Annotated in this window: 64 protein-coding genes, 1 tRNA gene and 1 riboswitch (1 of these 66 cut by a window edge); of the genes, 41 read left to right on the top strand and 24 right to left on the bottom strand. The window is 64.8% G+C overall.

The genetic code is table 11. The features are described 5' to 3' along the window. The 13 genes in view from FJU31_RS04195 to FJU31_RS04140 are tightly spaced (at most 14 nt apart) and all read right to left on the bottom strand, a layout consistent with a single transcriptional unit that may run on beyond the window. Window positions 1–1,677 carry the 5' portion of a DNA cytosine methyltransferase gene (locus FJU31_RS04195; protein ID WP_150453616.1) on the bottom strand. 405 nt of this gene lie to the left of the window's left edge, so 1,677 of the gene's 2,082 nt are visible here — the first part of the coding sequence; it begins with the start codon at window positions 1,675–1,677; the stop codon falls past the left edge of the window. Next, the gene (locus FJU31_RS04190) at window positions 1,670–2,080 is read right to left on the bottom strand and encodes a hypothetical protein (RefSeq protein WP_150453615.1); all 411 of its coding nucleotides are present in this window, start codon (window positions 2,078–2,080) and stop codon (window positions 1,670–1,672) included. Before FJU31_RS04190 ends, FJU31_RS04195 begins: the two co-directional genes overlap by 8 nt. Next, window positions 2,077–2,784 carry a hypothetical protein gene (locus tag FJU31_RS04185; protein WP_150453614.1) on the bottom strand — a complete coding sequence of 236 codons (708 nt, stop codon included), beginning with the start codon at window positions 2,782–2,784 and terminating at the stop codon, window positions 2,077–2,079. Before FJU31_RS04185 ends, FJU31_RS04190 begins: the two co-directional genes overlap by 4 nt. A gap of 11 nt (window positions 2,785–2,795) precedes the next feature. After that, window positions 2,796–3,173 carry a hypothetical protein gene (locus FJU31_RS04180; RefSeq protein ID WP_150453613.1) on the bottom strand — a complete coding sequence of 126 codons (378 nt, stop codon included), beginning with the start codon at window positions 3,171–3,173 and terminating at the stop codon, window positions 2,796–2,798. A 5-nt stretch (window positions 3,174–3,178) separates the two neighbouring features. Continuing rightward, a complete protein-coding gene (locus FJU31_RS04175; RefSeq protein WP_150453612.1) occupies window positions 3,179–3,682 on the bottom strand; it encodes a hypothetical protein in 504 nt (167 codons plus the stop codon). Beyond that, entirely contained in the window at window positions 3,679–3,918 is a 240-nt protein-coding gene (locus FJU31_RS04170; RefSeq protein WP_150453611.1) for a hypothetical protein, read from the bottom strand. The genes FJU31_RS04175 and FJU31_RS04170 overlap by 4 nt, the downstream gene beginning before the upstream one ends. Next, entirely contained in the window at window positions 3,915–4,241 is a 327-nt protein-coding gene (locus FJU31_RS04165; protein ID WP_150453610.1) for a hypothetical protein, read from the bottom strand. The genes FJU31_RS04170 and FJU31_RS04165 overlap by 4 nt, the downstream gene beginning before the upstream one ends. Then, window positions 4,238–4,510 (bottom strand): hypothetical protein, encoded by a 273-nt coding sequence (locus FJU31_RS04160; RefSeq protein WP_108746377.1) that lies wholly within the window; start codon window positions 4,508–4,510, stop codon window positions 4,238–4,240. The genes FJU31_RS04165 and FJU31_RS04160 overlap by 4 nt, the downstream gene beginning before the upstream one ends. A gap of 14 nt (window positions 4,511–4,524) precedes the next feature. Continuing rightward, window positions 4,525–4,845 (bottom strand): hypothetical protein, encoded by a 321-nt coding sequence (locus tag FJU31_RS04155; RefSeq protein ID WP_150453609.1) that lies wholly within the window; start codon window positions 4,843–4,845, stop codon window positions 4,525–4,527. 2 nt (window positions 4,846–4,847) lie between these two features. Continuing rightward, window positions 4,848–4,997, bottom strand: a complete 150-nt coding sequence (locus FJU31_RS19260) for a hypothetical protein (RefSeq protein ID WP_188115448.1) — start codon at window positions 4,995–4,997, stop codon at window positions 4,848–4,850. After that, window positions 4,994–5,287, bottom strand: a complete 294-nt coding sequence (locus FJU31_RS04150; protein ID WP_150453608.1) for a hypothetical protein — start codon at window positions 5,285–5,287, stop codon at window positions 4,994–4,996. Before FJU31_RS04150 ends, FJU31_RS19260 begins: the two co-directional genes overlap by 4 nt. Continuing rightward, window positions 5,284–5,646, bottom strand: coding sequence for a hypothetical protein (locus FJU31_RS04145; protein ID WP_150453607.1), 363 nt, complete (start codon window positions 5,644–5,646; stop codon window positions 5,284–5,286). The genes FJU31_RS04150 and FJU31_RS04145 overlap by 4 nt, the downstream gene beginning before the upstream one ends. Further along, on the bottom strand, window positions 5,643–5,867 hold the full coding sequence (locus FJU31_RS04140; RefSeq protein WP_150453606.1) for a hypothetical protein: 225 nt from the start codon (window positions 5,865–5,867) through the stop codon (window positions 5,643–5,645). The genes FJU31_RS04145 and FJU31_RS04140 overlap by 4 nt, the downstream gene beginning before the upstream one ends. Window positions 5,868–6,113: 246 nt before the next feature. Here FJU31_RS04140 and FJU31_RS04135 point away from each other — a divergent pair, with 246 nt between their 5' ends. Beyond that, window positions 6,114–6,650, top strand: a complete 537-nt coding sequence (locus FJU31_RS04135; RefSeq protein ID WP_150453605.1) for a DUF4124 domain-containing protein — start codon at window positions 6,114–6,116, stop codon at window positions 6,648–6,650. Between the two features lie 42 nt (window positions 6,651–6,692). On the opposite strand, the gene FJU31_RS04130 is transcribed toward FJU31_RS04135, so the two are convergent. The 3 genes from FJU31_RS04130 to FJU31_RS19255 form a co-directional block, all read right to left on the bottom strand. Then, window positions 6,693–7,007, bottom strand: a complete 315-nt coding sequence (locus FJU31_RS04130; RefSeq protein ID WP_246161207.1) for a hypothetical protein — start codon at window positions 7,005–7,007, stop codon at window positions 6,693–6,695. Continuing rightward, window positions 6,979–7,533: a hypothetical protein gene (locus tag FJU31_RS04125; RefSeq protein WP_246161206.1), complete on the bottom strand. Its 555-nt coding sequence runs from the start codon at window positions 7,531–7,533 to the stop codon at window positions 6,979–6,981. The genes FJU31_RS04130 and FJU31_RS04125 overlap by 29 nt, the downstream gene beginning before the upstream one ends. Window positions 7,534–7,758: 225 nt before the next feature. Beyond that, complete coding sequence (locus FJU31_RS19255; RefSeq protein ID WP_188115447.1) at window positions 7,759–7,989, bottom strand: hypothetical protein; 231 nt, start codon at window positions 7,987–7,989, stop codon at window positions 7,759–7,761. A 119-nt stretch (window positions 7,990–8,108) separates the two neighbouring features. Between FJU31_RS19255 and FJU31_RS04115 the strand changes: the two genes are divergently transcribed. From FJU31_RS04115 to FJU31_RS04000, 23 genes are all read left to right on the top strand, one after another. Continuing rightward, window positions 8,109–8,588, top strand: coding sequence for a hypothetical protein (locus FJU31_RS04115; protein ID WP_246161205.1), 480 nt, complete (start codon window positions 8,109–8,111; stop codon window positions 8,586–8,588). A gap of 428 nt (window positions 8,589–9,016) precedes the next feature. Next, entirely contained in the window at window positions 9,017–11,410 is a 2,394-nt protein-coding gene (locus FJU31_RS04105; RefSeq protein WP_246161204.1) for a DUF5906 domain-containing protein, read from the top strand. 342 nt (window positions 11,411–11,752) lie between these two features. Further along, window positions 11,753–12,397 carry a hypothetical protein gene (locus FJU31_RS04095; RefSeq protein ID WP_150453598.1) on the top strand — a complete coding sequence of 215 codons (645 nt, stop codon included), beginning with the start codon at window positions 11,753–11,755 and terminating at the stop codon, window positions 12,395–12,397. Then, window positions 12,394–14,313 carry a phage terminase large subunit family protein gene (locus FJU31_RS04090; RefSeq protein WP_150453597.1) on the top strand — a complete coding sequence of 640 codons (1,920 nt, stop codon included), beginning with the start codon at window positions 12,394–12,396 and terminating at the stop codon, window positions 14,311–14,313. Before FJU31_RS04095 ends, FJU31_RS04090 begins: the two co-directional genes overlap by 4 nt. A gap of 424 nt (window positions 14,314–14,737) precedes the next feature. Then, window positions 14,738–14,956: a DUF6148 family protein gene (locus tag FJU31_RS04085; protein WP_116862924.1), complete on the top strand. Its 219-nt coding sequence runs from the start codon at window positions 14,738–14,740 to the stop codon at window positions 14,954–14,956. Further along, on the top strand, window positions 14,956–16,488 hold the full coding sequence (locus tag FJU31_RS04080; RefSeq protein WP_150453596.1) for a phage portal protein: 1,533 nt from the start codon (window positions 14,956–14,958) through the stop codon (window positions 16,486–16,488). The genes FJU31_RS04085 and FJU31_RS04080 overlap by 1 nt, the downstream gene beginning before the upstream one ends. Window position 16,489: 1 nt before the next feature. Then, window positions 16,490–18,730 (top strand): ClpP-like prohead protease/major capsid protein fusion protein, encoded by a 2,241-nt coding sequence (locus tag FJU31_RS04075; protein WP_150453595.1) that lies wholly within the window; start codon window positions 16,490–16,492, stop codon window positions 18,728–18,730. Between the two features lie 68 nt (window positions 18,731–18,798). Beyond that, a complete protein-coding gene (locus FJU31_RS04070; protein WP_150453594.1) occupies window positions 18,799–19,152 on the top strand; it encodes a DUF2190 family protein in 354 nt (117 codons plus the stop codon). A gap of 80 nt (window positions 19,153–19,232) precedes the next feature. Next, a complete protein-coding gene (locus FJU31_RS04065) occupies window positions 19,233–19,664 on the top strand; it encodes a structural protein P5 (protein ID WP_150453593.1) in 432 nt (143 codons plus the stop codon). After that, window positions 19,664–20,005, top strand: a complete 342-nt coding sequence (locus FJU31_RS04060) for a hypothetical protein (protein ID WP_150453592.1) — start codon at window positions 19,664–19,666, stop codon at window positions 20,003–20,005. Before FJU31_RS04065 ends, FJU31_RS04060 begins: the two co-directional genes overlap by 1 nt. Beyond that, window positions 20,002–20,493, top strand: coding sequence for a lysis system spanin subunit (locus tag FJU31_RS04055; RefSeq protein ID WP_150453591.1), 492 nt, complete (start codon window positions 20,002–20,004; stop codon window positions 20,491–20,493). Before FJU31_RS04060 ends, FJU31_RS04055 begins: the two co-directional genes overlap by 4 nt. Then, on the top strand, window positions 20,490–20,813 hold the full coding sequence (locus FJU31_RS04050; protein ID WP_150453590.1) for a head-tail joining protein: 324 nt from the start codon (window positions 20,490–20,492) through the stop codon (window positions 20,811–20,813). The genes FJU31_RS04055 and FJU31_RS04050 overlap by 4 nt, the downstream gene beginning before the upstream one ends. Next, complete coding sequence (locus tag FJU31_RS04045) at window positions 20,806–21,294, top strand: hypothetical protein (RefSeq protein ID WP_188115446.1); 489 nt, start codon at window positions 20,806–20,808, stop codon at window positions 21,292–21,294. The genes FJU31_RS04050 and FJU31_RS04045 overlap by 8 nt, the downstream gene beginning before the upstream one ends. 10 nt (window positions 21,295–21,304) lie before the next feature. Continuing rightward, window positions 21,305–22,105, top strand: coding sequence for a phage tail tube protein (locus FJU31_RS04040; protein WP_150453589.1), 801 nt, complete (start codon window positions 21,305–21,307; stop codon window positions 22,103–22,105). Between the two features lie 71 nt (window positions 22,106–22,176). Next, a complete protein-coding gene (locus FJU31_RS04035) occupies window positions 22,177–22,827 on the top strand; it encodes a hypothetical protein (RefSeq protein ID WP_150453588.1) in 651 nt (216 codons plus the stop codon). Next, entirely contained in the window at window positions 22,820–26,566 is a 3,747-nt protein-coding gene (locus FJU31_RS04030) for a tape measure protein (protein WP_150453587.1), read from the top strand. The genes FJU31_RS04035 and FJU31_RS04030 overlap by 8 nt, the downstream gene beginning before the upstream one ends. After that, the gene (locus FJU31_RS04025; protein ID WP_150453586.1) at window positions 26,563–26,979 is read left to right on the top strand and encodes a hypothetical protein; all 417 of its coding nucleotides are present in this window, start codon (window positions 26,563–26,565) and stop codon (window positions 26,977–26,979) included. The genes FJU31_RS04030 and FJU31_RS04025 overlap by 4 nt, the downstream gene beginning before the upstream one ends. A gap of 3 nt (window positions 26,980–26,982) precedes the next feature. Beyond that, window positions 26,983–30,585, top strand: a complete 3,603-nt coding sequence (locus FJU31_RS04020) for a hypothetical protein (RefSeq protein ID WP_150453585.1) — start codon at window positions 26,983–26,985, stop codon at window positions 30,583–30,585. Window position 30,586: 1 nt separating this feature from the next. Further along, on the top strand, window positions 30,587–31,582 hold the full coding sequence (locus FJU31_RS04015) for a hypothetical protein (RefSeq protein WP_150453584.1): 996 nt from the start codon (window positions 30,587–30,589) through the stop codon (window positions 31,580–31,582). A 149-nt stretch (window positions 31,583–31,731) separates the two neighbouring features. After that, window positions 31,732–31,908, top strand: coding sequence for a hypothetical protein (locus tag FJU31_RS19250; protein WP_188115445.1), 177 nt, complete (start codon window positions 31,732–31,734; stop codon window positions 31,906–31,908). A gap of 792 nt (window positions 31,909–32,700) precedes the next feature. After that, on the top strand, window positions 32,701–33,726 hold the full coding sequence (locus tag FJU31_RS19415; protein ID WP_246161203.1) for a hypothetical protein: 1,026 nt from the start codon (window positions 32,701–32,703) through the stop codon (window positions 33,724–33,726). Then, the gene (locus FJU31_RS04005) at window positions 33,716–33,949 is read left to right on the top strand and encodes a hypothetical protein (protein ID WP_150453583.1); all 234 of its coding nucleotides are present in this window, start codon (window positions 33,716–33,718) and stop codon (window positions 33,947–33,949) included. The genes FJU31_RS19415 and FJU31_RS04005 overlap by 11 nt, the downstream gene beginning before the upstream one ends. 146 nt (window positions 33,950–34,095) lie before the next feature. Then, window positions 34,096–34,887, top strand: a complete 792-nt coding sequence (locus FJU31_RS04000; protein WP_150453582.1) for a DNA adenine methylase — start codon at window positions 34,096–34,098, stop codon at window positions 34,885–34,887. A 3-nt stretch (window positions 34,888–34,890) separates the two neighbouring features. On the opposite strand, the gene FJU31_RS03995 is transcribed toward FJU31_RS04000, so the two are convergent. The 3 genes from FJU31_RS03995 to FJU31_RS03980 form a co-directional block, all read right to left on the bottom strand. Then, entirely contained in the window at window positions 34,891–35,556 is a 666-nt protein-coding gene (locus FJU31_RS03995; RefSeq protein WP_150453581.1) for an SOS response-associated peptidase, read from the bottom strand. A 106-nt stretch (window positions 35,557–35,662) separates the two neighbouring features. Beyond that, window positions 35,663–35,926 carry a hypothetical protein gene (locus FJU31_RS03990; RefSeq protein ID WP_150453580.1) on the bottom strand — a complete coding sequence of 88 codons (264 nt, stop codon included), beginning with the start codon at window positions 35,924–35,926 and terminating at the stop codon, window positions 35,663–35,665. A gap of 933 nt (window positions 35,927–36,859) precedes the next feature. Beyond that, window positions 36,860–37,492 (bottom strand): hypothetical protein, encoded by a 633-nt coding sequence (locus FJU31_RS03980; RefSeq protein ID WP_150453579.1) that lies wholly within the window; start codon window positions 37,490–37,492, stop codon window positions 36,860–36,862. Window positions 37,493–37,789: 297 nt separating this feature from the next. Here FJU31_RS03980 and FJU31_RS03975 point away from each other — a divergent pair, with 297 nt between their 5' ends. From FJU31_RS03975 to FJU31_RS03940, 9 genes are all read left to right on the top strand, one after another. Next, complete coding sequence (locus FJU31_RS03975) at window positions 37,790–38,833, top strand: ParA family protein (RefSeq protein WP_484378220.1); 1,044 nt, start codon at window positions 37,790–37,792, stop codon at window positions 38,831–38,833. After that, window positions 38,830–39,669, top strand: a complete 840-nt coding sequence (locus FJU31_RS03970) for a HEPN domain-containing protein (RefSeq protein ID WP_150453577.1) — start codon at window positions 38,830–38,832, stop codon at window positions 39,667–39,669. The genes FJU31_RS03975 and FJU31_RS03970 overlap by 4 nt, the downstream gene beginning before the upstream one ends. 517 nt (window positions 39,670–40,186) lie before the next feature. Beyond that, on the top strand, window positions 40,187–40,648 hold the full coding sequence (locus FJU31_RS03965) for a VOC family protein (protein WP_150453576.1): 462 nt from the start codon (window positions 40,187–40,189) through the stop codon (window positions 40,646–40,648). A gap of 144 nt (window positions 40,649–40,792) precedes the next feature. After that, window positions 40,793–41,734, top strand: coding sequence for an ADP-ribosylglycohydrolase family protein (locus tag FJU31_RS03960; RefSeq protein ID WP_150453575.1), 942 nt, complete (start codon window positions 40,793–40,795; stop codon window positions 41,732–41,734). Window positions 41,735–41,778: 44 nt separating this feature from the next. Beyond that, window positions 41,779–41,916: a DUF4124 domain-containing protein gene (locus FJU31_RS19405; RefSeq protein ID WP_246161202.1), complete on the top strand. Its 138-nt coding sequence runs from the start codon at window positions 41,779–41,781 to the stop codon at window positions 41,914–41,916. Next, entirely contained in the window at window positions 41,913–42,227 is a 315-nt protein-coding gene (locus FJU31_RS19400) for a hypothetical protein (RefSeq protein WP_246161201.1), read from the top strand. The genes FJU31_RS19405 and FJU31_RS19400 overlap by 4 nt, the downstream gene beginning before the upstream one ends. A 271-nt stretch (window positions 42,228–42,498) precedes the next feature. Next, entirely contained in the window at window positions 42,499–42,768 is a 270-nt protein-coding gene (locus tag FJU31_RS03950) for a hypothetical protein (protein WP_150453574.1), read from the top strand. A gap of 57 nt (window positions 42,769–42,825) precedes the next feature. Continuing rightward, window positions 42,826–43,149 (top strand): hypothetical protein, encoded by a 324-nt coding sequence (locus FJU31_RS19245; protein WP_188115451.1) that lies wholly within the window; start codon window positions 42,826–42,828, stop codon window positions 43,147–43,149. Between the two features lie 39 nt (window positions 43,150–43,188). After that, window positions 43,189–44,022, top strand: a complete 834-nt coding sequence (locus tag FJU31_RS03940) for an AraC family transcriptional regulator (RefSeq protein WP_150453573.1) — start codon at window positions 43,189–43,191, stop codon at window positions 44,020–44,022. Window positions 44,023–44,026: 4 nt separating this feature from the next. On the opposite strand, the gene crcB is transcribed toward FJU31_RS03940, so the two are convergent. Together crcB and FJU31_RS03930 are read right to left on the bottom strand one after the other, a co-directional pair. Beyond that, window positions 44,027–44,419 (bottom strand): fluoride efflux transporter CrcB, encoded by a 393-nt coding sequence (gene crcB / locus FJU31_RS03935; protein WP_108768434.1) that lies wholly within the window; start codon window positions 44,417–44,419, stop codon window positions 44,027–44,029. Window positions 44,420–44,501: 82 nt separating this feature from the next. Continuing rightward, a riboswitch (Fluoride riboswitch) is annotated at window positions 44,502–44,565 on the bottom strand. A 38-nt stretch (window positions 44,566–44,603) separates the two neighbouring features. Continuing rightward, window positions 44,604–45,044 (bottom strand): helix-turn-helix domain-containing protein, encoded by a 441-nt coding sequence (locus FJU31_RS03930; RefSeq protein WP_246161200.1) that lies wholly within the window; start codon window positions 45,042–45,044, stop codon window positions 44,604–44,606. Window positions 45,045–45,122: 78 nt separating this feature from the next. Between FJU31_RS03930 and FJU31_RS03925 the strand changes: the two genes are divergently transcribed. Continuing rightward, window positions 45,123–45,332: a helix-turn-helix domain-containing protein gene (locus tag FJU31_RS03925; RefSeq protein WP_150453572.1), complete on the top strand. Its 210-nt coding sequence runs from the start codon at window positions 45,123–45,125 to the stop codon at window positions 45,330–45,332. A gap of 337 nt (window positions 45,333–45,669) precedes the next feature. Further along, window positions 45,670–45,909 carry a hypothetical protein gene (locus FJU31_RS03920; protein ID WP_150453661.1) on the top strand — a complete coding sequence of 80 codons (240 nt, stop codon included), beginning with the start codon at window positions 45,670–45,672 and terminating at the stop codon, window positions 45,907–45,909. A 1-nt stretch (window position 45,910) separates the two neighbouring features. Here FJU31_RS03920 and FJU31_RS03915 read toward each other — a convergent pair whose 3' ends face one another. Continuing rightward, window positions 45,911–46,960 (bottom strand): 4Fe-4S dicluster domain-containing protein, encoded by a 1,050-nt coding sequence (locus tag FJU31_RS03915; protein ID WP_150453570.1) that lies wholly within the window; start codon window positions 46,958–46,960, stop codon window positions 45,911–45,913. Next, window positions 46,957–47,244 (bottom strand): hypothetical protein, encoded by a 288-nt coding sequence (locus FJU31_RS03910; RefSeq protein ID WP_150453569.1) that lies wholly within the window; start codon window positions 47,242–47,244, stop codon window positions 46,957–46,959. Before FJU31_RS03910 ends, FJU31_RS03915 begins: the two co-directional genes overlap by 4 nt. A gap of 181 nt (window positions 47,245–47,425) precedes the next feature. Between FJU31_RS03910 and FJU31_RS03905 the strand changes: the two genes are divergently transcribed. Both FJU31_RS03905 and hemN read left to right on the top strand, forming a co-directional pair. Next, the gene (locus FJU31_RS03905) at window positions 47,426–47,866 is read left to right on the top strand and encodes a group III truncated hemoglobin (RefSeq protein ID WP_150453567.1); all 441 of its coding nucleotides are present in this window, start codon (window positions 47,426–47,428) and stop codon (window positions 47,864–47,866) included. A 44-nt stretch (window positions 47,867–47,910) separates the two neighbouring features. Next, the gene (gene hemN, locus FJU31_RS03900; protein ID WP_150453566.1) at window positions 47,911–49,320 is read left to right on the top strand and encodes an oxygen-independent coproporphyrinogen III oxidase; all 1,410 of its coding nucleotides are present in this window, start codon (window positions 47,911–47,913) and stop codon (window positions 49,318–49,320) included. A gap of 15 nt (window positions 49,321–49,335) precedes the next feature. On the opposite strand, the gene FJU31_RS03895 is transcribed toward hemN, so the two are convergent. After that, window positions 49,336–49,422: transfer RNA gene (locus FJU31_RS03895), tRNA-Leu, on the bottom strand. Between the two features lie 115 nt (window positions 49,423–49,537). Between FJU31_RS03895 and FJU31_RS03890 the strand changes: the two genes are divergently transcribed. The 4 genes from FJU31_RS03890 (at window position 49,538) to FJU31_RS03875 (ending at window position 54,140) form a co-directional block, all read left to right on the top strand. Continuing rightward, entirely contained in the window at window positions 49,538–50,566 is a 1,029-nt protein-coding gene (locus FJU31_RS03890; protein ID WP_150453564.1) for a TraB/GumN family protein, read from the top strand. 66 nt (window positions 50,567–50,632) lie between these two features. Beyond that, a complete protein-coding gene (locus tag FJU31_RS03885) occupies window positions 50,633–51,079 on the top strand; it encodes a BLUF domain-containing protein (RefSeq protein ID WP_150453563.1) in 447 nt (148 codons plus the stop codon). 108 nt (window positions 51,080–51,187) lie between these two features. Continuing rightward, window positions 51,188–52,474: a nucleotide sugar dehydrogenase gene (locus FJU31_RS03880; protein ID WP_150453562.1), complete on the top strand. Its 1,287-nt coding sequence runs from the start codon at window positions 51,188–51,190 to the stop codon at window positions 52,472–52,474. A 43-nt stretch (window positions 52,475–52,517) separates the two neighbouring features. Beyond that, window positions 52,518–54,140 carry an FMN-binding glutamate synthase family protein gene (locus FJU31_RS03875; protein ID WP_150453560.1) on the top strand — a complete coding sequence of 541 codons (1,623 nt, stop codon included), beginning with the start codon at window positions 52,518–52,520 and terminating at the stop codon, window positions 54,138–54,140. The last annotated feature ends 84 nt before the right edge of the window (window positions 54,141–54,224 follow it).

Below are 54,224 nucleotides of genomic sequence, written 5' to 3'. Positions count from 1 at the left end.
GGCGTGCCCGCCGTTGCCGCTCGCAGTGACCGTGCCGACGGGAGTGCGCGCATCCTTGCTGCCGATGCCCCAGCGCTGGACACCGCCCGGCTTACCTTCGCCGTGTGCAGCCTGGACCATGAAGGCGCTAGAGACGGCATGGTGCTCGGCCTGCGCCGCCACAGTGGTTAGCGGCGTCCGCGCATCGGCACCGACCATGTTCCGGCGCAGAGTGACCAGCGATGCAGCAGCCACGCCGAGGGCATGCGCGGCGCCGGCCGGTCGCGCGGCACTAGCACCAGACGTGATCGTCGGCACCGGCTCGGTGGCAGGCGTACCGATGCTGTCGCCACGGAACTTCACTAGGTGGGCTGCTGCCACAGCATGCTTCACGCCTCCGGCAACCACCGTACCCAGCGGCTGCTGCAGGTTGAGCGCGCGCGGCGCCTGGCCCTCGCGCTCTCCGTAGCCGGTCTGCACCAGCGTCGGCGATACCACGGAGAAGTGGCCACCCTTCACCCCGGCGCAGATCGTGGGCAGCGGCTCGTCGGCCGCCATCGTTCGCTGGCGGCTGGCATTGGCGTGCTCAGTGAGGAACGGTGCCAGCTCCGGGGCAGCCAGCATCAGCTCGCCCCGGTTGGCGGCGGTGATGGTGCGCATGGGATCACGCACGTCGTGGACGCGGTCGCCGCCCTGGTGCGTCACCGGCACGATGAACGGATCTGCCGATTCGATGACGTGGCGCATGACACCCTTGGCGATGCGACGCATGGTGGCATCGGCAAGAGCCTTGCCGCGGGTGAAGATGGAGGGGCAGGGGATGGAAAAGTCCAGGCAGTCGGCGGCGGTGACGCGGGGCGTCTGCCCAGGAGCAGAGCCATGGCTCTGCTCTGGCCACACGATGGCTTCGCCATCGCGGCGCGCGAGCAGGAACAGACGTTCGCGGCTGGTGCCGGCACCGTAGTCACTGGCCACCAGCTTCCGCCACTCGACCACGTAGCCGAGTGCTCGCAGCGCGGCCACGAACTGCTGCCAAGTGCGTCCGCTGTAGCGTTTGTCCGGAACCAGCGCCTGGCGCTCCACGGGCACATGCTCGCCCTTATCCGCAACCCGGTTGACCATCACCGGTCTGCCTCTGCGGAACAGCGGTTGCCCCGTTTCTTCGTGCAGGGCCTGCACCAGGTCCAGTGTGACAACCCGGCCAGTGGCCTTGCAGCGTTTGGCCACCAGCGGACCCCACGTGAGTATCTGCCAGACGTTCTCCATGGAGATGATGCGCGGCGCGGTGTTGGTGCCGTGCAGGCGATCAGCACGAAGCAGTTGGCCAACCCACTTCAACACCACCCACGACAGGGCGCGGGTCTTCCGGCTGCGCGGCTGGCCGCCCTTGGCCTGACTGAAATGGGTGCAGTCAGGGGAGGCATGGAACCAGCCGATGGTGCGGCCGGCCACGTCCACGCGCGGGTCGGCGTGCCAGATATCCTCGCGGTGGTGCTGGGTGAGCGGGTGGTTCGCAGCGTGCATGCCGATGGCCAGCTCGTCGTGGTTGTAGGCCAGGGCGGGATCGATGCCGAGGGCCTGCTTGAGGCCTTCGCTGGCACCGCCACCGCCGGCGAACAGGTCGACCACGATTTCGCCTGGGCGCAGGCGGGAGCGCTGCGGCGCGGGGAAGTTGAAGGAACGGGAGCCGTCAGCCATTGCGCGCGGCCTGGCTGTCGAGCATCAGCTGCCTGGCATAGGAGCTGACTGCATCACGCTTGCGCTGGCTCAGCGCAGGTGCGTGGACGCACAAAGCTCTGTGGACTGCCTCGGTAAACTCTTCCGCTCGCGACTGTGACCAGGTGGCGGCATCTTTCCTGAGTGCTCTCGGTTCGGCAAACCACTGCCGGATGCTGTCTGCCACGGATTGTGGGTCCGCAACACTGCCGCCTGGCACGCAGACGGCAAGCATTGCTTCAACGTCAAACCTCACGGGGCTTAAGGTGTTCGCCTTCACCGCCTCAGCCAGTTCCATGAGGGTCAGGCCAGGCTGACCGAACAGGGCCTCGCCGATCTGCGCGACCAAGCGCTGGGCTGCGCCATCTGCCATCGAGGAATTCATGCGCGGGCCCCCATCTTTTCGAGAGCGGAGATAGCTAAGGGCCGCACGAACCACGCAGCCAGCCCATCCTCCGTTTCGCCCAGCCACACCAGGCGCCAGTCAGCGCCAGGGCCTTCCGGGTTCCAGTCGATCATCTGCTGGATGTTGGCGTACACACCGGTACCAACCGATTCCTCCTCGAACTCGGCCTCCACCACAACCAGGTCGAAGCCCTGGGCGTAGAACAGCGGCAGGAGGGACGACTCGCGGCCGTCAGCCCACGCAGGCACGTCCGGGTGGCACAGGACTTCGCCATGGCTGTCCCGCGCCGGCAGTCGTGCCGGGTCATACAGCCCTCGCCACGGATCAGCCGGATCGATGCCGGTGCCGCTCTGACCGCGCACCAGCTGCAGCAGCTGCGCGGCGTGTGCCAGCCGGGCCTTGGTGGTATCGCACAGCGGCGTGTCGCCCTCCTGGAAGCTGCTGCGGAGCGAGGCGTACCACGCGGCAACCGGCGCCTCGAACACGCGCAGATCCTGCACGCGCGGCAGACGGGCATACAGGTCGAGCAGCGCGGTCGAGGCCTGAGCCAGAGGGACCGCCTTTGCAGCATTTGGAATCCAGACCGCCTCGACGGCGATTGCTTCCAAGGTGCGGACGGCATCGCGCAGCACAGGGCATGCGTAGGCGATGGGGAGTTCTTTCGTCTGTTGGGTCGCGGTCATTGGTGTGCCTGCTAGAAGTCGACGTCGGTGTTGACGAATGCGCCGCCCAGCGGCGCGGGGGTGGGTTCTGCTGCAGCGCCAGCCGGGCGAGGGGGAATCGGCCCGGCGCGGCGGTACCGGCGGTGCGGATCGGCGGCGTAGCGGCCATCGTTCAGGCGGGTCACTTGGTACTGCGGGAACGCGTCCACCGGAAGGTAGGTCCTGGCCTCAGCAATGAGGCCGATGAAGCGCTCCTGCCACTCCGCCGGCATCGACTGCAGCGTGCGGCGGGGAACGACGAAGTAAGCCGCGCGAGACTGACCGAACGCCTGGTGCGCAGGGCCTGTCGCGTAAAGCACTTTGCGGGCCGTGACAACGTCGATGGGGCGATCTGTGGAAGGGGCGCTCATCAGGCTCAGTCCGCGCTTTGGGTCGGCAGGCGATCCATGTAGCCGCCGTGGTTCGCCGCATGGCGGCTCAACGTGGGGCGCAGTGGCGTGGTGCCCAGCTGCTCGATACGCCCACCGTTGGCGCGGAATGCGGCGATATCCTCGGCCAGCAGATCGCGCTCGTAATCCTTGTGCCGCACGGTGGTCGACGCGTCACTCGCGCGGCCGTTTTCCGGGAGTGCCGTGACCAGGGCGCGGAACGTCCGGCGTTCGCGGGGCTCGGCCGCGCGCAGGGGTGCAATGGCGTGCTGCACGTGGCCAGCGAGGCGCCAGATGCCGGTGCGGCCTGAGCGTGCACAGGTAGCCTGGCCGCTGCGCGCCAGACCGGTCAGCGTGTGGCTGATGACGTGGCTCGACTCGTTGATGCGGCCGATGGTCCTCAGCTGCTCAATCGTTGCTCCATGCGGGAACTGCGCGAGGGCTTTGCGCACAAGGTCGGCGCGGCCGGTGTGCTGTGCGGAAGTACTCATGCGCGCGCCCCGGCAACCATCTGGCGCATCGCGCTGCCCAAGTGCAGCACGCGCGACGATTGATGCGCGACTGCGTCGGCGTTGTTGGTCAGCACCAGCGTGTCGTCCAGCGGGTAGGCGGTGTGCCCGTCCCAGTCGTCCAGCACGTCCGTCATGCCAAAGTGCTCGCGCAGCTCCTGCGCGTTGGCGGTTTTGCCGCAGCGTTGCGGCCCATAGATCACGACAGAGCGGCTCATGCGTGGATTCCTTTCGTGGCGCGCGTAGCGCGGTTGTTGGGGGAGATCGGCCTGACGCGAACGCCCTGCCGGTCGAGCCAGCGGTGTGCGGCCTGAGCGGCCAGACGGTTGAGGGGGAAGGTCGTGCCGCCCAGGCGCAGCGAGTTGTGCGATACCCCCACGCTCCGGCTGGCGCTGGCGGCGAGCTGCATGAGCGATTCGCGGGGCGCGGCGGTGTACAGCCCAGCCCAGATCCAGCCCTGGCACACCATCAGCACCAGCGACTCACCCTGGTGGCCGGTGGCGAACTGCTGCTCGACCGGAAGGGTTGGCGCTGCGCTCATGCGGAGAGCGCCAGGTCGCGGGCCTTGGCAATCTCGGCCTCGGCAGCGGCAAGACCGGCGGCGGTCAAGGTCGCGGTGCGCGGCAGCTCCGGGTCGTCAAAGCGCATCAGCACGCGCTCATCCAGCCAGTTCATGACGCGACGGGTGAAGACCTTCTCCGGTCGGTTGTTGGGCGCGAAGCCCGCGCGGGTGCGGTGCAGTGCGTGGTCCGAAGCGGCATGCGCTGCCAGCAGCGCGGCGCGTTCTTTCGGCTTGAGGGCGGCGGCCATGGCGTGTCTCCTGGTCAGGCTGCGATGGAGGTGGAAGGGGCGGTTGAAGCGAGTTCGGCCAGCACTTCGCCGCGATGACGGGCGAGGTGGGAGATCGGAATGCGGTAGTGCGCCAAGGTGCTGTCGGTCCAGCGCAGCTCGGCCAGCGCGGCGCGGTCGCTCGGAACGGGCCGGGTAGCCTTGCCGCAGCGATAGCACTCGATGTGCACCAGGTCGGGGCAGGCCGTGCCCAGGCGATGCCCGGTCGGCGCGCCGCTGGTGATGACGATCTGCGGGCGGTGGCCGTGGCCACAGGAGGGAACCGATGCAGGCAGCGGGCGTGAGGTCTGGCGCATGCTCAGCCCCTCACCAAATTGCTGGCTGCCCAGCGGGCCTTCGCGGCATCGTGGTAGGCATGGGCGCTGCGGATCTCGGCGATGCGCAGCGGCACGACGACGGCGGCCAGAAGACCGACTGCCAGCCAGATGATGCGGAGACGGCGGCTCACGCGACACCACCTTCGGTGTGCTCGCCCAAGAAAGATCTGAGCTTCGATGCCAGCTCTGTCGGAAGCTCAAAAGCAGCTTTGCCGAGCCACAGCTTGGGTGCGCTGTTGGTATCGCCGGGATCAAGCTCCGGAAGCTGGTTGGGCTCCCCGAGTATCAGCACGATGGATCGGAACTTCGCCCGCTTCTCCTCGGACTTGAAGAGATGGATCGCCCACCGGTCAGCGGTGTAGCGATTCACTGACAGCGTTGCGTCGAAGCATGGCGCGATGAACTGAGGCAAAGTCTTCATGCCTGCACCTCGGCCGACATATACCGCGCGCAGGGTTTTACGGTGCGAATGCTCGGCTTCCCAGCAACTTCCACAGACGGGTAAAACGCCTTGACCTTGCCCGTGCGCAGATTCTTCGTTCGTACCGTTATCGAAGCCCAGGGGCGTCCGGAGTGGGTAACGTGAAGTTCTGCGACTGTGCTGATGATCTTCGCTTCGCGTTCGACGACTGCGTAGCCGCAACGCTGCGACCGGACGATGCAGAGCGCGCCAGGAGGATATGCGGTTCGAGCCGCAGCGAGGGCTTCTTCAGCGGCGCGTTCCAGCGTTGACAGGTGGGTGCCGAGCTGCAGTTGCTCGTCGCGGTATTGACGGCTCATGACCGCACCTCAGCTGACATATCCCGCGAGCAGGCTTCCATGTGAAGGCTCGCAACGCCCATGCGGCGCGAGCGGCGCAGCTGGTTGCGGCTGTGCTCGCCCTTGCTGCGGGTCCACAGGGTCCGGGCGGTGCTGTGATCGCGGGCCGCCAGCGCCAGCAGGGCCTTAACGGCCAGCAGCGGCAGTAGGGTTGGGCTCGGATCGGCGTGGCGATGAGACATGGCGCGCTCCTGATTAAGAGAGGGCGCCGGCGGGTCATCTGCCGTGGGGAGCGGCTGCGGCAGGGAGGGGAGGCCCGGTCCGCTTGGCGACCCGCCGGTCGCCCGCCGGTGGAATGCCGGCGGAGCAATTTATCCCACAGCTAAATTATCATTGCAATAGCTGGCAGCTAAATTTATTGACGGGGGATGGAAATGGGCTGGACACGACGGATAATTCCCAGGCGTATCAGGGCCAGGGAGGCTGCAATGTTCAGCAGGGTGTTGGTGTTAGGGGTTGCGCTGGTGGTTTCGCCGTGGTCTTCAGCTGAGGTGTTCAAGTGCAAGGGAGCGAGCGGGGAGACGGTCTACTCGCAAGACCCGTGTTCCGCAGGTGCTGCACCAATGAGGCTCCGTTCTAACCGGGCTTCAACAGAGAGTGCGGGTGAGGCTGCCAATCGCGCTGCGGTTTACCAGACGACAGAGCTGGCGGATGCAGGCATCGCCGAGCGGAACTGCCTGTCTTCGGAGCAAAGCAGGATCTACGGTCCGGTCAACGTGCGCGGGCAGGATGTGTCACGCCAGATCGCTGCACTTAACCGTGACTTGGCCAAGGCCAGCAACAATCTGGCTGGCGCCACCTACGAGGCTGGAATCCGGTCCCAGATAGCAAGCCTGCACCAGTCGCAGACGGCGGACAGAACTTCTGCCGACACCCAAATGGCGGAAGCCAGGAGGCGATGTGCTGATGCTCGTAGTGAGCGTGAGCGCGCCACGCGGGAGAAGTACTCAGCTGGCGGCAAGTGACGGGAGTGGGCGCTGACTGCGCCCACTTGTTGCAGCTCCACGTCAAGCGTCTTGAATGGAAACGTCCCTAATGAAGCCCGCTTCATCTAAGGGGACGCCTTCCATGCAGCATTCCCTGGCAGCCTCCATTTCCCGATGCAGCTGCACCAGCGCATCGTTTTCCAGGCAGTCGATGCCAGGCGTGTTGAACGTTGCCTGGTCGATCAAGCAGCCCAGGTTGTAGTGATCGCGCAGCCAGCGGATGCGACGGAGGATGCTGTCCCGCGTCACGTTATCGATGGTTGATGGCTTCGTCGCTGCGACTACGCGCAGCTTGGGCTTCTGCCCATCACGCCTTGCGACGCGCTGCGCGATCACCTGCGCCAATGCCTCGAGTGTCCCCGCGGCCGGGGGCTCCTTCTTCTGGTTCTCCATCCTTCTCCCTGAGCCTTTGCGCAAGCGCCTTGCTAAAATCGATCAGGTTGTCAGGGGTTACCGTCGCCTCGCCTCGGTGATAGAGGTACTCGTAGGCATAAGCCAGTGGCGTACCGTCGTCCTCATTGCTGAAGTCATCAATTCCAAGGTTAGCGAAGGTGAGCCTGACGAGCCTGATCGCGGAGGCGATGATCTCAGGGTCGATTCGCAAATCCTGAGAACCAGCAGCAGCTGCATCGACAGCAGCATCTTCAGACCTGGGTTGATCCAACCAACCATGTGACAGCCCCGCTGACCGTTCGATCTTGCGCGCGGCGTCATCGCCCAGCTTCTTCCCGCTCAACAGCTGGTTGAGGTAGGAGGGGGCCATATCCAGGTGGATGGCGATCGCCTTCTGAGTTCCCAGCTGGGGTTTCAGCGTGGCGACCAGCGCCTGAAGGTTGAGGTGTCTAGCGGTGATGGCATCCATGCGGGAAGCGTAGCTAGTAGCTAAACAGCGTTGTTTCGCCGCCAGCTTGACAACAGGGTTTAGCTGCGGGCTAAATACTAGCCCTATGGACCTACTCACCTTCATTTCGGACCCCGAACGTAAGCGGCGCCTCGCTGCCCTGACCGGCAGTTCTGAGGGATACCTGTGGCAGTGCGCGACCGGATGGAGGAACAAGAAGCCCAGTCCGATCCTGGCACGAAAGATTCAGGAGGCATCCGTTGAGATCGGCGGCGAGCTCGGATGCGAGCCGTTGGCCCTGGCCGCAATCCGCCCTGACATCTGGCCGGCTGAGACGGCATGAAGTGCTCTGCCTACATGGGCCTGACGCGCCGGGGCGAACAGGACCGCGACCACGCCACCGATGCCGGATGCGGCGTCGTAGGAGCGAAGAGCGGTGAAGTGCATGCGCTGCGGGAAGCTGATGATCTCTGCCATGGCGCCAATGTTGCGCCGGCTGCTGCCAGCCTTCCCACGCTGATCGATGGCGCGTTTCAGGGGGGAGCATGACTTGCCTCCGCTCTGACCTTTACTGGCGGGATGCGCTGCATAACGCAGTGACCCGCGCCCCAGGTGGCCTGCAGGATGCCGCCGCACACATCAGCAAGCGCCGGGGCAAGTCGATCTCGGCCGAAACACTGCGCAAGAAACTGCGGGGCGTCGATGGTGAGTCTATCTCCATGGAGATGGCCGAGATCCTGACCGACTACCTGCAGCAGTTCGTGGTCACGCAGGAGAGTGCTACCGACTGGGTGTGCTCCCTCGCAGGCCAGTACGACCTGATGGTCGACTATGTCCCGCCGCCACCTGAGGGGGGCTGGCCCGATGAGCTGGCCGCGATCCAGGCGAAGTTGCTGGAGCTGCACAAGCTGACAGGTGCGCTGGCCGGTGCAGGTATCGACGCGCTGGCGGACCAGCGCCTCACTGTCCCCGAGGCGGATCGAATTCAAGACCTGTCGCGCGAGGTGCGCAAGCTCTGCTACCGCCTGGAGCGCAACGCCTGCCGTGCTGCTGGTCAGCAGGGGATGGAGGACTGACGTGGCAACTCACCACGCCCATCGATCCCGATATCGACGGCGTGGCATAGCCTGCGCATCTGCGCGGCAAGCAATGGAACTGGCCGCCCTGGCGCTGACTGATGCGGTGCCCGGGTTGGTAGGTGAAGAAGCATTGGCGGAGCGCGAGCGTATCCGCCAGCGACAAGAGCAGCTAGACAACCGGCAGCGCAGCCTGCCTTTGGGGAACCCTGATGTATCACGCAAGCATTGATTCGGCCCCATCCCCCCGGGTGGCTCGTGAAAGGCCGCGTGCTGCCCGCGCTACTGAATCCGCCCTGGCATTGCGAGCCATTCGCGATACCAGCGATGGGTCCTCCCTGGCTTTGGCGAACGCGGGTAATCAGACGCGCATTTCCTGGGTAGATAGCGGCTCGGGAAACTACTGAATGTCTGAGAACTATGGGGATGTGCTGCAGCAGCTGCAGTCTGCAGGGCTGCTGGTCACCGAACTGGACACCACCGGGCGCATGGTCCGCTGCCGTGTCGAGGGCTCACGCGAGCGCCGCGGCTGGTACGCACTCCACGAACTGAACACCTCGGCCGGCGAAGTGCTGGTCGTCGGGACATACGGCGTCTGGCACGGCAACGAGAACGGCGCAACGAAGGTCGATCTGCGCAAGCGCGACAAGATCTTCTCCGATGAGCAGCGCGAAGCGCTGCGCAACCGGCTTGCCGAGGACCGTCGCAGGGCCGAATCCGCCCGTCAGACCCAAGCGAAGCGCGCGGCCGAGAGGGCGTCGTCGGCGTGGGCCAAGGCCAATGCCGTTGGCGAGGCCGACTACCTGGTCAGCAAGGGCGTGCAGGGTTTCGGTCTGCGCTATGGCACCACGGGCGCCGCTCTCGTCCCGCTACTTGACGTCAGCGGCCAGGTGCACGGCCTGCAGGTGTTGCGTAGCGCCAAGCTGGCTGCCGCGGGGCGCAAGCCCGCGAAGGAGTACTGGCCGGCCGGTATGGTCAAGAAGGGCCACTTCCACCTGATCGGCGGAAGCCCCCAGTGGATCCTGCTGGTGGCTGAGGGCTATGCCACGGCGGCCACGCTGCACATGGCGACGGGCTACCCGGTGGCCGTGGCCTTCGATGCTGGCAACATGCTGGCTGTCGCCTCGGCCCTCGCGAAGCGCTATCGCGGCATCAAGCTGCTGCTGTGCGCCGACGACGACGTGTTGCAGAAGTGCCGGCACTGCAAGGGCCGCCTGGTGCTGGCCGATCATCCGCAGTTCTGCCCATCCTGCATGCAGCCGCATGGCGCGTCGAATGCCGGCCTTCTCGGTGCAGAGGCCGCTGCGCTGGACGTGGGCGGAGCGGTGCTGCACCCGGTCTTTGCCGATGAATCGGCCAGGCGACAGCGCTTTATCGACAGCGGTCGCAAGGTCAGCGACTTCAACGATTTGCACGCCCAGGAGGGCCTGCACGTCGTGCGCGCGCAGGTCGAGGCCCGTCTCACGGAGCTCTCCTGGCGGGTGCCTGCAGAAAGACGCGTGCCTTCCATCACCAGCGACGGGGGCGAGGGGACTGATCGCCTTACCCCCATTCACTCGCTGACCGAGCTGCTCGAGCGCTTCGCGCTGGTCTATGGGCAGGGCGGCACGGTGTTCGACCATAAGGAACACATGCTGGTTGCGCTGGGCGACATGCGCGATGCCTGCGTGCGCAAGGAACTGCACCGCGCGTGGATGGAGCATTCGGATCGGTCCATCGTGCGTGTCCGCGAGGTCGACTTCGACCCTTCGGGCGAGAAGCCGGGCGTGACCTGCAATCTCTTCGCAGGCTGGCCGACGGTGCCGCAGGAGGGCAACTGCGACCGTCTGCTGCAGCTGCTCTGGCACATGTGCGGGAACGAGTCCAACCAGAAGGCGCTGTACGACTGGGTGGTCAAATGGCTTGCGTACCCGCTGCAGCATCCGGGCGCCAAGATGAAATCGACCATCGTGATCCATGGCCCGCAGGGCACCGGCAAGAACATGTTCTTCGATGAGTACATGAAGCTCTACGGTGAGTACGGTCGGGTGCTTGACCAGGCCGCCCTGGAGGACAAATTCAACGACTGGGCAAGCCGCAAACTGTTCCTGCTGGCCGACGAAGTGGTTGCACGCACCGAGGTCTACCACCTCAAGAACAAGCTCAAGGCGCTGATCACGGGTGACCGCATCCGCATCAACCCGAAGAACATCCAGGCCTACGAGGAAGACAACCACGCCAACCTGGTGTTCCTCTCAAACGAGGCGATGCCGGTCGTGCTGGAAGAGGATGACCGCCGCCATGCGGTGATCTGGACCCCGGACAAGCTGAGCCTGGAGTTCTACACCGAGGTGCTGGCGGATATCCGCAACGGCGCGACGGCGGCGCTGCATCACTACCTGCTGCAGGTTGACCTGACCGGCTTCACCAACGGCACCAACCCGCCGATGACCCAGGCGAAGGAAGAGCTGATCGGCCTGAGCCAGGACAGCCCGCAGCGGTTCCTGGACGAGCTCTACGGCGATGACATTCCCGGGCTGAAACCCATGCCGGCGCTGTCGAAGGAGTGGTACGAGGTCTACAAGGCCTGGTGCGCACGCGAAGGCATGCCACGCCCAGCGCCGTCACCAAAGTTCATCAACGCGCTGGTGCGCAAGCGCCAGATCCTCCACCCCGACCGGGCGCGGAAGCGCTACCAGATCGAGCAGACCGTGAACGGGCCGCATGGCTTCCTGATGCTGGGCGATTGCACGGTGCCTGACGGAAAGACAGAGGCGGCATGGCTGGGCGACCAGGTCGTGTCATTCCGCCGCATGTACTCCGACTACAAGGGGCGTGCGTGATCACTATGCCCATCAATGTGCGGCGTGTGCGGGATGTGCGGGCGGATGTGCGGGCATTGAATTGCTGTGAATCGATTGCGGCAGTAGGTGTGTGCGGGATGTGCGGGCATCGGCCTACATGGGCGGGCGCAGGCGCGAACGGGTATCGCGCCGCCACGCCACAAATTGTCTCGCGTGCGTATATGGGTGACCGCACATCCCGCACACGCCGCACACGCCTTGTGCCGCGTGGATTCATCGACTTCCGCATCCCGCACACACCGCCGCACAGCCCGCACATGCTCGCGCGCGCGCGTTTTTCCGCTTTAACGATCTTCGAAGGAAATGGAGTAGGGGGAATCAATGGCTGAGGAAGACGTGACGATCACTGGCAAAGAGCTTGCCTCGCTGATCGGCTGCAAGCCGTCCTACGTGGTCGAGCTGAGGAAGAAGGGCAGGGTGGTGGTGGGTGAGGGCGGCAAGGGATTCCTCAAGGCCGCCTCTCTGGAGCTCTACGCTCGCACCGCAGACCCGGTCTATGCCGGTGTCGCTCAGCGCCACGCAGATGAGCGCGGCAGCGCGCTGGTGGGGAGCGGGGAGGGGGCCAATGCCGTCGACGTCGACATCGATGACGATGAAGAGGACGGTGACGACGACGAGGCCAGGCCCTTACGTGCCGGCCGCCCGCAGACCCCGGATTCCGCGCGCAAGGCCAAGGCGCTGGCCGACAAGGCCGAGACCGACGCGCACATGGCCCACATCGCGCTGCAGAAGGAGCTGGGGCTGCTGCTGCCCCGCGCAGACGTGGAGGCGTTCCTCGCTGAGCACGCAACGACGTTCCGGGGTGCGATGGAACGCCTGGCCGATACGCTGGCGCCGCAGCTGGCGGCAACGTTGGATGAGGCCGGGTGCCGGCGGCTGGTCTGGGATGAGGTGAGCCACGCCCTGGAAGAACTGAGCCAGGGCTTCCGCACGTTGGCGGCCAAGGCAGCGGAGGCTGCGGAATGATGGAGGCACAGAGCTGCCTGGCGTCGGTGCTGGCGCGCTCGCTGCAGCCGCGGCGGCCCATGAGCGTGTCGCAGTGGTGCGACGAACACATGCGTCTTTCCACAAAGAGCGGCAGCAAGCCCGGGCGGTGGGTCACCGACCGCAACCCGCCACTGCGTGAGCCGATGGACAACATGTCCGCCCGCAGCCCGGTGCATGACCAGGTCTGCATGTTCCCGATCCAGTTCGGCAAGAGCCAGCTGGCGACCAATGCCATGGCCTACTGGATGGACTATGCGCCGGGCCCGATGATGTACGCGCTGCCGGGTGAGGTGTCCATGAACAAGTGGATCGCCCAGAAGCTGAACCCGATGATCGAGGTCTGCGCAGCAGTCAAGAAGGCGCTGACCAGCACCGCCAGCCGGGACAGCGCGAACCAGCGCACGTTCAAGGACTTCGCAGGCGGCCAGCTGTTCGTGGAGCACATGGGTAGCCCGCAGCGCTTGAAGTCCTCGACGGTGAAGTACCTGCAGGTAGATGAGATCGATGAGGCGCCGCAGCAGCTCTCCACCGGCGACGATCCGGTGAAGATGCTGGACGGCCGCACGTCGTCCTTCCCGACCACCTACAAGCGCCAGTACATCAGCACGCCGGGCATTGCCGGACTCAGCCGGATCGCGAAGCTGTACGACAAGAGCGACCAGCGCCGCTATCACGTGCCGTGCCCCCACTGCGGCCATTACCAGGCGCTTCAATGGAGTGGCCTGGTGTGGTCGCCCGACAAGAGCCACGCGTGGTACGCCTGTTGCGAGTGCGGTGTCGCCATCGAGGAACACTTCAAGACCGACATGATTGCCAACGGGCGCTGGGTGGCGGCCAACCCTGACTCGCCGATTCGCGGCTATACCATCAATTGCCTGTACTACCAGTTCGGCCTGGGACCGCGCTGGCTGGACCTGGTGAAGGAGTGGCTGGAAGCGCAGGGTGATCCTGCCTCCCTCAAGACTTTCGTGAATGACCGGCTGGCCGAGACGTGGGAAGACCCGTCGATGCGCGCGGTCAAGCACAACGTGATCAAGGATCGCGCCGAGCCCTACGCCCTGCGCTTGGCTCCCCTCGGGGTGCTGGCGGTGACGGTCGGTGTCGATACCCAGGATGGACGCTTGGCGGTCCACACCATTGGCTGGGGGCGTGGTATGACCGCCTGGACCCTCGACTATGTGGAACTGCAAGGCGATCCCGCAGAGGATGCTGTGTGGGTTGCGCTGACGGATCTGCTGAACCGCGCCATCGAGCGAGCGGACGGCGCTCTTCTGCGGCCGATGGCAGTTGCTATCGATGCCGGTGGCCACCGCACGGAGGCTGTAAAGAACTTCGTGCGCCAGCGTCGTGTCACCAGGCCCATGTGCATTTTCGGCGCCGTTCCGAACAACGCGCCGGTGCTGTCGAAGGGAAAGCTGGCAGACGTGACCTGGAACGGCAAAACGGACAAGCGTGGCATCACCATTCACCACGTCGGCACCGTGGCTGCGAAGCACTATCTGTATAGCCGCCTCTCTGCCGATGCGGAGCGCGCCGTGGAGTCGCGCTTGGTGCATTTCAGCGATGAGTTGCCGGATGAGTACTTCCCCGGTTTGGTGTCGGAGGTCTACAACCCGGTGAAGAACCGATTCGAGAAGAGGGTTACACGTAACGAGCCGCTGGATACCTGGGTCTATGCCTATGCTGCCGCGCACCACCCGGAGGTCCGCCTTCATCGGTACACGCGAGCAGACTGGGACGTGCTGGAGGCGCGCCTGCTGCTCACCGTGAACAGCACGGATTCCCGTGAAACAGAGGCAGCGCCTGCGGAGGTCGAGGGGAAGACTGTTTCGCGTGGAACGCAACAGGTCCGGCCGCGCAGCAGTGGGCTGGCGCGAGACGGGTGGGCGCTGTAATGGCAAAACGTACCGAGTCAGCCGAAGAGCTGAGGGAGCGGATCCTGGCCGCCATGCGGGCCGACATTGGCATCAGTGAGCGAATGGCGCTGCCGTTCGTTGAGTCGGTGATGCAATGCTTCGCCGGTGAGCGACCATATTTCCCTGCGGCGCCTCGGGAGTACCCGATGGCTGAAATAAGGGCCGCTCTGGTAGCCGGGATTCCCGTGAAACAGGTCATGTCCAAGTTTGACCTTTCCCGGGCGAAGCTCCACGACTTGTTCCCGGGAGGGCTACCGAGGGCCACGAAAGGGCAACTGTCCACGACTTTGACAAAAGCGGAGACAAAATAGTTTTTCTGTCCTTGTAGATCAGTGAGTTGCGACTACCACTGTCCACGAGTTTGCCTAGAACGTGGACAGTCGGGTGCCTAGCCTATGTAGTCATGAAGACTGCTCAGGAAATGCTGGATTTCTACATCGACGCGGAGGTCGCCGTCCTTTCGGGCCAGACCGTTCGCATCGGTGATCGCCAGTTGACCCGAGCGGACTTGGCTGAGATTCGTTCCGGTCGGAAAGAGTGGCAGGCGGCGGTCCTGCGTGCAGGCTCCGTTGCCGGTCGGCGTGCGCGCTGGGCCAATGCCGATTTCGGCGGGGTGACCTGATGTCATCCGCGCAGATCGCCAAGGCACGATTGGACGCCGCACTCGGCGCGGATCGCGCCATTCAATCGGCGCGGGCTCAGATGGCTCCGGTCATCGCGCGTGCGCACGAAGTCACGCGGCCGTCGCGAAACCGGAAGCTGGCGAGGGACTGGGGCAGTGGCAATGCCATCGCAGGCATGGATGCGCGTCAGCTCCGCGACCAGGCCCGCCATCTGGAGCGTGACCTCGATCTGGCAGACAACGCGTTGAACGTTCTGGTCCAGAACACGGTCGGCGCAGGCATCGACGTGCTTTCTGCACCTCGGCTCCCTGGGCAGCCGATCAACCGCGAGCTGGCACTGCAGCTGGACGACCTCTGGGACGCTTGGTGGGACGCGCCCGAGGCCACCCGCACGCACGATTACGGCATGTGTCAGCAGCTGCTGGCACGCAGCTGGTTCCGCGACGGTGATGCGTTCTACCAGGACCTGATTGGAACCGTGCCGTACTTCGAGCACGGCACCGCTGTGCCGTACAGCTTCGAGATGTTGGAAGCCGACCTGGTGCCGTTGGACTTCAACGATCCGGCGCGCAACATCCTGCAAGGTGTCGAGCGCAACGCCTGGGGCCGGCCTATCGCGTTCCACGTCTACAAGAGTCATCCGGGCGATCCGATGGGCGCGCGGCTGGAAACCAAGCGGGTCTCCGCCGAGTTCATGCACTGCATCGCGCTGATGAAGCGCCTGCACCAGGTACGGGGGCTCAGCGTGTTCGCGAGCGCCATGTCCCGCTTTGAGGACGTGAAGGATTACGAAGAATCCGAGCGCATTGCTGCCAAGGTGGCGGCGTCAATGACGTTCCAGATCAAGAAGGGCAGCGGCGAACAATACGGCGCGGATCTGGGCGGCCAGGCCATCTTGCAGGACGGTGTTCCGATTCGTGAGCTGCGCCTCGCCCCCGGCGCGATCTTCGATGATCTGTTGCCTGGCGAGTCGATTGAGAGCTTGGGCACCGACCGGCCGAATCCCAATGCCGCCACCTGGCGGAAGGAGCAGTTGCGCGCAGCTGCTGGTGGCATCGGCGTGAGCTATTCCAGCCTTTCGCTGGACTACAACGGCACCTATTCGGCACAGCGTCAGGAGCTCGTCGAGAAGTGGGGCAGCTACCTGATGCTGGCCGAACGCTTCATTGCGCTGTGCGTGCGACCGCAGCGCATGCGTTTCGTAGAGGCATGCGTGCTTTCGGGCCGCGTGCGCCTGCCCCGCGGCTGGACGCTGCGGGACCTGGCCGCTTCAACATACGTCCGACCGGTGATGCCGTGGATTGATCCGTTGAAGGAGGCCTACGCGCGCGGCGAGGCGGAGGACCGCGGCTGGGTGTCGCCGCAGCAGAACACGCTTCAGTACGGCAACAACCCCGCTGAGGTCCTGCGTCAGCGTCAGGACTGGCAGGAGCAGACCCAGACCCTTGCGCCGCCGGCGCCCAACATCAGTGCAGAAGCGCGTGCCCAAGTCTTGGGCCAGCTGACGCGCGATCTCTCCAGGAGCGAATGACATGCGTGCACGCCTGTTGGCCAGCGTGATCCAGAACACCATCCGCGCGGAAGCGGCAACCGAAGCCGAGCTCGGCCCCGCGCTGTATCAGGTCCGCGCGGAGGCCGATGTCGCCGACGTGATGATCTATGGCGCCATCGGTGGCTATCTGTTCGAAGAGTCGGTGTCCGCTGCCGACCTGGTCGAGCGGATCGGCCAGATCACTGCGGGTACTATCCACGTGCGCCTCAACAGTGTTGGTGGTGTCGTCGCTGACGGCATGGCAATTCACAACGCGCTGCAGGCCCATCCGGCGCACAAGATCGTCACCGTGGAAGGGCAGGCCGCCTCCATCGCCTCGCTGATCCTGCAGGCCGGCGATGAGCGCCGGGTCTATGCCAGCTCCCTGGTCATGGTTCATGCGCCCCGTACCGTTGCTGCCGGTAGCGCTACGGCATTCCGTCAGAACGCGGAGGCGCTGGACGCGCACGCGTCGGCCATGTTGGAGGCCTACGCGGCCCGCTCTGGCCGGCGTGATGAGATGGAGCGACTGCTTACCGACGATGCCGACCACTGGTTCTCCGGTCCGCAGGCCGTCGATGCCGGTCTGGCCGACCTGGTGGTGGACGCCGACCCCGGGGCCACGGCCATGTGGTCGTCGGCATCTACCGTCGCGATCCGCGGCTATCTGCAGTCCATTGAGGGTGCTGGCGCGCCCGTGTTGTCCCAGCTGCGTCGAAGCATCGTCGCCAGCCTCTCTCCGCAAGTATTCGCCTCGCTTCCCGAGGTCAGCCAGTCGGCCGTGATCGGCCATATCGAGGATCCAACCATGAAGAAGCAGTACAGCGCCATCCTCGCGAACGCCGGTCGACAGAGCCCGGCAGTCGCAACCACCGCTACCGCGCCGGTCACCCCGGTCGTCGCCGCGGCTCCCGTTCCCGCCCCGACGCCGGCCGATCCGGTCCAGGCCGCTCTGGGTGCGTTGCGTGAGCGCAACACCCAGATCCAGGCCATTGCGCTCCCGCACATGGGCAACGCACAGGTCCGTGAGTACGTCGATGGCGTGATGGCGCAGGCAGACTCCAACATCACCGCCGACGCGGTGGGTCGCCACATCCTGGCACTGCTGGGCAGCAACGCAGCACCGCTCAATGGCGGTGCGGCCGTCACCGCTGGTACTGACCAGCGCGATCTGACCCGCTCGGCCATGTCCAATGCGATCCAGGCCCGTGCCGGTCTGGTCCAGGCGACGGACGGCAATGCCTTTCGTGGCATGTCGCTCACCGAGATCGCTCGCGCGTGCGTGCAGCAGGCCGGTGTTGACACCCGTGGGATGGAGCGCCTGGAAGTGGTGGGCATGGCGTTCACCCACAGCAGCTCGGATTTCCCGCAGCTGCTGGGTGACGCCTCGCGCCGGGCCCTGCTGCAGGGCTACCAGGAAGTCGAGGAAACCTTCGACCAGTACACCCGCCCGGTGAATGTGAGCGACTTCAAGCCAACCAACCTGGTGGGTCTGGGCGCCTTCTCGGATCTGGATGTCGTCCCGGAAGGCGGCGAATACAAGCAGGGCTCGTTCTCCGAGCAGTCACAGGCCATGAAGATCGTGACCTACGGCAAGCTGTTCACCATTACCCGCCAGGCCATCATCAATGACGAACTGGGCGTGTTTGGCGACGTGCCGCGCAAGATGGGCCAGGCTGCACGCCGTACGCTCGCCAAGGCCGTGTTCGATCTGATCAACAGCAACCCGATCCTGGCTGACGGCAAGCGCCTGTTCCACGCTGACCACAAGAACCTGTTGCCGGCTGCACTGATCAGCACCGCCAGCGTAGGCGCGATGCAGGCTGCAATGCGCCTGCAGAAGGATGCGGACGGCAATCTGATCCAAGTGCCGATGCGCGGCCTGCTGACGCCGGTGGCGCTGAGCGGCCTGGCAAAGACCGTGCGCACCGCCCAGTTCGCCGTGGGCGCGGGCGTTGGCAGCAACGACCCCAACATCGTGCGCGAGACCTTCGAAGTCTGGGATGACGGTCGTCTGGACGCCAAGGATGCACAGGCTTGGTACGGCATCTCCAACCCCGCCTACGTGGATGGGATCGTGGTTGGCTACCTCGACGGCAACCAGACACCGTACCTGGAACAGCACCAGGGCTTCACCGTCGATGGCGTGGCCTGGAAGGTGCGCCTGGATGCGGCGCCGGCCATTGCCGATTTCCGCGGCATCTACAAGAACCCCGGTAACCCGGCACCCGCTCAGGGCTGATCGCCCGCCATGGAGATCGCCACGAAAGCGGCGGTCTCCTGAACCTTTCACGCATCCGGAGAGTATTTATGAAGAACGCACATCAGGACGGTCGCGTGCTCGACGTGACCCTTGCCGCTGACATCAAGAGTGGTGAACTGGTTGTACAGGGCAAGCTGGTGGCCGTTGCCGTTACCGATGGTAAGGCCGGCGAGATCGTCGCTACGCACGTCGAAGGCGTGTTTGAGCTGCCCAAGCTGCCGGCCGCCGTATTTGCTGTCGGTACCGCCGTCAACTGGGACACCGATGCTGCCCACGCGACCGTCGGTGATGCCGGTGCCGACCAGGTCGCCGACATCGGCTTCGCTGTCTACCCGGCCGAGGCCGGCGCCCTGACCGTTTTCGTCCGGCTGACGCCGGGCTCCGCCGCGGCAGGCGCGTAACCGAACAGGCCGGCACCGCTCACATACGCCTGGGTGGCGTGAGCGGTGCCGGTTCTTCCACAGCGACAACGGGGGATCGCATGAGCACCACCAGCACGCCGCGCGGCGTACGCAACAACAATCCTGGCAACATCGACCGCACCAGCACGCCGTGGCAGGGTGAGGATCGGTCCGCCGCTGCTATCGCCCGCGAGCAGCGCTTCTGCGTGTTCCTGACCCCGCAGGCCGGTTTCCGCGCCCTGGCGAAGACCCTGCTCACCTATCAGCGCAAGCACGGCCTGCGCACGGTGAAGGAGATCATCGGGCGCTGGGCGCCGCCGGTGGAGAACAACACCGGTGCCTATGTCCAGCAGGTTGCCACTGCAGTGGGTGTCGCGCCTTCGGAAGTCATCCGCCTGGACAACGCGGTCACCCTGAGCCGTCTGGCCACCGCCATCGCCAGACACGAAAACGGGGGCATGTACTGGCGCCCGGATGTGATCGACGCAGGCGTTGCTGAGGCGCTGCGCTGATGGTCGGCGGCGGCGTTACCGCGACGGCGCCCTGGTGGGCTGCAGGCAGTGTTGTTGCGCTCTGGATGCTCCGTGAAACGTGGACCGCATTTCTGTCGCGCCGAAAGGAGCGCACCGAGACCGACGCCAACGTGGATCTCATCAAAGGCCTGTCCGAGCGCATCGGGTTCCTGGAGCAGCGTGTCACTGCTCAGGACGAGCGGCTGCAGGCTGAGATGGAGATGCGCCTGAAGGCACAGGAAGACGCCAGCGCACTGCGAATTCGCGTCCAGCAGCTTGAATCGATGCTGCGGGGCCTTGGTGCAGTCATCCCGCCCGAAAACCCTGTGGTGTCCGCATGATCCGCGCACTCATCGTCGCCATCCTTCTGCTGTTGGGCGTCGTCGTCTGGCAGCGCGGCTCGGTGTCCATCGCGCACCGTGCGGCCGACCAGGCCGCGTCGAGCCGTGATGCCATGGAGGGTGAGCGTGATGCCGCCCGCGCTGAGGCCGATGCCGCGACCGAAACCCTGATGGCAGAGCGCAGCAGTGCCGCCGCCGCGAACGCCCTGGCCTCCCAGTACGAAAAGGAAAAGAACGATGCACAGAAAGCATCTGATCGCCTCGTCGCTGATCTTCGCGTTGGCAACCAGCGCCTGCACCAGCGTTGGCAAGCGTCCATCGCCACCGCAGAGCTGTCCGCGGCCGCCGCTGCCGGCAGCCAGCCTGATGGTCGAGCCGACGACCGAATTGAAAGTGTCGGCCGAGCTGTTGGCGCCGCAGCCCAGTGCGACGCCCAGGTGAGGGCGCTGCAGGCGTATGCGCTTCTATGTTCGGGAGGTGCCCGGTGAGCGAGCGCGACTTCCTGCGTCAGATGGACGCAACCATTCATGGTGCGCTGGCAATCGCCGGCATGGTCTCCACCGCCACGGTCAAGTCGGAGAAGACCGGCGTCGTGACTGAAGGCGTACGGGTCTACGTCGACCGCGATGTGGAGACCATCGGGGATCTGCAGCAGTTCGTTTCGGGTCGTGTGGAGGTTGTGTACCTGCGAGCCGATGTCGATCCCGATCAGGGAGATCGCGTCGAGGTCGATGGCGAGGCCTTCGTGAACGTGAAGAAGCTCAGTGACGACGGCTCCCGCAGCCGGTGGCTGGTGCGCCGTGGCTGAGCTGGCTGAACCCCTCTCCTGGCAGTTGGTCGAGTTCTTGCGTGATCGCGTGAAGCTGATCCGCACGTCGGCCGGATTCCGCACCGATATCGGGAGCGGGCTGATCGTGGTCGACGATGATGAGGTGCCCGAGGACCAATCCGAGCCCGCCACCGTCATCTCGGTCCAGCAGCTCTCGCGGAGTGGTGGCGGTAGCGCCCAGGCAAGTTCCGACGCCGCTATCACCATCGAGTTCGAAGTTCCTCGCGGGAGCGGTCGGGAGAACCCACGGTTGCTGGTTCACCGTGCCAGGCACGACCTGATCCGCGCCCTGACGCTGAACCCCAAGATGCTGCCGATAGGTGTCACCGCCTTCGAACTGCTGACAACCCAGATGGCAACCCTGGAAGACGACGCAGGGCATTCCGCCGTCGTCGCTCAGATCACCGCGCGGGCTGGTCTGACCGAGACCTTTGAGCCCGTCCCCAACCCGAACCCGTAGGAGCAACACCATGGCACAGCCCAAAGTCCGCAAGTTCGCAGGCGATCTGCGCTTCTGGGAGCACGGCGCGAACGGCGTCCGCATTCCCGTCATCCCCGAGCGGGCCGACAAGTTCGGCAACCAGCCACTGGAACAGTCGTCGCTGACGTTCAGCTACGAAGCTGGCGACTCGGTGGAGATCAAGAGCAAGCGCCGCGATGCGCGCTATCAGCAGATCATCCACAAGGACTCCAACCCTGGCGTCACCAGCGTTTCCATCACCGCGCTGGAAGTGCCGACCGCCATCCTGGCCCGCATGCTGTACGGCACCCTGGTGGCCACCCAGGTCGCCGCCGGTACCGCCACCGACGTGTCCGTGACCGTGGGTAGCGTCGATACGCCGGTCAAGCTGCCGCACAACTTTCTGCTGGCTGACACCGCGCCGGTCTTCAAGAAGGGTGCTGACGACCTGGTGGAAGGCACCGACTACACCCTCGATCCGGTGCATGGCCTGCTGATCCCAAAGCCCGGCGGCGCGCTGCAGGCCGGCAACACCGTGGTGGCCAACTACACCTACGACGCCTACCTGGAAACCGCCATCAGCGGCGGCACCACGCCCAGCAAGTCCTTCCAGATTCTGGGCGACATGCAGGACCGCATCAGCGGCGACGAAGGCCTGCTGACGATCCCGAACGTCGACCTGACCGTGGATGGCGACGTGGACTGGTTCAGCGATGAGCCGATCCAAGTGACCCTGACCGGCCCGGTGATCTTCCAGTCCGGCGAGGCCGATCTCTACACGTTCAAGATCGCGGCGCAGTCGGCGGGCTGAGCGGGCTGGTGACCTCGGCAAGGGGAGGGCGCTCGAACGGCGCCCTCCCGGCATCAATCAGGAAGTGCTAAGTGGCATCCAATCGCGCCAACAACCTGCTCAAGTACTACGTCAGCGGCCGGCGCGCGAAGGGCTTCCACGGCCTGACCGACTTGGCCGGCGAGGTGCTGAATCGCTATGACCTGTCGGTGCAGCGGGCGTTTATTGGGCTGCAGCGGCGCGCTGGGCCGGCCACCACGCAGGAAGTCCGGGCGTCCTACAACATCCGCGCCTCGGCGCTTCGCGGGAAGTACCGCGTGGAGACCGGCGAACGCGGCTACAGCACCGGTAAGCGCGGCAGGGATGACTTTCTTGCGATCTGGGCCAGCACCCGGCAGATCTCGCTGATCGAGTTCGGTGGTCGCTGGGCGGGCCGGAAGTCCAAAGGCGCGACTGCCAGCATCGGCTTGGGCAAGTCGAAGACGTACGACGGTGCCTTTATCGCCACGATCAAGGGCCGGAAGGCCATCCGGGTGCGTAGCTGGGATCGGGCGCAGCAGAAGCGCCGCGGCCGTGGGCCGGTTCGCATCCTTCGTGGCCCCAGCCCCTTCGAGATGCTCTCCGGCGCTGACGGTAACAGCCGTGCGCTCACCGCGCGGCGTCGGCTCATGGATCGCCTGCATACCACCTACGTGACTGAACTGCGCCGCCAGTGGCGCATCAACGGAAGCTCCAATGGCTGATCGGCTGGAAGAAGCAATTCGGGTTGTCATCGAAACCCAAGGCCGCGAGGGCGTGGACGAACTGCGCGCGGCGTTCGGCGACCTGGGTGATGTGTCGGTCGAGACCGCCAGCAAGGCATCCAAGCTGCTGGACTCGCTGACCGGGCTGAATGAGGCCGCATCCAAGGCAGACGCCTACGACGGCATGCTGGCCGACCTTGCCGAGCTGGAACAGCAGTTCGGCGCCAACCAGCAGGCTGCGTTGTCCCTCAGCCTCAGCATCGGCGAGATGGAGAAGCCGTCGCGCGAGGTGCTGGCTGCCCAGCGCGAGCTGCGCAAAGAGGGCGAGCGGCTGCAGAAGGCGCTCACCGAGCAGTGGGACGCGGTTGCCAAGGCAGATACCGAGCTTTCCTCGCTCGGTGTCAACACGGCCAACCTGGCCGACCACCAGCAGCGGCTGCGTATCGAGGCCACCCGCAGTGCGGCCGCGCTGACCGAGCAAGCCCGTGCTGCCGCCGCCGAGGCTGAGGCCGGCCGCCGCCGCAAGCAGCAGATCGAGGAAGGCGAGGCCGCCTTCCGCAAGCAGGCCACCACCAGCAAGGCCGCCGCTAAGGCGCTGGCCGAGTACCGCGAGCGCGCCGCCGATGCTGCCGCCGGCAGCGGCGACCTGGCCTCGGCCACCGAGAGCACTGTCAGCTGGTTCGGCCGGCTCAAGGCGGTCGCGGCGGGTGCGATCGCGTTTGTCGGCCTGAACCGAGTTGTCGACGGCATCAAGGCCATCGTGAAGGAAGGCAGCGACGCCGAGCAGGAGCTGGCGCAGCTGGAAGCCGCCCTGCACGCCACCGGTCGTACCAGCGAGTTCACCGCACAGAGCCTGGCTGCGATGCGCCAGCAGCTGCAGGGTGGGCTGTTCGATGATGGGCAGATCAGCGCGGCGCAGGTACGCCTGCTGTCTTACACCAACATTGTCGGCGAGCAGTTTCCGGCGGCGATGCAGATCACCATCGACCAGGCCCAGCGGCTGGGCATGTCGCTGGAGCAGTCGGCCGAGACTGTGGGCAAGGCGCTGCAGACGCCTTCCAAGGCGATGGAGAGCCTGAGCAAGCAGGGCTTCACGCTGGATGACAGCCAGAAGGCACTGATCAAGAGTCTGGAAGCTACCGGTCAAGTCGCGCAGGCGCAGTCGATCATTCTGGACATGCTCACCGAGTCGTACGGTGGTGCTGCCGCCGCCGCCAAGGTGGGCACCATCGCGGGCCTGTGGAAGACGGCCACCGACCGCTTCAAGGACTGGAAGCAGGAAGTCGCCGACCAGGGTGTGCTGACCTACTTCAAGGAACAGCTGACCACCCTGCTGACTACGCTGGATCGACTGGCCGCCGATGGCAGCCTGTCGCGCTGGGCCAAGCAGACGGCCCAAGCCATTATCACCATGGCCGAGGCGGTGAAGGGCACCACGCAGTGGGTTGTCGACCACGCTCGCGTGATCGGGCTGATGGCTGCCGCATATGCCCAGTTCAAGATCGTCGGTGCCCTGATTCAGCTGAACGCGTGGCGTGCTGGACTGGTCGCGGCCACGAATGCCCAGATCGCCAACAATGCCGCCGTCGCAAGTGGCGGGCGGGGCATCACCCGCTTCGGTGCCTTGTTGCGCGGCCTGCCGAAGGCAGTGCCCATTACCGTCGCCGTGCTGGGGCTGGAAGCGGCGATGGGTGGCCTGGATGCGCTCAAGACCGTGGCCCAGGACATCTGGAAGCACCACGACCCGGCCCTGAAGCGCGCTGGCGAGGCGCAGCGGGCCTACATCAACCAGGTGCGCGACTCGGCGACGCAGCTGCGGCAGCAGTCCCTGGAATTCATCGCCTATCGTGATGTGGTCATCAAGTCGGCCGATGAGGTCTCCAAGCTGGGCGAGGCCGAGCGGCTGGCCTACGAGAAACGGCTGTCTGGGCTTGAGCAGTACCTGACCGCACAGGAAGGCTTCCTGCTGATGCAGCAGAAGTCCGGCATGGCGACGGCGGAACAGCTGCAGCAGCTGGGCCAGGTGACGCAGCAGCTGCTGGACGTGTCGACCGGGTTCGCCGCGTTGCGTACGGGTGTCCAGACCGCGGCCGATGCGATGAAGAACGGCATCGGCGGCGCGGCGCAGCAGGTTGTGACGCAGCTCGAAGGCATCGGCAGCAACGCCAAGCTGGCGAACGAGTCCATCCAGAAGATGTTCTCCGGGCTCAATTTCGCCGATACGGCCACGCTCGCCTCCGTGGGCGAGGCACTGGGTTTCATCGCCACCCAAGGTGGCGCTGCAGAGCGCAACGTGCGTGACGGGCTGCTGGCGACGCTGCAGCAGCTGTCGGGTGAAGAACTGGCTCGATTCCAGGGCGCGGCCCAAGCGGCGTTCGACTCGCTGCCGCAGGCGGCGGTGAATGCCGCGGCGGTGCTGCAGACCACCCTGCTGGCTGCGATGACCAAGCTCGGCGTGGCATCGGGCCAGCTGGGTGTCAGCTTCACCCAGGCGGGCCGGGATGCCATTGCCGCTTTCGGCGCCGTCACCGAGAACGCGGTGGCCACGGGCACCCAGATCGAGGCGGCCTTCAAGGCGGCGCTGGGCAATGTCGCTACGCTGGATGAAGCCCGCACCCTGGGCAACCTGCTGCAGGCCGCCGGCGAGCAGGGGCGAGTGGGCTTCGACTCGGCCGCCCGGGCGGCATCCGCGCTGCGCGCTCGTCTGCGGGAGATCGAGGCAGGCCTGAACCCGCTGACCGATGAATTCCAGCGCCTGGGCATTCAGTCCCAGCAGTCGCTGAACGCTGCACGCGATTCCGCCTGGGAAGCGTTCGAGACCATCCGCAAAGGTGCTGCCAACGGCAAGGCCTCGGTCGAGGATGTGCGCCGTGCGTTTCGCGCCTATGCCGACACCGCCAAGGCCGCGGTGGCGGACAGCGATGCTTGGCGCCGTGCGCAGGTGCAATCCCAGCTGGATGTGCAGGGCGCTGTCTATGACACTGCAGGCTCGCTGGAAGACCTTGGTGCCAGGGGCGAAACGGCCATGGGCCGCGTCGAGCAGGGTGCGCAGAAGGTCTCTGACGCCTTGCGGGAGGTCAAGCAGACCTCCGATGAGGCTGGCAGTGGCGTGGAGCGCTTGGCCGACGGTGCCGACGCGGCGGGTGGCAGCTTGAAGAAAGCGTCGGTAGAGGCGGGCGGATTCTCCATGAACATGGGCGAGATATCCGAACACACCCGGGATCTGCTTGCTCAGATGAACGGACCGAACGGGCTTCAGCAGTTCGCAAACGTCTGGAACGCGCTGTTTGAGCAGCGGCAGGATCTGGCCAAATACACCGAGGAACAGAAGAAACTGCTGGACGGCATGGAAGAGGTTTCAGGGAAGCGGAAGGAGCTGGCCGAACGCTTTGACATGGTGGGTTCCAGCGAGCTGGATGCCATCGTCCAGCTGGAGAGCCAGATTGAGTCCAAGCGGCTGGAGAAGGAAAAGGCGGCCAAGCAGGCAGCCGAGGATCGCCGCCGTGCCGCCCTTGCCGAGGCTGAGGCCCAAGCCAAGGCGGACGCCGCCCGCATCCAAGCCGGCGACAACAAGGAACAGGTCCTGACCATCGACTGGAAGGCGCCCAGCAAGGAAGTGGTGGCCGGCGCCACGGCTGCCGAGATGCAGCAGGCAGAGCGCATTGCCGGCCTGGTCGCCCCCCTCGTGCTGCGCAGAATTGAGCGCAGCCGCGCAGTCTCGGTAAGGAGCGCGAGATGAGCCGGGTCGTGTTGGCCGGGATCGATCTGCCGGCGGATCTGCAGTGGACCGATGAATTCACCGCGTGGCGCATCGGGCAGCAGGTGCGCACCAGCCTGAGCGGCGCGCTGATCGTACAGGAGTCGGCGCGGCAGTCCGGTCGGCCGATCACCCTGCAGACCACCCGCGACGGCCAAGCATACGTCGGCCCGGTGCAGCTGGATGTGCTGCGCCAGCTGCAGGAGCTGAGCGGCCAGCTGCAGGTTGCCCCTTTGACGCTCACCCTGCCGGCGCACAACGGCGGCGACCGCACGTTCCAGGTCCGGTGGCGCCGGACTGAGGGGCCCGCCGTCGAGGCTGATCCCTGCCGGTTCGCGGTGCCGGCGCTCGACGCCGACTACTTCTCCATCACCCTTCGCCTTATGACGGTCTGACCAATGACGATCCTTGCAACCGATATCAAGATGCGCCAGTCGCAGCGCCTCACCGACAACCCAGATGGCGGCGGCCGCATGGTCCAGACCGAGATCATCGACGGGGCCATGAACAACCTGTTCCCGGACATCGGCGATGAAGAGCGGACCACCGGCCGTTCTACGCTGCGCAAGATGTTCGTGCACGTGGACACTGCGGGCCCGGACGTGCTGAAGGATGCCATCGCGGTGCTGATCGATCCGCCGTCCGACCCGCGCGTGACCGTGACCATGTTCGCCACCGGCTCCTACAGCGACGTGCGTCTGGACGCCAAAAACCGCGTGGAGAGTTACATCACCCGCGGCACCGAATCGCGGTTCATCCTGCTGGGCGACCACTTCATCGGCCAGATGACGATCCAGGTCTACACCACGAAGGATGCGCCGAGCCCTGACATCAACGACAACCTGAGCCTGCTGACGGCGGCTGCCTCGGGCCGCGACCCGGGCGAGCAGTACGTGCGGGTGAAGAACGTGCTGTCCCGGACGACGCGCACGTTCACGGATGACCAGGGCGCCTTCGAGCGCGACGTGCTGGTGATCGAGTTGGTCAACGCGCTTCTGCTCAACTTCTACGGCCAGGAAGTCATCCGCTACTCGGCCACGAAGCCCGGCACCCGTGTCTATGAGACCAACGTGGTCGACGCCACCAGCTACCACAGCGTGAAGCGGCTGACCGCGGCCGGGAAGCCCGGTGACCTGTCGGTGCAGATCGATTCGCCCTATGTGCCGATTGTCCCCACCTCTACTGCAGAGACGGCGGTGAGCGACGTGCTGGCCGGCATGGGTACGCTGAGCCACGTTCCTTCGGGGCCGGCCAACACCCTGGCGCTGAACTTCAGCAGCGACTTCGTGGCGGGTGTGGCGGTGACCCGCTTCCTGGGCACGGGCATGGCCGTAGGAAGCGTTAAGTTGCTGGTTGGCAGCATCGAACTGACGGACGATGGCATGGGCGGCCTGGCTTCTTCCGCTGTGACGCCCTGGGCAGGCACCGTCGACTATCAGTCCGGTGCCGTCTCGCTGGTTCACTCCACCGGTGTGGGCAGCACCAGCGTCAGCATCACCGCAACCCCGGCCGGCACGATTCCCATGCAGGGCTTCACCGATGAGATCGCGGTGACACAGAACAACCAGGGCATGGTGTGGCTGACCCAGCTGGAACCGCTGCCGGCGCCGGGTACTGTCGTGGTGGACTATCGTGCGCTCGGCCGCTGGTATCGGCTGACCGACAACGGCCGTGGCCAGCTCGTTGGGAAGCCTGGACAGGGCAGCGGCACCATCAACTACATGACCGGCTCCCTGGTGTTGACGACCGGGGCCCTGCCCGATCTGGACAGCAGCATCATCACTGCCTGGGGCACCTCGATCATTGCCGAAGCCCGTGCTGGCGACACCAACATCAAGCCGCCGTCGTTGCGCTTTCTGCTGGGGCACGAGGGTGCAATTCCCGGCACTGTGCGGCTCACCGTGCGGGTGGGCGGCGCGGATGTGAGCGTGGCCGACAACGGTGTCGGTGGTCTGCTCATCGCGGGCCAGGTTCGCGGGTCAATCGCCTATGCCACAAGTGAGTGCCTGCTGCAGCTGGATACACTGCCTGACGCCAACACCCAGATGGCGGTCAACTACGATTGGGCGGAGTCGCTTCACGCCGCGCCGCAGCCGGTGCCAGACGGCAACGGCCTGGTGTCCTTCGCGCTGCCGCAGGGGCCGGTCAAGCCGGGCTCCGTGATGCTGGACTGGGTCATCACCGTGATGCGGGACGCCTACGATCTGGCCTCCGCGCCGCAGCCCATGCGCGTCATCGCCAAGGACGATGGCAACGGCAACCTGGTGGCGGTCTCGGTGGGCGACACCGCGGCGACCACCGTGCTGGGGGCAATCAACTACAGCAGCGGCGCGGTGACCCTGCAGGCCGGCAAGTTCATGGTGCGCCAGGTGTCCTACCCACAGTACGAGCTGCGCTCGGGTCGGCTGAAGCTTGTGGGCTATGGCCGCACCGACGTGCTTGCACAGTTCTCGGCCGGCACGCTGGTCTCCGCCGGATGGACCCTGGCGGGTGCTGGGGCTGAATCGGCTGAAGAATCCCTGCAGCTTCCCCCGGTGTCCCTGCAGCTGACGCCGACCATCAGCGACAGCATCGTGCCTGGCAGCGTGAGGTTTACCTTCCGTGGCCGCACCTACGTGGATCGCAGCGGCGGTCTGTACCACACCGTCGATCCGCTGACCGGGGCAGGCGTCTACGCTGGCACCATCGACTACACCGCCGGCGTGGTGAGCCTGACCCAGTGGCTGCCTGGCGGCGCCAATGCTGTGCAGATCCAGTCCCTGCTGACGCGCATCGGTGACCCCGGCGTTGCCAACAGCTTCTTCCGCGCGCCGGGCTCGCCGCTGCGGCCGGGCATGTTCACGCTGCGGGCCAACCGGCTGGACGGCGAGCTGCTCACGGCAACGGCCGACATCAACGGGGTGATCTCCGGTGCCCAGATCCGCGGGACCGTGGATTGGGAGAGCGGTGTCGCCAAGGTGCAGTTCGGCCAGTTGGTGCCGGTGGCGGGCAACGAGGGTCAGCCCTGGTTCGATCCTGACCTGGTGGAAGGTGACCGGATCTGGCGGCCGGCTCTGGTCCAGGCGGGCTCCATCTACATGGGGGCGGTGGTGTACCGCTCGGTCCCGCTCTCAGAGGTCGTCATCGGCCTATCGTCCGTACGCTTGCCCAGCGACGGCCGGGCCCCGGCGTTCAAGCCTGGGCAGACGGTGTTGATTCACCACACCGCCAAGCATGTGGTGGCCTCGCCGCAGGCAAACCAGACGGTCTCCTTCGGTCGTGGCCGGGTGGCAGCCATCGAGGTGCGTGATGCCTTCGGCGCACCGGTGGATGCGGCATGGTTCGTGGCTGACCTGGACGTGGGCACGCTGAAGTTCAGCGATCCGCTGAACCTCTCTGCCTACACACTGCCCATCACGATCAGCGAGCGCGTAGAAGACCGGCGGTTGGTGGTGCAGCCGCAGATCACGGGGGAGATCGAGATCAACACCGGCCTGACCCATGACTACCCGGTGGGCGAGGCGATGATCAGCACCGCGCTGCGCTTGGGCGAGGCGAATGGCTCGCTGGACCTGCAGGCGCGGGTGGTGAGCCTGTTCGATCAGGCGACCTGGTCGAACGTCTGGGCGGATCTGCCGTCAGGCAGCGTGGCCCCCGGCACGTACAACGATACTGACTATCCGCTGGTGGTTACCAATGCGGATGCGATCACCGAGCGCTGGGCCGTGCGACTTACGTCTGCAACGCAGTTTGAGCTGATCGGCGAGACGGTCGGTGTGATCGCCTCGGGCAATACCACGTCCGATCTGGCGCCGGTGAACCCGCGAACCAATCAGCCGTACTTCCTGATGCGAAAAGAGGGGTGGGGCGGCGGTTGGTCTACCAACAATGTGGTGCGCTTCAACACCGTGGGTGGATTGGCTCCGGTGTGGATGATTCGCACGACGCTGCCGGGGACACCCGAGGGAGCGACGGATTCGACCCGACTGCAGGTTGTCGGCAATGTGGCTGGGGAGCAATAACGTGGCAACCATATTCAAGAGCACCGATTCGGGTGCGCCGCAGCTTTCTGGTCAAGCTGGCAGCTTGGTGGCGCTGCTGGATGCTGTCCTTGTCGACGGCTATGGCACAGGCGTTGATCGCAGGAGCGGCGCGGGGTGGACGAAAGCCCTTTCCGGTCTAAACAAGCGGGCCTATCGCAACAATGCTGTTTCTGGAACCGGTTTTTACCTTCAGGTGGAAGATCCGGGCCCTTCAGGTACGGGCCAAATCGCCTTCGTGCGTGGCTATTCGGCGATGACGGCTTTCGATACAGGCTTGCAGCCGACACCGACCGCAACATCTCGGGAGAACGGCGTACTCATCGCAAAATCATCCGAGCTGGACGGCGACTCTCGCCGGTGGATCGCAATTGCCGATTCCAGAATCATCTACTTGTTCATCAATCCATGGCCCTCAGCCAATTACTACCACCCTTACTTTTTCGGTGATTACATATCCTACAAAGCAGGTGATAGTAATAATTGGTGCGTTGGCAATGGCGGGCTTACGACGTTTACGTCGAGCATCGACTACGACCAGCATATTTTCACTACAGCCAACACGTATGGAAGCTTCGATGTCAGTCGCCCTGCACTTTATCTTCCGTCAACTGCGGCAAGCTCTACAAGTGCTGCTCCCGGGTTTTTGGTCGGTGGCTATCGTGAGGGATCTTGGAATGCCTGGGGTGGCAACAATAGATACGCATCACCTTATCCCGACCCTGTCGGACAGGGGTTGTTGTTTAACCCCATCCAGATATTTGAGTCTGCGATACAGCCGCGTGGTCAACTGCCAGGCATCATCGCCCCACTTCATGATCGCCCTCTGCCACCTCTGGTCAGTCAAGCCGCCGGGCAAGGATTCGGCGACGCAACTACGCTGTTTGCTGTGAACTTCACAGGTGAGATCTGGCGTGGCGCCAGCGAACGCCAAGAAGGTCAGGTCATCTTTCTTGAAGGAGGTGACTGGTGGCAGTAAATGGTCGCGCGGTCATGCGCGTTAGATGTTCCATTGGCAGCCGATGGGCTGGGCATGGGTATCTTGCAGGTAACGCTCCGGTCCCCAACGATCCAGACTCTCCAGACGGGCGCTTGCGGATTTTGAATCAGCCGTCCATTGGCAGGATCATGATCCTCGACCGACGCACGTTCGACGTGGTCGCGACCACGCGATCGAGGGCGGATGGAACGTGGCGCGTCGACCGGCTCATGCTCGACATGAAGTTCCTAGTGGTGGGCGTCGATGATCGTGGAAACGTCAACGCAGCGGTGCAGGACTGGGTCGCACCAGCGCCGATGGAGTAGACCGTGCCTGCGACAGATGGAAGTTTCGTAGGGCTTAACCTTGGCCCGCTGAACGCGCTCAGCGGTGAGTGGATTGGCCTTAACCTGGGCGTAGACGACGGCGGCGTCGTGCCTCCCGAACCCGTTTTCCGGGGTATTCGCGCATCTACCTCAATGCACTGGGCATTGGCTGCGCAAATCCGACGGTCAGTACGCCTCGGGTGGGGCGAAGCGGGGAGGCTAACTCCAGCCGTCGACATGGCTTGGCGTAAAGCTGAGCCGTGCCGGCAAGCCACGTTACTGGCGTGGGATCTGGCCCCGCGCCACCAGGCTGATTGCCAGATGATCTGGCGCGAGACGATGAAGTCCGCTGCCGTCACGTGCAGCGTTGGCTGGGATGCTTTGGGATTGGCCAAGCAGCAGCTGTCCATGCCATGGCACGAGGCGACCGGCCTGGCGTCAGTTGGTGCTGCTATCGCTTGGCGCTCCCTTGCTCGATCTGCCGCGGCCACTCGCTTCGCCTGGCGCGGCAGCACGCCGATCCTTGCCGTTGCGGTGTCTGCCATGTGGCGGCACCCCGTGCTGGGTTACCGGTCGGCTCGCCTGCCTTGGGGTGCTGGCAGGGGAGTTCCTTGGGGGGGCCGCCCTAAGCCGGGTACCGGCCCAGATCCTGAGCCCGAAACTCCCTTCCCGCGCGGCGACTACGTTGGTCTGAACCTTGGGTGCCCTGTGGTGGGCGCTTTGGGATTTGTTCCCCTGAATCTTGGCGTCGCCGCTTGTTACGTGGTACGCCCCCAACGCAGGACTCATGTTGTGATCAACACAGTTTCTCTTGTGCGCCTCCCTGATCGCACGCCCATTGAAGTGACGCGGATCTCGCTCGCCGCCAGTCGCGGGGCGTGGGGCTGGACGTTCGACATCGAGCTGGCCGATCCGCAGCAGCTCGCACTGCTGAAGCCCACCGCGGCCGGGCCCAGACAGTTCGAGGTCGCCCTTAACGGCTACGTCTGGACGGGCATCATCGAGAGCTTCCAGAAGCAAAGGGAGTTCAGTGGCGGTGGCGTGCGCCTGAGCGGCCGCTCCCGCACCGCGCTGCTTGCCGCGCCCTATGCGCCAGCTCGGGTCAAGGCCACGACAGAAGAGCGCAGCATGGCGCAGCTGGTGGCCGAGGAGCTGGCAGATACGGGCTTCACCAGCGAATACGACACCGTCGACTGGAACGTGCCGGCCGGTGCCTGGTTCTATGACACCAGCACGCCGCTGGATGCCATCAGCGCGCTCGCAGAGGCGAGCGGGGGTGTCGTGCAGTCTGACCCCGCCGCGCTCGCCATGCGCGTGAGGGCGGCCTATCCGGCGAGTCCCTGGGATTGGCGAACCACTCGGCCGGACCACGTGCTGCAGGAGGACATCGTGCTGACGGAAAGCCTGCAGATGCGCAGCGCGCCGCTGTACGACGCTGTCGTGGTGACGGGCGAGCTGGCCGGCAAGGGCGTCACCTGCAAGGTGCGCAGATCGGGAGAAGAGGGGCGGCTCTATGCCCAGCAGGTCAGCAGCCCTTTGATTACCGTTCCGGCTGCCGCCGCGGAGCGGGGCAGGAACATCCTATGTGATCGCGGAGAGCAGGCCGCCGTCGACCTGACGGTGCCTCTGTTCGGTCAGCCGCTCAAGCCTGGTGAGGTCGGGCTGGTGCTGCCGCTGGATCTGGTCCAGGTGGTGGGTGCTGACGGCACTTGGCACGGCCAGTGCGAATCGCTGCGGATCGAGGTCTCGGCCGACGACCAGGCTGTGGTAATCGAACAGACGGCAACCCTGGAGAGGCATTACACCGATGCGGACTGACCTGTGGGACCAATTCGGTGACCTGGTAGGCGGCAGCCCGAGGCTGATCGCCACCGTCACCGCGCACAACTCTGATGGTACGAGCAGCTTGACCACCTACGACGGCGTGCAGATGCGGGCCTTCGGGCAGCTGCCGCTGGCGCTGCCCCACAACGTGTGGGTGCGTGGCGGCCGGCTGGTCGAGGCTGCGCCCAACCTCCCGCTCTACGAACTGACCGTGTAACGAAACAGGGCACTGCCCGGGTGCCGGCAAGCACCCGGGCAGTGCCGCAACACAGGTGATCTCAGCACCTGGCATTGGCCGCGTCCCTGTCGCCCTCGAGAGCGGCTGGGATTGTCGGCCCCACCCATCGCAAAACCTGAGATCCCATGACCAAGCCCATCATTTCCTGGCCGGGCGGCAAGCGCCGCCTGCTGAAGCACCTGTATCCACACTTCCCTGAGCACGACTGCTATGTGGAGGCATTCGCCGGCGGCGCCGCCTCCCTGCTCATGCGCCCGTACCCGGCAGCGACCGAAGTACTCAACGACATCAACGGCGAGCTGGTCGGGCTGTATCGCTGCGTCCGGCATCACCTGGACGAATTTGTGCGGATGTTCCGCTGGTCGCTGGTGTCGCGGCAGATGTTCGAGTGGGCGCAGATGGAGCGCCCCGAGACCCTAACCGACATCCAGCGGGCGGCCCGCTTCTACTACCTGCAGAAGCTGGCATTCGGCGGCAAGGTGCAGGGGCAGACGTTCGGCGTGGTGACGACTGGAGGTCCGCGGCTCAACCTACTGCGGATCGAGGAAGAGCTCAGTGCCGTGCATCTGCGCCTGGCCAACACCATCATCGAGTGCCTGCCGTGGCAGGACTGCGTGCGCCGCTATGATCGGCCCGGCACGCTGTTCTATCTGGACCCGCCGTATTGGGAGACTGAGGGCTACGGCGTCGACTTCCCCTTCGGTGAGTATGAGGCGATGGCAGGGCTGATGCGCAGCGCCGCTGGCCGGTTCGTCGTGTCGATCAACGATCACCCGCAGATCCGTGAGGTGTTTGCCGGGTTCGACCTGGTGCCGCTGCAGCTCGACTACACGATTGGCGGCGGGCAGGGCAGGGGGCGGAAGTTCGGCGAGCTGATCATCAAGAGCTGGGATGATAGGCAGGCGGCCCTGCTGTAAGGCTCAGGCGACAGGTTCCAGCAGCCCCTCGGTGTTGTTGCGAGGGGTGTTGACCGCTCGGCTCACGCGATACGCCTCCATGCCAGGGGCTTGGCTGGTCAGCAGCGGCGCCATGGCGTCGTCGGTGCTGGCTGCCATCCAGTCATCGATCTGGCCGGCCTTCAGCCATACCGGCATGCGGGCGTGGATATCCGCCGACACGCCGCTGCTGTCGCCAGTGATGATGGTGAACGTGCCCAGGTTGCCAGCGGGCAGCAACGGGCTGGTGTCCTCCCACAGGCCGGCCGCAAGCAGTGGGCCGCTGACGTGGATGAACCACGGGTCTTTCTTGCCGTCCTCGGGGCTGGTGGACCATTCGTAGTAGCCGGCCATGGGGATGACACAGCGGCGCTTCTTGAACGCCGTGCGAAAGGCAGGCTTAGTGGCCACCGTCTCGATGCGGGCATTGATGGTCCAGCCCTGCAGGCCCCTGCCCTTGGCCCAAAAGGGGAGCAGGCCCCGAGCCATCCTGGTCACCTGCCGCCCTTCGCCGTGGTCGAGGATGACCGAGGCGCGTTGAGTCGGGGCCAGTTTGAAGCTTGGCTGGATCTCGGCCAAGCCCGGGGCGAGATCAGCCAGGCCGGGCAGGCCGAAGTCGACAACGGGGAGCAGGACGAATCGGCCGCACATGGGTCAGAGATTAGCCTCGGGCCGGGTTCGTAAGGCGTGCAGGGCACTGCAGTACAGGACTCCGTGCCTGCCGGAAGACCGTCCGGCAGGCGAAGCGGATCGAAGGTCACCTGATAATCCGCTTGTGCGGGCCATTTGGTCGGAGCCGAGCAATTAGCTGGCCCGTAATCCAAACCTTGGCAGCAGAAGTGAACATTTCCTGCCAGTCCTGAAACGCTGTGGCTGCGCGAACCATGCGGTCGAGCTGCTCGGGAGGGGACTTAAGATGCAGCCCGTGCTCGTCCAGCATCTCCTGCAGAGAGGAAAAGCGGCTGTGTTGACGCATGAAGTCCGTAGAGATTGCTTCGAGACCAACAGTAGTAGCGACCATGATCGTTCCCTCCGCGCGCCGCAGACCAAGGTGATCCACTTCAAGGCGCGCGCCGATTAGAACTGCCCAAACAACGCAAGTAAAGAGAAAGTTGTAGAAAAATCAATGACATAACACTGTTGTTAGGGTTGTGCATCTTTTCTCTCTGCTTTCTATCTCAGCCCGTGCGACGCCGATCCGTATTCTTCTGGGCGTGCTTCCTTCCCTCGGCTACCAAGGCTTTCGTACCGCTCCTATCCCTGCCGGGTGGGTGCAAACGGGCGAGCGCTGGGCGCTGTGGTGGAACGGCCGGGAGGTGGCCAGCCTCACCCCTGATCATGCAGATGCCCTGCGCATGACGCTCAACGCTCTGAAAATGTGGCAGACCAAGAGCGTGAGAGTGGTCAGCCTGCAGCAAGGGAAGCGCTTCGCAGAGCGCTGGTGCGCGGCCAGGCTCTACCCGGGCTTGCCGCTACGCGAGGCTGTTGCACGCCTGACTGATGGCACGCCCATCGCGTCGGCCGCGCCCCTGCCGCCTATGCCGCCCACCCGCGAGCAACAACAGCAGGCCCAGCGCTTAGACGAGGCGGCGGCGGCTGCGTCAGCCCGAGTGATGGCAGCCCTGCAGCCGGTCCGGCCGCCGGCGGAGACCAAGCCCAGGGCGACGGATCCTAGGAAGGGGCGGCTGAGCGCGAGCGGCCGGCTGTACCCCCGCCTTTGAGGGTTTTGCTTCCAGAAACACTCCGCTCAGTCCCCTTGCGCCACAATGGCTCAGACCATCAGCCTCCTGGACTAAATCCAGTGTAAGTATTTGATTAAGCTATGGATTTAGAAATATTTTTAAATGGCTGCTCAAACGCTCTCAATGCCGTCCCATGATACGTGGGGAACCTTGGACTATGCCGGCCAGTGGGGAATGCCCAGATCGATTTAACGTCGCCGGTTGGAGACTGTCTAAGCCAATGCCGGAAAGAAGGCTCTTTCTATGTGTGCATATATTAAAATGCACGCCGCCGCCAGTCCGAATACGAGTGTTAAAACCAGCGTTGCCAACCACGTAATATAAAACCACGGTTTTGCTTTTTCTTCTGCATCCAAATATCTCCGATTCTCGACGTCAAAGTCCGGACCTAGTGTCTTAATGACTTTGAGCGTACGCATCAAGAAGATGTGGCCATATAGCATTTTGAATACTTCGAAGAGGATGAAAATCAACAACGAAATGAGTGCGCTGACCAAGACAATGCGGCTTGAGGTTGCGGAGATAAGTGAAGACGTCAAATTCCAGGCGGTGAATAGCCCGACGTAGCCGATTGAGAGCACTGCCGTCGTATACGTGGATTGCTTGTCGAACGCAGCTGTAGTCATTTCAACCAAAAAGGCCCGATAGCGTTGATTGAGCGCCGCATCGCTCCTGAGCTTCTGGTCTTGCGCCTCTCTTGCATCGTTTTCCAGAGACTGGATGAGCTCCCGCCCGGTGCTGCGAAGTAGCTCTAAGTTAGGACGATAGCGTTCAGCACCCGGATGAGCCTCTACGAGCTCATCGAACCAGCCCCAGTAATCTTCGACTTCCTGCGCCTTCGTCATTTGGCGTTCCTGATGAGAGATGGAGATTTGGCGCCCTGCTAACCTGCGGCGACTCACGAGCAACGGTAGGGCCGCTGCTACTCTATCGCTCCGCGGTCTTCCTGAACAGACTCTTTCGCCGGCGCTTCATGGCGTTAGGTTGGTTCGATTGCGGGGCTGATATCAATAACAAATATTTGAAATATAAGGAGTTATTGCTCTGTAGCATGGTGGCTGCAGCGTTGCCGCTATCCCTTCGCCTTAAAACATGGTCTGCGATCGGATAGACTCCGGCCACATACAAAAGGGGGCAGCTGCGTGGCAAAGATCATTTGCATGTTTAACCACAAAGGGGGTGTGAGCAAAACCACAACCGTCTTCAATCTCGGTTGGATGCTCGCCCTTAAGGGAAAACGAGTGATCATGGCTGACTTTGATCCGCAGTGCAATTTAACTGGTTTGATTGGCGGCTATCGTGGCCTCGAAGATATGCAGGCGCTTTATGGCGCGCCGCAGCCCAACAACATCAAGGACGCGCTTGCGCCGGCCTTCGAGTCCCAGCCCCGCCGGATTGAGGCGGCGAATTGTTTCTCGGTGCATAACGACGTACCGAATCTTCTGCTCTTGGCCGGACACATTGGTCTTTCTGAATACGAGACGACCCTAGGGCTGGCGCAGGAACTGAGTGGTTCTTTATTGCCGCTGCGCAACCTCCCAGGTGCGGTGCGTTATATGCTCGAAGCCACTGCGCAGGCTCATAGAGCGGACTATGTGCTTGTTGACATGAGTCCCAGTGTGGGGCCGATGAATCAGAATCTAATCGCGACCTGTGATCATTTTATTGTTCCGTTTCATCCTGATTACTTTTCATCTATGGCTCTGGACTCGCTTTCGTCAGTCCTGCCGCGTTGGCGGAAGTGGGCGGAGCTTGCTTACAGTTTGACCGTCCTTAGATCGGCAGACTACCCATTCCCGGCACCTCATCCGACGTTTGTCGGTTCAGTTATTCAGAAGTTCCGTCCAAGAATGGGTGCTCCAGCGCAAGCCTTCCAAAAATGGGTGGAGCGGCTCAAGAAAGAGATGGAGGCTGTCTTCGTTCCGTCTCTAGAGGCTGCTGGAATGGTCAATATTCATGATTTCGAGTCGAGAACGGGCTTGAAACCGTGGGAGCCGATGCTGGAGGTCGGGGATTTCAATAGCCTGATCGCCTACGCACAGGAGCACCGTGTTCCAATTTTTGCGCTTACGGCGGCAATGCTGGATCAACAGGGAGCCGTATGGGCGCAAACGCTGAGCTCCATGACAGTCTTTAAGGATGCGTTTGAAGAGTTTGCTGACCGCGTGATTGCGGTGACCGCATGACTCCGCGCCTGCTGTTTGAGCAGCTCTGGTCCCGAGGGGACGAGCTAGCTTTGCTGTATGACAATCTAGTGAACATCGGAATTCCGCAGCCACGTGCAGACGAACTGCTCCGGGCTGAGTGGGTGACGCGCTTGGCAGCACTCGATCTCTACGTGCACGAGCTTTTGGCTAGCAGAATGGTTAGTCAGTTCGAGAGTGGCGCTTCTAAATACCCTGGATTTAGTAGCTTTCGACTGAGTGCGGAGGCAATGTGGAGAGTCGTAAGGGCTACCTCCCCGAGCGAGCGGTCGGCAGCCTTTGATCTTGACGTGCGGGCGCAGATTTCGCATTTAACATTTCAGATGCCAGATAAGATCGCCGATGCCGTTAGATATACGTCAGACGTTCAACTCTGGAAGGAGGTCGCCCGGCATCAAAACCCAACTGCCAGCCAGGCGGAGTTGAAGGAGCACCAGAAGACGCTAAACACTGAGCTTTCGTCGATGGTGCAAAGGCGAAATAAAATTGCGCACGAAGGGGACCTTGGTCCAAGCGTTCCGCGTGAAAAGTTACCTATTGCCTTGGAGCAGCTTGAACTGGTGCGCGATGTAGTAAGGCGATTGGTTGATTCAATTGAGCACGTCGTCGAGGCCCATGACGTCTTATCTCTCGCACCTTTGTCTCTGGCTGAGATGTCGGTGGTATCGCATCAGACTGTGGAGGGCACCCAGCCTAATTCGGCACAGCAAACGGGTCAGGCGGAGGTCTCCGAACTCGCCGAATCCCGGGCTGTGCCGGTAGTCCCGGACTGGGTGAAGTTCGAAGCAGGTGGCAAGAAAGACGGCTTGTTCTGGTAAGGCATTGAATTCAAACATTTAGTTGCGGATTGCAAATCCGTTTACAGCGGTTCGATTCCGCTTGAGGCCTCCAAATAAACCCCTGATTCGTCAGGGGTTTTTCTTTGCCTGACATCTGCAAGCACGCCGGGAAACCAATCGACTGCGGGCGAATCCTGCCAGTACGCGATCAAGCGGACAGGCCGGCTACCTCACCGCGGACAAACCTGATGGCAACAGTGAACTGAGCATCTGCGACGACGTGCAGGTGGCAATGACAAGGTCGCCGAACTCTATGGCGCGTGCTGTGATGCCGACGGCTCTCACCCATCATGATGTCGGTAAAACACTGATCCGCTGGCAGAGTACGAACTGCTGGTGACGCCCCTGATGCGTGCTGGCCCGACACTGCGCAGTCACTTGACGGGACAAGCCGCGCCCCATAGGTTGCGTGGATGACGCCCATCTTCACCCTGCCACTTGCTGCTGCCCCAGAAACAGTCCTGCATGCCGGTTCGGCCACCATAATCATCCAGTCATGACCAACACGACTCCTCTCGGTGGCGTTGATCACGCCGGTTTTGCAGTTTCCTCCCTGGACGAATCCATCCAGTTCTGGACCCAGGCGCTGGGTTTCGAGCTGCAACGGCAATCGGAGATGGGGGGTGATTTCCTGCATCAGGTTACGGGCGTTGATGATCCGAACGTGCGTACGGCAATCCTTGTGGCGCCGAATGGTTTCATGGTCGAGCTGCTGCAGTACTCAGGAGGTCGCAAGCATGGAGCCGCGCCGGAGAGTGCCGGTGCGGTCGGAGCTGCACATCTGGCTTTGAACGTGAAGGATGTTCATGCCGCCATTGCCCGTGTAGAAGCTGCGGGATGGAAAGCGAAGGGCAGCCCACGACCAATCCCAGGGGGGCCACGCAAGGGCACACTGGCGGCCTACGTTTCCGGACCCGATCACATCACAATCGAGTTCATGCAGCCGCCGAGCAGATAAGGTGAATAGCTGCATATCTGTTCGCTGGCAGACCGGATTAACGGTCTGCGTTGCTGCCTGCATTTGGCTGGTACACCTTTGCGGCGCTTGAATTGAGACAGGGGTCCGGGAACACCTGATGCCGTGTCTGGTTACACTCGGGGAATGATCCAGATCGACAACTTCCGCGGCGCACTGCTCGGATTGGCCTGCGGCGACGCCGTCGGCACCACGGTGGAATTCAAGCCGCGCGGCAGCTTTACCCCGCTCACCGACATGGTCGGCGGCGGCCCGTTCAATCTGAAGCGGGGGCAGTGGACCGACGATACTTCGATGGCGATGTGCCTTGCCGAAAGCCTGGTGCGCTGCGATGAGTTCGACCCACGCGACCAGATGACCCGCTATGCCAACTGGTACCGCAACGGTTACTGGAGCGCCACCGGTGAGTGCTTCGACATCGGCATGGCCACGCGCGCGGCCATCGACCAGTTCCTGCTCAGCGGACAGCCGCTGTCGGGCAATGACGACCCGCGCAGTGCCGGCAATGGCTCGATCATGCGCCTGGCGCCGGTGGTGCTGCGCTATGCCGGAACGCCGGAACTGCCGGCGATGGCCGAGCTGAGTTCGCGCACCACCCATGCCACGCGTGAATGCCTGGACGCATGCCGCTTGCTGGCGGCCGCGATCGAGCGTGCGCTGGACGGGCAATCGAAGCAGGCCGTGCTGGATCTGCGCGACATCCCGGTGCAGGGCGAACGCCTGCAGCAGATCGCCGCTGGGCAGTACCAGCAGGCAAGCCGTGAGCAGATCCGTGGCAGCGGCTATGTGGTGGACAGCCTGGAGGCGGCGTTCTGGTGCTTCCACCGCCACGAAACCTTCGCCGCTGCGGTGTTGGAAGCGGCCAACCTGGGCGACGATGCCGATACCACCGCGGCGGTGCTCGGCCAGTTGGCCGGTGCCTTCCATGGTGCGGCCGGCATCCCCGCGCACTGGCTGCAGGTGCTGGCCATGCGAGCGGAAATCCAGGTGCTGGCAGACGCGTTGTGTGAACGGAATCGGGCTGCACGCGCTGGCGAGGGCTTTGCCGTTGCCAGGGAGCCCTCGTAGCGTTTGAGGTAGCGGGCCACCACGGCCACGGACAGGAGGTCTGGATGAATGCGAAATGCGGGATGGGCCTGGTGCTGTTGCTGCTGGCGCCGGTGGCGTCGGCGCAGGTCTACAAGTGCAAGGGCGCGTCGGGCGAGACGTCTATTCGTAGGACCCGTGCGGTGCCGGCAGCGAGCCGATGAAGCTGCGCTCGAACCGCGCCGGATCCGAGAGCGCTGGCGAAGCGTCCAATCGCGCGGCGGTGTATCGCACCACCGGCATGAGTGACGCGGGCATGGCCGAGCGCAACTGCCTGCAGGGGGAACAGACACGTGCTTATGGCCCGCCTGAAGCGCGTACGCTGGCCGTCAACCGGCAGGTCGCCGAGCTGGATCGACAGTTGGCAGCCGCCCGCAGCGCACCTGCGGACGCCAGCAGCCCACTGTCCACTGCCACGCTCGAATCGGGGCATCCGTGCGCAGATGTCCAGCCTGCAGCAGTCGCTGAGTTCTGAGCGCGTTGCCGCCGATGCGCGGATGTCCGCGGCGCGCGAGCGCTGTGCGTCCGCGCGCCGGGGGCAGGAAGACCGTGTCAACCCGCAGTACGCCACGCCAGTCGGGCCCTCGCCCTGAGGCGGCGCTGACCGAGCCGGGTCGGCTCCAGGTCGTGACGCAATCAGTCTCAAACCGTCACGACATGGCAACGGGGTATGGTCAAGGTCCACGTCTTCGGGGGCAGCAATGGCAAGCAGGGACATGCAGGACCGCATGCGCGGCAGGTCAGCAGTGAGCAGATCCACTTCGGATGTGCGCTGGCTGTCATTCCGGCTCAAGAACGGTCAGTCGATCGGACCGGATCAGTTGAAGGACGGCTGGGTGATCGCTTCCGAGACGCGCCATTGCGGCGTGCGCCGCGAGCGTATCGAAGGCTCGGGCGTGGTCTATGCCCTGTATGGCCCCTCCGATCTGCCATCACCGCGCCGCGCTGAACTGCGCATGCGCGATTTCCTGATGCGCTCTGGCTACACCTTCACCATGGGCACGCTGGGCGGCTGAGGCTGCCTGCTGCATCTGCGCGGGCGCGCTCAGGGGCGCACGCTCAGTATTTGGTCGATGCTGCCGCTGGGCCCACGTTCGCAGGGTGCGCGGCGTGGTGCCGCCGATCTACCCTCGGTGAATGGTCCCCAAGCACGCCACGTTGATCATCCGCATTCCCGACGGGAAGTCGCGGTAGCGCGCGGTCGCCACGGCCATGCAACCCGCGCCGGGAAGGCACGGCTGCGCGCCCGCAACGCGCGCGGCGAGCATCCGTTCCAGGCCAGCGACGCGGAGTTCGAGCAGATCACCCGGCATTTCGTTGCGCCTGCGCCGGAGGAGGGCTTCCAGGTGATCCGCTACGTCGCCGAAGGTTTCATGATCCCGGATTCGATACGATAGGTCGCATCAGCCATCATCTGCTTGATCCGGAGTCCCGTCATGGTCGACCGCCTTGCCATCCTGCTGGAACGTTTCGCGGTCAACGCCTCGGTGTTCCATGCCGGCGCGCTGTGCGGCATCAACAGCCTGCCGGGTGATGATGAGGCCGGCCAGTTGCACCTGGTGCGGCGCGGGCCGGTGCAGGTCACCCACGGCCAGCAGACCGTGCAGGTCGATGTGCCGAGTCTGCTGCTGTACCCGCGGCCGATGCCGCACCGGTTCACTACCGATCCGCAGCACGGTGCCGACATGGCCTGCGCCAACCTGCATTTCGAAGGCGGCCGGCTCAATCCGATCAGCGCTGCGTTGCCCGATTTCATCTGCATGCCGCTGACGGATCTGTATGGCGGCAGTGCCGCGCTGGACCTGCTGTTCGAGGAAGCCTTCGAGCAGCGCTGCGGGCGCACGGTGATGGTCAACCGCCTGTTCGAGGTGGTGATGATCCAGGTGCTGCGGCAGTTGATGGAAGGCGGGCAGATGCGCGGCGGCCTGTTTGCCGGGCTCGGCCACCCCCGCCTGCGCCTGGCCCTGGTGGCCATGCACGAGGCGCCGGCGCAGGCCTGGACGCTGGAGGACCTGGCCGAAACCGCCGGCATGTCGCGCAGCGTGTTCGCCGCCAGTTTCCGCGAGGCGATGGGGACCACGCCGGGCCAGTACCTGCAGGGCTGGCGTGTCAGCCTGGCCCAGCAGGCGCTGCGGCAGGGGCGGCCATTGAAGCGGATTGCCGACGACGTCGGTTACGGCAGCGAAGCCGCGCTGTCGCGTGCGTTCAAGGCGCACACTGGCCAGTCGCCACGGCAGTGGCGCGAACAGGATCGCGCCAGCGCCGTTTGAGCGCTCAGCCCAGCGCGAGCCGGGCCAGCTTCATGCCGCCAAACAGGCCGGCCAGGCCAAGTGCGACCGAGCCGCCGGCATACAGCGCCGCCAGCCCGTGCTGGCCGCGCTGCAGCAGCAGGCCGATTTCCAGCGAGTAGGTGGAGAAGGTGGTGTAGCCGCCGAGGATGCCGGTGGTCAACAGCAGCCGCAGCTGCGGCGAGGCGCCATTGCGCAGGGCGAAGGCCTCCACCACCACGCCCATCAGCAGTGCACCGCTGATGTTGATGAGGAAGGTCGACCAGGGCCACGGGCTGCCGACGGCGACGCGCGCGCCGAGCAGGTTGCAGGCGTGGCGCAGGCACGCGCCCGCGCCGCCTCCCAGGAAGACCAGGGCATAGTTGTTCAGTGCTTGCATCGTTTGCCTCGAATGCTGGTTAGCAGGATCGACGGCGTATGCAATGGCGGGCACCGCCTGCCATCGACGAACGCCGGGTTCGTCAACAACAGGAGCCATCAGCCATCTCAGGCGGTTATCGGGGGAGCCCCATCCCCATCACGCGCCATGCTACCAGCGCGACGCGGCGCTGGGCAGGAATCTGTCAGGGCAGGGCGGTGGCGACCACGCGGGCGACCTTGCTGCGGCTGATGCCTTCGCGCAGCAGATCGTTGGCCATCAACCCCAGCGATGCCTGGCGGCGGAAGCCAACATCAAGCCCGCGCCGGTCGAGGATGTTGGCCACCAGCTCATAGGCGGTTTCCCACACATCCAGATAAGCCTCGCTGGGCAGGTACATATAGGCGCTGCCACGTTCGCCGACCGCGCCATCGACCGGACCGAACAGCAGTTCGCGCGGATCCATCTTCACTGCATCGGCGATGCGGAAGAGCTGCTCGGCTTTTACGTGGTCAGCCTTGACGTTGTCGTTGAGCCAGTTGCTGACGGTGGCGGTGGTGCTTTGCGCGGCGCGGGCCAGGTCGGCCGGGCGAGGGTGCCCGGCTTCCTTCATGGCGGCGGCGAGTCGTTGTCCAAGAGTATTCATCTATGCAAGCCAGCTTAACGCGTGGATTCAAAAGAATCCTTGCCACCAGAATAAGTCTGATGACGAAAGAGATCGAAAATGGACGAAATCTGGTGCAAGCGTCAGGTGCGCATCCGGCTGGGCCTGGAGACCGACGCCGAGCTGGCCAGGCTCTTTGGAATCAGCCGATCCGCTGTCTCGCAATGGCCCCGCGACTATCCGATCCCGCCGCTTCGGCGCTACATGCTGCAGCAGCGCTATCCGCGTCTATTTCCGGCGGATAAGAGCGATGAGGCGGAATCCATCTAGGTAGCGACTTGAAATGTCGCAAACCCCTTGTCACTCCGTCTTTGTTAAGCGCGCTTATCGCGATAGTTGAATTCAATGGAAGCAGGCGCGGCAGGGGCGCGGCGGTATGCGTGTCTGACGGGGTGTCGGCTTTGGCGTGCCGGGGATAAGAGGCAGGCACGTGGGCCGTGTCATGAACGATTAATAATTTCAATCGCGAAAGTCGCAGCCCGTAATTGACCTGTCGTGAAAATTGTGACTAATTGGCATCAACCGGCCGTGAAAGCCGGGAGTCTTTCAGTAACAGGGCGAGACTGGTTGACCGTCAACGATGCAGGACAAGTCCAACGGAGGTCGTATGCAATACGGCATGCATGGCTTGGCTGAACGGGTACGCCGCGAACTGGAAGCCAGTTATCACAAACACGGATGCGGTCCGGCGTTCTGGGATACCTACCAGCAGGTGCTTGATCGCCTGGTTCCACAGGGAACCGAGCGTACCGAAGTGACCAACGATCTGGCGCTCATCATCGAGCAGCTCGGCATTGTCCGCCGCGCCCAGCTGGTCCCGCCGGACGGCAGCAGCCGCCCGCGTTGAATCAGCACAGGCGCCAGGCGCCGCACGCCAGCAGGGCCGCCAGCAGGGATGCCAGTACGGTGGTGCGTGTGCGCCACCAGCGCGGTGCCTGCCCGGCCATCACCTGCGGGCTGCAGTAGCGCACCAGTCCCGCGCCGAAGCCGGCGCGGTGCTGCTGCTGCGCGCACGCTTCCAGGCAGGCACCGCAGGCCAGGCAATCGGCCTGGGGCCCGTGGCGGATGTCCAGCTGCATCGGGCAGGCCGCCACGCAGGCCGCGCAGTCGGTGCAGTCCCCCAGCCGGTCCGCACTGAAGGTGGGCATCGGCCCCGCCAGCAGCGGATGGGCGGCACGGAACACGTAGTCCTGCGCGGTGACCGGGTCGAGCAGGCCACGGCCGCGCGATTGCACGCCGCCCAGTGCGGCGGGGCGGGCGCCACGGGGTTCGCCGCGCCGTGCGTCGTAGAGCATGCGCGGGGTGTGCGGATCGGTCAGCAGCGGCTGCAGGCGCGCGAACGGGCATAGCGAATGGCACACCTGCTCGCGCAGGAAGCCGGCATTGCCGTAGGTGGCCCCGGCATAGAACAGCACCCAGAACACTTTCCATCCGCTCCAGCCGCTTGCGGCGGGCAGGCCGACCAGGCCGTGGATGGGGCTGAACAGGCCGACGAAGGTGATGCCGGTCCACAGCGAGAGCAGCACCCAGCACAGTCGGGTAGCGACCGTGGCCGCGCGCGGGGGCAGCCCTTGTGCCAGCACGTGGGCGATGCCGTCGAAGGCGCGCATCCACAGGGTCTGCGGGCAGGCGTGGCCGCACCAGACCCGGCCGGCCAGGTGGGTCAGCAGGGCCAGGCCGACGGCGAGCACCGCGAGCAGGCCCAGCAGCATGCCGATGTCATCCGGCCACAGCGTCCAGCCGAACAGATCGAAGCGGCGTGAGACGAGGTCGAGCAGCAGCGCCTGGCGTCCATCCCAGCGCAGCCAGGGCAGCACGTAGAACAGCGCCAGCAGCGTGGCACTGAGGGCGCCACGCCAGCGCCAGGGGCGCGGCAGGGAGGGTGCGGCGCAGCTCATCCCAGTGGCAGCTCATTGTCGTCGCCATCGCCGATCGGGCGCAGCAGGTAGCCGGTCACTGCACTGGACAGCGCAGTGACCGCCCAGAACATGAAGAAACCCGCGGTGTAGCCCAGTTCACGGCTGATCGTGCTGCCCGGGAAACTGATCGCCTGCAGCCGCAGGGGATCGACGAAGGCGAAGAACACCACGCTGGCCAGGCCGGCGGCAATGAAACTGGGCCAGAGGACCGCGCCCCAATGCTGGATCAGCCGCTGGCGGCGGCCGGAAGACGATGTGTTCATGCTGTCCCAGGTCTGAGGAAGAGGGCGGCGCGTATACTTCGCGGTGGTCGGCGCAGCATCCGCAGGGCATGCGTCCTGCAAGCGTGTCAGCCTAGGCGGGCCGGTCCGCGCCGACATTGATCTGGATCAACAGCGGCAGCCGCCGCCTTCGGCACACTGCCGATCCGTACTGGACGACCTGATGAACGCACCATCCCCGACCGAACTTCCCGTCGCCTCGCTGGCACTGTGCAGCGAAGAGGAAGTGACCCGCCTGGTCCATGATTTCTATGCGCGGGTGCGCGAGGAGGAGCGGCTGGGGCCGGTGTTCAACGGGCATGTCCATGACTGGCCCTCGCACCTGGCTCAGCTGGTCGATTTCTGGTCGGCCATGCTGCGCGGTACCCGCCGCTTCAATGGTTCGCCGATGTCCAAGCACATGGCCATCGACCTGGACAAGGATCTGTTCGACCGCTGGCTGGTGCTGTTCCACAGGACCACCGCCGAGTGCGGTAACCCAGCGATGCAGGCGCTGGCCGACGACGTGGCCAAGCGCATCGCCGAGACCTTCTGGCGCCGCTACCAGATGCTGCGCTGGCCGCAGGTGGGCCTGCCGGTGCTGGGCATCCGCGGCCAGGATTGATCGAGGTCAAGGCGGGGGCGCCGCGCCGGCGCGATGCTGGCGCCATGGATACGTTCTCTCCCGCCGCTGGTGGCCTGGCATGGACTTTCGACCCTGATCTGCTGCGCCGGCATGACCGGCCGGGGCCGCGCTACACCTCCTATCCGACCGCGCCGCATTTCCACGATGGCTTCGATGCGCCGGCCCTGCGCCAAGCGATCGCCGACAGCAACCGGACGGCGCGCGCGCTGTCGCTGTACGTGCACGTGCCGTTCTGCTCCAGCCCCTGCTTTTACTGCGGCTGCAACCGGGTGATCACCCGCGATCGCGGCCGTGGCCACAGCTACGTGGCGAGGGTGCTGGCCGAGGCCGACCTGCTGGCACCGCAGTTCGATGACGGACGCGAAGTGATCCAGCTGCACCTGGGTGGCGGCACGCCCAATTTCCTTGATGCCGACGCCATGACCACGCTGGTGGAAGGGCTGCGTCGGCGTTTCGATTTCAGTGACTCGTCCCAGCGCGATTTCTCCATCGAACTGGACCCGCGTTTCATCGATGCCGGTGACGTGGCGATGCTGGCGCGCCTCGGCTTCAACCGCGCCAGCCTCGGCGTGCAGGATTTCGACCCGCACGTGCAGGAATCGATCAACCGCGTGCAGGGCGTGCGGCAGACGCTGGACATCCTGCGCGCCTGCCGTGACAGCGGCATGCGCTCGGTCAACGTCGACCTGATCTACGGCCTTCCCGGGCAGAGCCTGGAAGGCTTCGGGCGCACCCTGGAGCAGGTGCTGGCACTGCGCCCGGATCGCCTGGCGGTGTATGGCTACGCGCATCTGCCGCACCTGTTCCGCGCACAGCGGCAGATCGACGAGAGCCGGCTGCCTTCACCGGAAGACAAGCTGGCCCTGCTCGGGCTGGCAGTCGAACGTCTTTCCGCGGCGGGCTACCAGTACATCGGCATGGACCACTTCGCGCTGCCCGAGGAGGATCTGTCGCGCGCGCAGCGTGCCGGCCAGCTGCACCGCAATTTCATGGGTTACACGACCCACGCCGATACCGATCTGCTGGGCCTGGGGGTGAGTGCCATCAGCCACGTGGGGGCGACCTACAGCCAGAACCCGCGCGATCTGCCGTCATGGGAGGCGGCGGTGGACCAGGGCCAGCTGCCGGTATGGCGCGGCGTCGCGCTCAGCGAGGACGACCAGCTGCGCGCCGAGCTGATCCAGCAGCTGATGTGCCAGGGCGAGGCGGATGGGCATGCATTGGCCCAGCGCCATGGCGTGCGCTTCGAGGAGTACTTCGCGCAGGATCTGCAGGCCGTGCAGCGGCTGCAGCGCGATGGCCTGGCCGAGTACCGCGATGGGGTGGTGCGCACCAGTGAGCCGGGGCGGCCGCTGCTGCGGCTGCTGGCGATGTGCTTCGATCCGTATCTGCGCGTTGCGCAGGAACAGCCGCGGTATTCGCGGGCGATCTGAGGCGTGTTGCGCGCATGGTGCCCGGAGCCGGAATCGAACCGGCATGGGGTTGCCCCCGGCAGATTTTAAGTCTGATGCGTCTACCAGTTTCGCCATCCGGGCCTGCAGCGCGCGCCGATTGTAACGGAATCGCTGCCCGAGCCGGGGGATAACGCCACCTTTACGCAGCTGGCTGCGGCGCTGGTTACAGTCCGCCCACTCTCCCGGAAATGGCGACATGCACGGACGTGGCAGGCAGTGGATGCAGTGTGGGCTGGTGCTGGCCGTGTGGCTGGCGGCAGGGGTCGTGTCGGCAAAGCCGGCACCACCGCCCGCCGGGCCGGACGCGGTGGTCGACCTGGACACCGTGCAGGTCACCGGTGAACAGCCCGGCCCGGGCCTGTGGAAAGTGACCGGCCCGCAGGGCCATGTGCTGTGGATCCTCGGTACGGTATCGCCGCTGCCGGCGCGTGTGGAATGGCGGTCGGATGAAGTCGAGCGCACCATCGCCGGTGTTGATCATGTGCTGGGCGACCCGGGCTTCGGAATGGACGCCAAGATCGGCTTCTTCAAGGGCCTGACCCTGTTGCCGCTGGCGAAGAAGACCGCGCGTGATCCGCAGGGGCGCACGCTGGACCAGCTGCTGCCCGCGCCGACCTATGCGCGCTGGCTGGGCCTGAAACAGACCTACCTCGGCAATGATCGCGGCGTGGAGAAGGATCGCCCGCTGGTGGCCTCCGGCCGGCTGTATCAGGCCTTCCTCAAGCGCAATGGCCTGCGCGACAGCAAGCAGGTCAAGGACACGCTCAAGCGCGCCTACAAGGCCCACGATCTGCAAGCGGAAGACGTGCAGGTGAAGCTGAAGATCGATGACATCCGTGGCGCGCTGAAGGAGCTGCAGGCCTCGGAAGTGGATGACCGCGCGTGCTTCGAACGTACGCTGGATACGGTGGAGTTCCAGGCGCCGGTGCTGCGCGAGCGCGCCAATGCCTGGGCGTTGGGTGATGTCGCCGCGTTGAAGCGCCTGTCTTCCTCGACGATGGCGCAGAGCTGCCGAGAAATGCTTCAGGACTCGGAGTTCGTGCGCCGCCGTGGCTGGAGCAACCTGCCGCAGCAGGTACGCGCGCGGTGGCTGCAGGCGGCCGATGCCGCGCTGGCCAAACATGCAGGCACGTTTGCAACGGTGCCGGTCAGCCAGCTGCTGGGCGAAGGCTACCTGGAAGAACTGACCCAGCGCGGCTACGTGATCGAGGCGCCGCCGGAATAGCCGGCGCTTGAAGTCCCCGTGCTTCCTGTCATATTTCCCTTTATCAGGGGAAGGGGAAGGGTGGAGATGGCGCTGCGTGCGTTTGCCTACGTCAGCACGGCCAGGGAAGGGCTGGACGTGTCCGATCTCGATGCGCTGCTGGCCGACGCGACCACCTTCAACCGCATCGCCGGTGTCACCGGTGTGCTGATGTTCGACGGCACCCGCTTCCTGCAGTACATCGAAGGGCCGCGCGATGGCGTGGCATCGGTGCACTCGCGCATCCTCAATGCGCGCCGTCACGGCAGCGTCGGCGAGCTCGCTGCGGGCGCCCTGCAGTCGCGCTGGTTCCCACGTTGGACCATGGCCAACCGCATGATCGATGTGGCCACCCTGGACAGCATCGTGACCGCGCCCTGGCAGGGCTTCGACAACGCGCCGGCATCGTGCAGCCACGGTTTCGCGCTGCTGCTGCAGGCCTGGACCGGCGGCCACGGCGAACTGGAGCCGGCTGCCGTCAGCCTGGGCTCCTGAGCGGGGCGTGGCCCGCCGCCGCCGGAGCGGTTAACCTTGGCGGCCTGCTTGCCTGCCTTCGGAAATCCGGATGACCCAGACCCTGTCGCTGCCAGCGAGGCATCGCGCATGAGCGCACCCATCGGTGCTGCACAGCGGCCGCTGCCGGCCGTGATCGGGCTGGGCTATGTGGGCCTGCCGCTGGCGGTAGCCTTCGGCCGGCACATCCCCACGCTTGGCTACGACATCGACGCGGCGCGCATCGCCGAACTGGGCAGTGGCCAGGACCACACCCTGGAGATGGAGCCGGAGGAGCTGGCCGAGGCCACGCAGCTGCGCTACAGCAGCGACCCCGCGCAGCTGGATGCCTGCAACGTCTACATCGTCACCGTGCCGACGCCGATCGATGCCTACGAGCAGCCGGACCTGGAGCCGCTGCGCTCGGCCACGCGGCGGGTGGCCGGCCACCTGCGCGCCGGTGACCTGGTCATCTACGAATCCACCGTCTACCCCGGCACCACCGAGGAAGTGTGCGTGCCGCTGCTGGAAGAGGGCTCGGGGCTGCGCTTCAACGAAGATTTCTACTGCGGTTACAGCCCGGAACGGGTCAGCCCCGGTGATCGCCAGCGGCGCCTGGCTGACATCCGCAAGATCACCTCGGGTTCGACCCCGGCGGTGGCCGCGGTGGTCGATGGCCTCTACCAGCGCATCATCGCCGCCGGCACCTTCCCGGCGCCGTCGATGCGCGTGGCCGAAGCGGCCAAGGTGGTGGAGAACATCCAGCGTGACGTCAACATCGCCCTGGTCAACGAGCTGGCGCTGATCTTCGATCGCCTTGGCATCGACACCCAGGACGTGCTGGACGCTGCTGGCAGCAAGTGGAACTTCCTGCCGTTCCGCCCCGGCCTGGTCGGCGGCCACTGCATCGGCGTGGACCCGTACTACCTGCTGCATAAATCCGAGAGCGTGGGCTTCCACCCGGATCTGATCCACACCGCGCGGCAGGTCAACAACCGTGTCGGCGAACACGTCGCCACCCGCGTGTTGGCGATGCTGGCCGAGCGCGGTCGTGCGGCAGCGCAGTCGCGCATCCTGGTGCTGGGCGTGACCTTCAAGGAAGACTGCCCCGACCTGCGCAACAGCCGTGCGCTGGAACTGGCCCAGCGCCTGCAGTCGGCCGGCGCACAGGTGCAGGTGAGCGACCCGTGGGTGGGGCCGGCGGCCCTCGCTGACGCCAACGTGCACTGGGTGGCCGAGCCGCAGGCCGGGCAGTACGACGCGGTGGTGCTGGCGGTGGCTCATGCCAGCTTCAGGGCGCTGGATGAAGACCGCATCCGTGCCCTGCTGGCGCCGGACGGGCTGGTCTACGACGTGAAGTCGGCCTGGCCGCGCAGCGTGGTCGACGACCGCCTGTAGACACCCGCACGGTAGACTGTGGCGGTTGCAACCGAGGAACGCCATGCACCGGTACATCGTCTACCTGCTCGCCATCCTGCTGTTTCCCCTGTGCCTGTGGCTGGCCACGATCTGGCCGGCCTGGTACTGGGGCGTAGGCCTGACCGCCGCGATGGTGGCGCTGGGCACCTGGGACCTGCTGCAGAAGCGCAGCACCCTGCGCCGCAACTATCCGGTGATGGCGCACTTCCGCTACGGCCTGGAATCGATCGGCCCGGAAATCCGCCAGTACTTCGTGCAGAGCGACCTGGAGGACGTGCCGTTCTCGCGTCAGCAGCGTGCGCTGATCTACCAGCGCGCCAAGAACGAGATGGACACGGTGCCCTTCGGTACCCTGCGCAGCACCTACGCGGTGGACTACGAGTGGATCAACCACTCGCTGGCACCGACCACCATCGCCGCGCATGATTTCCGCGTGCTGATCGGTCCCGCCTGTGCCAAGCCCTATTCGGCCAGCGTGTTCAACATCTCGGCGATGAGCTTCGGCTCGCTGTCGGCCAACGCGATCCGCGCACTGAACGACGGCGCGCGTCGCGGCGGTTTCTACCACGACACCGGCGAGGGCTCGATTTCGCCGTATCACCGCGAGATGGGCGGCGACCTGGTCTGGGAAATCGGCTCGGGCTACTTCGGCTGCCGCGACGAGAAGGGCGGTTTCAGCGAGGAGCGTTTCATCGCCAATGCCACCCACGATCAGGTCAAGATGATCGAGATCAAGCTGTCCCAGGGTGCCAAGCCGGGCCACGGTGGCGTGCTGCCGGCGCCGAAGGTGACTGCCGAGATCTCCGCCACCCGTGGCGTGCCGATGGGCGTGGACTGCGTGTCACCGTCGCGCCATTCGGCGTTCTCCACGCCGGTGGAACTGCTGCAGTTCGTGGCCCGCCTGCGTGAGCTGTCCGGTGGCAAGCCGGTGGGCTTCAAGCTGGCCATTGGCCACCCGTGGGAATGGTTCGGCATTGCCAAGGCCATGCAGGAAACCGGCCTGCTGCCCGATTTCATCGTGGTCGATGGTGCAGAAGGTGGCACCGGTGCGGCGCCGGCCGAGTTTGTCGACCATGTGGGCGTGCCGATGCACGAGGCACTGCTGCTGGTGCACAACACCCTGGTCGGCCTGGACCTGCGCGAGCGCATCCGTATCGGTGCGGCCGGCAAGATCACCAGTGCCTTCGAGATCGCCCGCACCATCGCGCTCGGCGCGGACTGGTGCAATGCCGGCCGCGGTTTCATGTTCGCGCTCGGCTGCATCCAGTCGCTGAGCTGCCATACCGACAAGTGCCCGACCGGCATCGCCACCCAGAATCCGGCGCGCTGGAAGCATCTGGATGCACCGGACAAGGCCACGCGCGTGCACAGCTACCACGAGCACACCCTGCATGCGCTGAAGGAGCTGTTGTGCGCGGCCGGTCTCAATGACCCGGCTGAGCTGGGGCCCGAGCACATCCTGCGTCGCGTGTCGCCGGTCGAGATCCGTTCGCTGGCCTCGCTGTACCGCTACCTTGAGCCTGGCGAGCTGCTGCACAAGGTGCCGGACCACGCAGTGTTCCACGCGTTCTGGGCAGAAGCCCGCAGCGATTCGTTCCAGCCGCCGCCGCGCATCCAGGCGCTGCGCGCGAGCAAATCGCGATAACGGTTGCGTAGAGTCGAGGGGGGGGGGGGGGGGGGGGGTTGGGATAAAAGTGTGGAGGCACCAGCCAACAGCGGGGTGGGGGGG

Source organism: Stenotrophomonas cyclobalanopsidis (assembly GCF_008710035.1).
Taxonomy (GTDB): domain Bacteria; phylum Pseudomonadota; class Gammaproteobacteria; order Xanthomonadales; family Xanthomonadaceae; genus Stenotrophomonas; species Stenotrophomonas cyclobalanopsidis.
The sequence above is the reverse complement of the archived record's forward strand: the minus strand, read 5'-3'. Positions and strand labels throughout refer to the sequence as shown.

Coding starts and splice junctions, on each gene's coding strand:
- FJU31_RS04190 (WP_150453615.1), bottom strand. CDS start 2,080: ATGAATTCCTCGATGGCAGATGGCGCAGCCCAGCGCTTGGTCGCGCAG.
- FJU31_RS04185 (WP_150453614.1), bottom strand. CDS start 2,784: ATGACCGCGACCCAACAGACGAAAGAACTCCCCATCGCCTACGCATGC.
- FJU31_RS04180 (WP_150453613.1), bottom strand. CDS start 3,173: ATGAGCGCCCCTTCCACAGATCGCCCCATCGACGTTGTCACGGCCCGC.
- FJU31_RS04175 (WP_150453612.1), bottom strand. CDS start 3,682: ATGAGTACTTCCGCACAGCACACCGGCCGCGCCGACCTTGTGCGCAAA.
- FJU31_RS04170 (WP_150453611.1), bottom strand. CDS start 3,918: ATGAGCCGCTCTGTCGTGATCTATGGGCCGCAACGCTGCGGCAAAACC.
- FJU31_RS04165 (WP_150453610.1), bottom strand. CDS start 4,241: ATGAGCGCAGCGCCAACCCTTCCGGTCGAGCAGCAGTTCGCCACCGGC.
- FJU31_RS04160 (WP_108746377.1), bottom strand. CDS start 4,510: ATGGCCGCCGCCCTCAAGCCGAAAGAACGCGCCGCGCTGCTGGCAGCG.
- FJU31_RS04155 (WP_150453609.1), bottom strand. CDS start 4,845: ATGCGCCAGACCTCACGCCCGCTGCCTGCATCGGTTCCCTCCTGTGGC.
- FJU31_RS04150 (WP_150453608.1), bottom strand. CDS start 5,287: ATGAAGACTTTGCCTCAGTTCATCGCGCCATGCTTCGACGCAACGCTG.
- FJU31_RS04145 (WP_150453607.1), bottom strand. CDS start 5,646: ATGAGCCGTCAATACCGCGACGAGCAACTGCAGCTCGGCACCCACCTG.
- FJU31_RS04140 (WP_150453606.1), bottom strand. CDS start 5,867: ATGTCTCATCGCCACGCCGATCCGAGCCCAACCCTACTGCCGCTGCTG.
- FJU31_RS04135 (WP_150453605.1), top strand. CDS start 6,114: ATGTTCAGCAGGGTGTTGGTGTTAGGGGTTGCGCTGGTGGTTTCGCCG.
- FJU31_RS04125 (WP_246161206.1), bottom strand. CDS start 7,533: ATGGATGCCATCACCGCTAGACACCTCAACCTTCAGGCGCTGGTCGCC.
- FJU31_RS19255 (WP_188115447.1), bottom strand. CDS start 7,989: ATGGCAGAGATCATCAGCTTCCCGCAGCGCATGCACTTCACCGCTCTT.
- FJU31_RS04095 (WP_150453598.1), top strand. CDS start 11,753: ATGGCTGAGGAAGACGTGACGATCACTGGCAAAGAGCTTGCCTCGCTG.
- FJU31_RS04090 (WP_150453597.1), top strand. CDS start 12,394: ATGATGGAGGCACAGAGCTGCCTGGCGTCGGTGCTGGCGCGCTCGCTG.
- FJU31_RS04085 (WP_116862924.1), top strand. CDS start 14,738: ATGAAGACTGCTCAGGAAATGCTGGATTTCTACATCGACGCGGAGGTC.
- FJU31_RS04080 (WP_150453596.1), top strand. CDS start 14,956: ATGTCATCCGCGCAGATCGCCAAGGCACGATTGGACGCCGCACTCGGC.
- FJU31_RS04075 (WP_150453595.1), top strand. CDS start 16,490: ATGCGTGCACGCCTGTTGGCCAGCGTGATCCAGAACACCATCCGCGCG.
- FJU31_RS04070 (WP_150453594.1), top strand. CDS start 18,799: ATGAAGAACGCACATCAGGACGGTCGCGTGCTCGACGTGACCCTTGCC.
- FJU31_RS04065 (WP_150453593.1), top strand. CDS start 19,233: ATGAGCACCACCAGCACGCCGCGCGGCGTACGCAACAACAATCCTGGC.
- FJU31_RS04060 (WP_150453592.1), top strand. CDS start 19,664: ATGGTCGGCGGCGGCGTTACCGCGACGGCGCCCTGGTGGGCTGCAGGC.
- FJU31_RS04055 (WP_150453591.1), top strand. CDS start 20,002: ATGATCCGCGCACTCATCGTCGCCATCCTTCTGCTGTTGGGCGTCGTC.
- FJU31_RS04040 (WP_150453589.1), top strand. CDS start 21,305: ATGGCACAGCCCAAAGTCCGCAAGTTCGCAGGCGATCTGCGCTTCTGG.
- FJU31_RS04030 (WP_150453587.1), top strand. CDS start 22,820: ATGGCTGATCGGCTGGAAGAAGCAATTCGGGTTGTCATCGAAACCCAA.
- FJU31_RS04025 (WP_150453586.1), top strand. CDS start 26,563: ATGAGCCGGGTCGTGTTGGCCGGGATCGATCTGCCGGCGGATCTGCAG.
- FJU31_RS04020 (WP_150453585.1), top strand. CDS start 26,983: ATGACGATCCTTGCAACCGATATCAAGATGCGCCAGTCGCAGCGCCTC.
- FJU31_RS19250 (WP_188115445.1), top strand. CDS start 31,732: ATGATCCTCGACCGACGCACGTTCGACGTGGTCGCGACCACGCGATCG.
- FJU31_RS04005 (WP_150453583.1), top strand. CDS start 33,716: ATGCGGACTGACCTGTGGGACCAATTCGGTGACCTGGTAGGCGGCAGC.
- FJU31_RS04000 (WP_150453582.1), top strand. CDS start 34,096: ATGACCAAGCCCATCATTTCCTGGCCGGGCGGCAAGCGCCGCCTGCTG.
- FJU31_RS03995 (WP_150453581.1), bottom strand. CDS start 35,556: ATGTGCGGCCGATTCGTCCTGCTCCCCGTTGTCGACTTCGGCCTGCCC.
- FJU31_RS03990 (WP_150453580.1), bottom strand. CDS start 35,926: ATGGTCGCTACTACTGTTGGTCTCGAAGCAATCTCTACGGACTTCATG.
- FJU31_RS03980 (WP_150453579.1), bottom strand. CDS start 37,492: ATGACGAAGGCGCAGGAAGTCGAAGATTACTGGGGCTGGTTCGATGAG.
- FJU31_RS03970 (WP_150453577.1), top strand. CDS start 38,830: ATGACTCCGCGCCTGCTGTTTGAGCAGCTCTGGTCCCGAGGGGACGAG.
- FJU31_RS03965 (WP_150453576.1), top strand. CDS start 40,187: ATGACCAACACGACTCCTCTCGGTGGCGTTGATCACGCCGGTTTTGCA.
- FJU31_RS03960 (WP_150453575.1), top strand. CDS start 40,793: ATGATCCAGATCGACAACTTCCGCGGCGCACTGCTCGGATTGGCCTGC.
- FJU31_RS19405 (WP_246161202.1), top strand. CDS start 41,779: ATGAATGCGAAATGCGGGATGGGCCTGGTGCTGTTGCTGCTGGCGCCG.
- FJU31_RS19400 (WP_246161201.1), top strand. CDS start 41,913: ATGAAGCTGCGCTCGAACCGCGCCGGATCCGAGAGCGCTGGCGAAGCG.
- FJU31_RS19245 (WP_188115451.1), top strand. CDS start 42,826: ATGCTGCCGCTGGGCCCACGTTCGCAGGGTGCGCGGCGTGGTGCCGCC.
- FJU31_RS03940 (WP_150453573.1), top strand. CDS start 43,189: ATGGTCGACCGCCTTGCCATCCTGCTGGAACGTTTCGCGGTCAACGCC.
- crcB (WP_108768434.1), bottom strand. CDS start 44,419: ATGCAAGCACTGAACAACTATGCCCTGGTCTTCCTGGGAGGCGGCGCG.
- FJU31_RS03930 (WP_246161200.1), bottom strand. CDS start 45,044: ATGAATACTCTTGGACAACGACTCGCCGCCGCCATGAAGGAAGCCGGG.
- FJU31_RS03925 (WP_150453572.1), top strand. CDS start 45,123: ATGGACGAAATCTGGTGCAAGCGTCAGGTGCGCATCCGGCTGGGCCTG.
- FJU31_RS03920 (WP_150453661.1), top strand. CDS start 45,670: ATGCAATACGGCATGCATGGCTTGGCTGAACGGGTACGCCGCGAACTG.
- FJU31_RS03915 (WP_150453570.1), bottom strand. CDS start 46,960: ATGAGCTGCGCCGCACCCTCCCTGCCGCGCCCCTGGCGCTGGCGTGGC.
- FJU31_RS03910 (WP_150453569.1), bottom strand. CDS start 47,244: ATGAACACATCGTCTTCCGGCCGCCGCCAGCGGCTGATCCAGCATTGG.
- FJU31_RS03905 (WP_150453567.1), top strand. CDS start 47,426: ATGAACGCACCATCCCCGACCGAACTTCCCGTCGCCTCGCTGGCACTG.
- hemN (WP_150453566.1), top strand. CDS start 47,911: ATGGATACGTTCTCTCCCGCCGCTGGTGGCCTGGCATGGACTTTCGAC.
- FJU31_RS03890 (WP_150453564.1), top strand. CDS start 49,538: ATGCACGGACGTGGCAGGCAGTGGATGCAGTGTGGGCTGGTGCTGGCC.
- FJU31_RS03885 (WP_150453563.1), top strand. CDS start 50,633: ATGGCGCTGCGTGCGTTTGCCTACGTCAGCACGGCCAGGGAAGGGCTG.
- FJU31_RS03880 (WP_150453562.1), top strand. CDS start 51,188: ATGAGCGCACCCATCGGTGCTGCACAGCGGCCGCTGCCGGCCGTGATC.
- FJU31_RS03875 (WP_150453560.1), top strand. CDS start 52,518: ATGCACCGGTACATCGTCTACCTGCTCGCCATCCTGCTGTTTCCCCTG.